The organism is Niallia sp. XMNu-256 (genome assembly GCF_036670015.1).
Lineage (GTDB): Bacteria > Bacillota > Bacilli > Bacillales > Cytobacillaceae > Bacillus_BD.
Genome location: NZ_CP137636.1, coordinates 1,999,493 through 2,057,163 on the forward strand (window position 1 = coordinate 1,999,493; position 57,671 = coordinate 2,057,163).

Here is a 57,671-nt window from a genome sequence, read left to right on the forward strand (position 1 = left end):
ATGTTCAGGTCGTTAACATTGTGATCATGACTGTAGGGGTCATCCTCGTGATCTCAAGTCTAATGGATAAAAGTCCTCTTATTTTATTAAGTGGGATTGGGGCTCTTTCGGCCGTTTTAATGTTAGTATTTAAGGATTCATTATTAGGACTCGTGGCGGGAATTCAGTTGACGGCTAATGATATGGTTCGAGTGGGTGACTGGATTGAAATGCCAAAATATGGAGCAGATGGGGATGTAATTGATATTTCGTTAAATACCGTCATGGTTCAAAACTTTGACAAAACGATTACGATGATCCCAAGTTATGCCCTTATTTCCGATTCTTTTATCAACTGGAGAGGGATGCAAAGCTCAGGTGGGCGACGAATCAAGCGTTCTCTGTATATCGATACAAGCAGTATTACGTTTTGCACCGACCAAATGATTGAGAAATTTGTTCAAGTTCATTATCTTTCAGATTATATTATTCAAAAAGAAAGAGAAATTACGGAGTATAATACAAAAAATGAATTCGATCTGAAAAATCCTGTAAATGGCCGTGCCCTTACCAATATCGGTGTTTTTCGGGCGTACATTAGTAATTACCTCAAAAATCACGAAGGAATCAATCAAGAAATGACTTTAATGGTAAGGCAGCTGGCACATAGTGAACACGGGGTGCCTTTAGAAATTTATGCGTTTACCAATTCTGTACAGTGGGCCGTATATGAAACAGTACAATCCGATATTTTTGATCATTTATTTTCCGTTGCACCAGAGTTTGGACTTCGAGTATTCCAAAACCCAACTGGGGCTGATTTAAGAAACAAGGTAGAAGATTCGACAGATAAAGCTTTAATTAGTGAAAAAAGCTATTAATAAAATTAAATAAGCTACCGAACAAAACCGACTGTTTTAACTAACACAGTCGGTTTTGTTCATTTAAACTGTTAAAGTTCGGCGTGTCACAAATCGGGGAGTCACTGTGACTTTGAATCCGGTGACAACGAATCCTATTTGGTATGCACTTACTGCAATCGGGAAAGATAAACTGTCATGCTATTATGAATGGAGGAACTTAAAATGAGCAAAACAATTTTCATTACCGGTGCAGGCAGTGGGCTCGGCAAAGGTGCTGCCATTGGACTTGCCAAAAAAGGGCATCGTGTGATTGCTAGTACAGAGCTGACTTCTCAAAAAACAGACCTTTTGCGGGAAGCGCAGGACCAGGGACTAGATATAGAAGTGATTAAAATTGATATTACAAACCCTTTGGATCTCAAACAGATTGAGAAGTATGATTTTGACGTATTTGTTGCAAATGCAGCCATTAATGAACGAGGGCCACTAAGTGAAGTACCGATGAACCGTGTTCGCGCTCTTTTTGAGGTAAATGTTTTCGCTACCTTGGAAACCGTACAGATCGCTGCACGGAAGATGGTTGAAAAGGGAAGCGGGAAAATTGTCTTTATGAGTTCCATTTCTGGAATTGTGGCATCTCCCTATAACGCTCCATATGCCGCTACAAAACATGCGATTGAAGCGATTTCCCATGCATTAAAGTCGGAACTTCAAGGATTTGGAGTAAAAGTTGCCACTATAAATCCAGGTGCCTTCAAGACAGGCTTTAACGATCGAGCAGCAGAAGAGTTATGGAAATGGTACGATGAAGAAAAGAACTTCACGAAAAAAGAAGATATTCAAAAGGCGGAAGAGGGGTTAAAGAACCAGTTTGACCCGCAGGATTTAATTGCAAAAATGGTAGAAATCATCCCAGCTGACCAACATAAATTCCGAACGGCCTATCCTCAGCAAACGGAGAATCAGATGAAACAAGAAGAACAAAAGTGGTGGGAGATGGACATATAGGAAGCTTCTGCTAGTTCTAGTAACAGGTAGTATGGGTTGTTGATAAAAAAGGGAAAAAGAGAAAGATCATGAGAATCTCTTATAGATAACCCAATTCTCCAAAATAACCAAAAAATCCCTTTCCGCAAACGTTAAAGTGGAAAGGGGGTTTCACTTTTTTCAATCAAACTTTCCAGCTCAATTTAACTTCATTCAGAAATTTTTTTGTACCGATAGCTTGCGATAGATACATAAGTCACCAACTTCTTTCAGATTATGTACTAACACTTATAATCTTCTATAAAACTATAGATCGCTTCATTAACTTGTTGAGGGTTACAAAGATTACTAGGGTCAAATGCATTTTCTACAGCTATAAAATTCCCCTCTGGTGCAGTCATGGCAATTTCTTTATTTAACCGCACAATTTGGGGTGATTCGTCTCCGGCAAGTGCCAGGATTGGAATAGTAGATTCTTTGATCCGATCTAAATTATTTAATCCAATCGTTCCAATTAATTGCATCAATAAGATCATCGATTTTCGATTTTTTAAGAAGCGTAAAATTTCTTCATAAGTTAATTCCCATTTCGAATAATATTGGTAAATCGGTAGTAACCATTTGTAGGGGACTAACATGGAGATTAAGAAGCCTGCGCCCAGCAAACCAATTCTTATATCATCAAAACTATAAGGAATGATTCGGGCATACGAATCAATAATCACTAATTTTTCCACACGTGTTTCATGTATTTTTGCCATTTCTTGGGCAACCATCCCACCATATGAAACGCCGACAAAAATTGCTCGTTCAATGTGTAAATAATCCATTAATTCAACAATACTTTTAGCATGTAATTTCAAGTACTTCCATGGGTTCAAGCATTTAAACGGTTCAGACTGACCGGTTCCTCTTAAGTCTAATGTGATGGTCTGAAAAGATTTCGAAAGATAATTTACTTGTGGGGCAAACATTTTATGTGTGGACCCTGTACCAGGTATAAATATGATCGGAAACCCTTCCCCTTTTACCTCATAATACATCCCTCTATAGTTCATTAATTGTTCAAACTTCCTTTCTGTTTCGTGTTAGCAATGAACTAGTTGCTGTTTATCTATGTATATACCCAATTATTACTATATTTATAGTTAAAGAGATAAGAAATTTTTGTGTAAAAGATCTCTTTAAACATTTAGAAATGGTATTGAATATATAAACGTAAGGGGATGGTATTAAAAGCAAGCGTATTCTTCTAATACGTTGCTCAGGAGAAGTTCCGACTTCTATAACTTTGGGATGAGCGCATATATATTTTTTGATTCAGTGGGGGGCAAACTCCGGTTAAATGAGGTAAAAGCCTTCGTTGGATGTTTCGGGTTTTAAAAGGTAATTTCTCGAGCAGCTCGATGACGGGTCGAATGTTCTAGTCAGGCGAAAGCCCCAGGATATGACGTATTGAAGTATGAGAAAAATTGAACCCAAATAGGCGAATTGGGTAAAGAATTTAGGCCTATTGGTTCTTTGGTTGGATCATCTAGTGCGTGTTAAACATTCAAATTCTACAACCAAAGATATTTGTAGACATTAAAAAACTTGGCATCATACCAAGCTAAATGGAGTTGCTTTACTATTGAGTATTTGTTTCTGTTAAAACCAACGATGACAGGGATCGCGAACCATCTGCTTCTAATAGTGGACTTTTTTAAAAAGGTCATCATTAATAATGAAATGCATCATAGGTCTCCGGTATATTACTTTCCTATGGATAAAAAGGCTGCTAGCATAGGAACCTAAAAATAATTTTTCTTAACGGCTACACCCTTGAACTGTTTTCGTATTTTATATTTTTGACCTTCCTAAAATATAAGGAAAGTAGTTTTTAATAAAATAAGCAATAGGAGCAATGATTAAAATAGAAACCATGGTATAAAACGATCCAATCCAAATTTTGTTTAAAAATGATTCATTTTCTAAAGTCTTCTTAAACACCATATTCAGTACACTAAATACAATACTTTGATGTAATGCCAGGTAGATCAGAGAATTTTTACCTACATACTGAAAAACCGCATTTGTTTCAATCTTCTGTACAGCAATGAGGAAGGCGATAATACCTGAAAATGCGGCAATGACAAACAAAGCATAGTTGCCATATTGACTCTCATACATATCGACCCTTTCGCCCGAAAGCAGATAGTTAAGATATCCAGTTGTAATGTTAAGGAAACAAAAGATCAGTAGAACTTTCATATTTATTAAATGAGTTAGTTTCTGGATGCTTTCTTTATAAAAATACCCCGCACCAAAAAAAAGAACAGCCATAAAAGCGGCATCAATATTCCAAGGCAGCGGCTTTCCCAATAACATACTATACATATAACCGATAAGAGATATAATCATTAGTGCAATAGCTACTAAAAGATTTGTTTTGAGCTTAGTTCTCAAAAAGTAAAACAACAGTTCAGTTATAAATAGACATGTTAAGAACCAAAGCGCCCCAATATGAACCGTCCAATCTGTGTTTCTGTTCCCAATGAAGGTACCTATTAACGGTTTAAACAAACTACTTGAGTATTCTATATCTCCAATTTTATACCTAAATAGAAACCAAAAATAGACGATGATGGAAAAAGAAAAATACGGGATGATCAATGATTTACATTTACTAGTAAAAAGTTTTGAAAAACGATGATACTTAGTTGGTGAAAACAAAAAGCCTGATAAGAAAAAGAACAAGGGCATGTGAAAAGTATAAATAAATGTCTTGAGCATCTGTGGAATGTGATCATGAGCAAATATCACTAATACCATCCCAATTCCTTTACCTACATCTAACCATCCCAATCTCCCTTTCAAAATAGATCCTCCTTATTCAACAAAGCAATCTCCATTGTTAGGATGCCTACTATTTTGATATTTACTTTCTTATAATGGAATTTTTATTATGAAGCGTGAAACAGAACACCGGAATGATAAGGTAAAGTTTTTTATATTTTAAAAATGACTTAATTATAAGGAAAGAGAGAAGAGGAAACAATCTTTCGGAATATCGGGGTTATGAATAATAAACAAACCGAAAATAACTAATATTATTTGTAGGTATTCTAACTCAAAATAGGATAAAGTGAGGAAAATCATGAAAAAAATAATCATTTTGCTATTAATCAATATCTGTATTGTTTTTCTACCAACACAAGCTTTCGCACAAAAAAGAGTTCCTATTTTAGTCTATCATTCCATTGATGAGTATAAAGGAAGTGGGTCACAAGATTTGTATGTCACACCTAAAAATTTTGAAACTCAAATCAAATACCTTCGGGACCATGGATTCACGTTATTAACCTTTGAAAATTGGCAAGATATAAATCATGTTGATAAGCCCATATTTATTACTTTTGACGATGCCTATAAAAATAATATTAACGCCTTTAGAGTTTTTCAAAAACTGCAAAATCAATCCTTTAAACCAAAGGGGACAATATTTGTTATTTCAGATTTTATTGGTCGGTCTAATCGGTTAACAACAGATGAATTGAAGATGATGGTTAAATCAGGTTTTATTTCTGTTCAATCACATACGGCAACCCATCCTGATTTAACAAAGATATCAAATTATGAAAAAGAGTTAAAAAAGTCGAAAGAAAAAATTGAACAAATCACGGGGAAACCGGTTATTGCTTTGGCTTATCCATATGGAAAGTTTAATAATAAGGTAGTAGAAGAGACAAAGAAATATTACCAATACGGACTGACAACAATACCAAGCCCTTATGTAAAGTCAGGAATAAAAAACGAGATGTATTATTTGCCACGAATTTATGTCAAATATTTTACAACTCTTGACGAATTTGCCAAGATTGTTGAAGGGGCATAACATTTGAACAATTGATAAACTAAAAGAGCAATGGGACCTCCACTTTTCTGCCTGAAGGTATAGTATTCGAACGTTTCATTATTGAAAAATAAGCAAGATCCCTACCTCTAGATTCTAAGTACAACTAAAGAAAATAGATGGGGGATCATTGCCTGTAAGGCTTCAAAATAATGAGTGCATACTAAATACGCCTACAGAAACTGCTTTGTGACTTGCCTAGAGCTTTCCATCAGCGGGGATGAAAGAAAACCTCCACTGATGGAATTTTTACTTTATTAACTACAGCAAGCCTCACGACATGCGTCAGCACATTGTCTACAAATCTCAGCACATTTTCGCCAGATGGGATCGTCGAATTTTTCACACGCTTTTGCACAAGCATCACAGATATTAGCGCAAAAACTGCTTATTAATTTGGCGTTTACACTGTTACGTGAAATCATTTGGCTTACTAGAGCACAGATGTCAGAACAGTCACGTAAAATTTTTAGGCAATTTGCGTATTCCTCTTTTGGGGAAGTACAACACAAATCAAAACACTCATTACATGCTTGAATACACAGATTACAAGCATCTAGACACTCTTTCAGATAAGTGTTCAGTTGGTCCCCAATTGCATAAGTATTTCCTGAAGGGGGTGCAGTTTCCGTCATTTTTACCGAGTTTTTTGTCACCATTTCCAAAGTTTCAGCCTCCAAAATAAATGTATTAGGGTAGTAGAAAAAGTAATCGCACAAAAAAAAGCGAACGTTACCGAACAGGTACACGTTTCGCCTCTCTTTGAAGAGTCGGCTTATACTTTTTTACTACGCAATAAATATACTGTTGATTCGCTGTAATTATTACAATATTTAGATAAAAGGCGAATGAGTTTTTTTCATCTAATACCTATAGTTTTATAGTGTATTTTCTACTTTGAGTTAATTTCTTCATTTATTTTGTTCAGCCATTCTTGATAAGAAGCAATCGTTTCTTTGATTTCAGTGATTTTTTCCATGTTACCTGAACGTTGAATCTCAACCATACGGTCTAATGACAAATGGATAAAACCCAAAATGGTTTCTTTTATTAGCTTAAGTTCGAATTTGGATCGATTATTAGTAAGTTCCTTGTCAATCATTAGGCCTTCTTTGAAAAAGGTAGAAGTGCGCACAGAATTCTCAATGATATGCTTTTCTCCAGACAAACTCATACGTTGAATGAGACGATCAAATAGTTCTACCAGCAGTGGGTCTTCTGTTTCTATCCTAAGATAATTAAGATACAATTGAGGCTCTATTTTAGAATGAAAGATCATAAAAGTAGCTTCTTCTTCCTCTCGAAAAACCGTTATCGTTCTTGTGTTTTTCATGGCATGTTCTTCAAGCATAAATCCCAATTTGCTTGCAAAAGATTTCCACCATTTGTAGACTTCGGATTGAAAAACCCCTTTTATATTACGGTAAATAACAACCTTCATATTCACTCCCTCCTGCTTATTGTAGTTAAGGAAAGCATCTATGATTTGTATTCGGTCCAATTTTTTCATTGTAAACGGTCATGTCTTGGAAAGCTGAAGACCTAAAAAAGAATTTGCATGATCATAAAACGAATAAATTGCTCCTCATGTTCTCAAAAGTTGAGTAAAACAGTCGACATTCAGTCCTTAATTTCATGATATTTTCCTATAATAAATACCGTGAAGGCAATAGCCTAAAATAACAAAACATTTTCGGGGCGTCACAGGGACGCCCCGAAAAATGGTTAAATAACAAAAATGCCCCCTTACCACAAATGTTGGGCAAGGGGGGATATTCTAAGTGTTTCGATTTCACTAACTGGACGTTAGGGCAATGATAACATTTATTATCATTTTTACAGAAAAAGTTGTAAAATTAAAAGAATATATTTATTATTCTTATCCGATATCATTTGAAATGAGTGTAGGACCTGATATCGTTATTCCGATTTATTTCTTACACTGTAACGGACGTCACCATACCCTTGCTCTTGCAAGTATGCCGATGCCTAAGCGAATTCAGCACTTTATGTTCGAGGTGAAATCTCTTGATGATGTGGGACATGCCTACGATCGACTTACAGATGATATCACCCTCACACTTGGAAAACACAGCAATGATCATATGATCTCATTTTATGCGATGACCCCATCTGGAATTGAAGTGGAGTATGGATGGGACGGAAGACCTGTGGATGATACTTGGAGTGTAGCTAGACATGATACCATCAGTGCCTGGGGCCATAAACCCGTTCGACAAACCCTGATCGTTTAATTCCAAAGAAGTCGAATGAACCTCAAGCGCTATAAGAAATTAAAGTTGCTGTGACGCCCCAAATCATGTTTTTCATAAATAGTTTTTCCAGAATTAATAAAACAGGCACTGTCCAGTAAATAGGACAGTGCCTGTTTTTCTAACATTAAATTAATGATTCTCAGGAGCGCTTATCCCAAATCCCGTGTTAGATTTAAAGACGACCTCTTCATATCGGCCTTTATTTGGACTCTTTTTAGCATATAAGATGGTTCCAACATAGGCTCCAATAAAACCTAATGGAACCGTAAATATTGTTGGGTTTGCCAATGGAAATAATGGGTCACCCGTTAAGATTGCTGCACCATCAGGGCTCCATACATTTGGACTTAGCAAGACTAGGACCACTGAACTAATGAGGCCGACTAACATTCCTGTTACTGCACCACCTGTATTGAAGCGATTCCAATAGATAGTAAGTAACATAACTGGAAGGTTCGCACTTGCCGCAATCCCTAAAGCGAGAACAGATAAAAAGGCAACGTTTAAATTCTTTGCTGCTAAAGCTAAAAGAATAGAAGTAATGGCAACGACAATAGAAGAAATACGGGCAACTTTCATTTGTTGCTTTTCTGTAATATTTCCTTTTTTAATAATTTGTCCATAAATATCATGAGCAAAAGCAGATGCTGACGTTAAGACGAGAGCAGAAACAACGGCAAGAATGGTTGCAAACGCAATTGCTGAAACAAAGGCAAAGAGGAAATCTCCGCCAACAACTAGAGCTAACAGTGGAGCAGCCATATTCCCGGCTGGATTTGCTGCTGCAATATTATCCCAACCAACAAAGGCTGTTGCACCGAATCCTAGGAAGACAACCATAATGAAAAATGCGCCAATAAACCATGTTGAGTAAAATACAGATTTACGGGCAGTTACTGCATCTTTAACCGTGAAAAATCGAATCAATAAATGAGGCAATCCTGCTACCCCAAGAACGAGTGCGATATTAAGAGAAATCATATCTAAACTATTACTGTACTTATTTCCTGGATTCGCTAGATCGGCTCCAAATGGAGTGGCCGTTTTGATTTGATCAAACATTTGGATGATGCTGAAGTTAAATTTAGAAAAAACCAAAAACGTTAAAACAAACGATCCTCCAAGTAATAAGATGGCTTTGATGATTTGAACCCAGCTAGTTGCCGTCATCCCGCCAAAAATAACATAAATAGTCATTAAAACACCAACAATGACAACAGCGATCCAATAATCAATTCCTAGCATTAAACTAATGAGACCACCACCGCCCACTAATTGGGCAATCATATAGAAAATCGAAATAACAAGTGTACTAGCAGCGGCTGTCCCACGAACTTTATTTGATTGAAAACGGGCTGTAATCATATCAGCCAATGTGTATTTACCTAAATTTCGCATCGGTTCCGCAACTAAATACATTAAAAATAGAAAACCTAATAGATTTCCGATACTCATATAAAATCCATCAAATCCAATTAATGAAATAGCCCCTGTTATTCCTAAGAATGAAGCCGCAGACATAAAATCACCGGCTACAGCCAATCCGTTTTGAGTAGCCGTTAGACCTCCGCCAGCCGTATAAAAATCACTGGTACTTTTAGTCTTTTTTGAAGAAAAATATGTGATCAATAAGGTTAATGCAATAATTCCTACAAATAGAATGATAGAAAGGATGCTCATTCACTTAACTCCTTTTGATAGTTTGTTAAAATAGATTTTGATAAGTTATCGTACTTTTCTGACTTCTTAACATAAATAAATCCGCATATCCAGACAATGAGGAATTGTGTGAAGGCAAAAATCCAGGCACCCGTAATAGAACCAATGATTTCTGTATGCAAGACTTTGGAATAAGCGGCTAATAAAGGTAAAGTAAAGTAAAAGATCAGGAAAAAGACTGTTGTTGGAATAATAAATGCTTTTTTCTTTTGCAATAGCTCTTTGAACTCTTTTGTTTGAATAAGGCTATCATAAGGTATACCTTCCTGTTTTTGGATTGCAGGTTTTTCGTTAAGCTGAATCGCTTGTTTCATATACATCCTCCCCTAATATATAACGTTTTATTTTTACTAACCAATATTAGGTTATACCTAACAAGGTAATCCCCTATTAATGAGTAAAGTAAGGTTTACACTCACCACTCCTTCCGGATACTAGTAATTCACTTTCCATACGTTGTAAGAAAATTTGTTATACATTAAGAATATAACACACATAAGAAATGGAGTAAATAATATATTTAAATTTTCAGAAAAATTATTGGTAGTCACTGTGACCACCCGAATAATCTTGTTTCACAAATGTTTCATGATCATGACACCAATCTTATGAACTGAACGGCAGAGTTGTACGTTGTTCACTTTTGCTAGACAGTGTTAAATGGATGGCGAGATTCTTTGGAAAAGAAAAAGCCATTCCCATATTCGGGAACAGCCCTGTTCATCCTTTAATTGTTATGAAGGATCGTGTTAATTATATTTAATTCTTCTTTAGATAGATTAATTTCACTTGCCTGTACGTTTTCACGAATTCGCTCTTTTCGTTTGCCTCCTGGAATGACTGAATCAATACCTTCTTGAGCTAATAACCACGCTAATGCCAAGTTAGGGAGAGACGTTTCTTTTTGAGTTGCAAAAATCTTTGAGTTTCTCAACGATTTCAAGGTTTTTTTGGAATAGCTCACCTTGGAATAAAGGGATAGAATTGCGCCAATCTTCTGAGTCTAACTTCGAGTCTGTTGTAAATCCACAACCTAGTAATCCAAATGCTAGTGGACCATATGGAATAAAAGATATGTTATTTTCAACACAATATGGTAATAATTCTGCTTCAGCAGAACGATCTAACATACTGTATGGTGATTGTAATACAGAAATATCACCATTTGCGTTCGCTTCTTTCAATTGATCAGGCGAGACATTTGAGATCCCAATTGCACGTATTTTTCCTTCATCTTTTAAACGAGCTAATTCCCCAATAGATTCAGCAAAAGGCGTATCGTTGTCTGGGGAGTGTAGATAATATAGGTCTACATAGTCTAATTGTAGTCTTTGTAAGCTCTTTTCAAGTGCTTCTCGCAAATATTCCGGACGATTATCTGGTTTAAAGGAACCATCTTCTACCTCTCTTTGTGATCCCTTCGTTGCCATGACAAAGTCATCGCGTTTCAATTTCTTTACAATTTCACCTATTAGCTCTTCAGAACGTCCAACTCCGTATATATCAGCTGTATCAATAAAGTTTACTCCATTATGTATGGCTTCTCTTACAAAATCCTTACCGTCTTCTTCATTTAAGTTTTGAAATAAATTATGCCCACCAACTGCATTGGTTCCAAGTCCAATAACGGAAACTTTAAGTTCGCTCTTTTTTAATGTTGTATATTTCATGTTTATTCCTCCTAACATTGTGAGTTTTATTATAAGACTTATCGTAATATAGAAAAATATAATTCACAAATCATTCGTTTACGTTTATATTTAATGAACTCATTTAAATATAAATGAAAAAATCACTATTTACTTTAACTTTTCGAAATTTTAATCAAGCGTTCATCCAATATTAACATTCGTGTCCTAAGATGATTTAGTAGATTAATAGATTGGAGGAAATAGGATGATTAAGATGAGAAAAAAGTTATTGTCTGGCTGCTTTTCACTAGCTATGACGGCCGCCTTGTTGACAATACCTATAACGGCAGATGCGAAAGAGAACCTTAAGGAAGGGGAGAGGTTTGAGCTTACCATTCTCCAGACGAATGATTTACACGGCCATTTGGATGATCTCACGACACGAAAGGATGGAACGACTCACCACAATTCGATTGCAAAGTACGCGACCATAATTGAAAGCGTACGCAATGAAGAGGAGAATGTACTTCTCGTTGACGGTGGAGATGTCTTCCTTCGCGGTGAGTTTCAGGCGGGTCAAGGAGAGTTAGAGACTTCAATATTGAAAGCATTAGATTATGATGCGATGGTTCTCGGAAACAATGACTTTCGTGTTTACCCAGCCGGGGAGGGGACACCAGAGAGCCGCTATGAACAGTTAAAGGATTACCACCGCAACGTAAACTTTTCAATTCTTACTGGGAATGTTATTGATAAAAGAACAGGAAAGTACATACAGAATGTTAAGCCTTGGAAGAGTTTTAATTTTAAAGGTATTAAAGTTGGCATGATTGGACTCACTTCAATGAAGCCAGAACTACGCGGTTGGAATGATGTAGCAGATCTCGATTTTATCGAACCGCTTGAAGCCTTAAATACGTTGCTTCCTAAGATGAGTGAGAAGTCGGATATTAACATCGTCCTTTCACATGCCGGTAATGATGAAGATCATCAATTGGCTAAAGTTCCCGGAGTTTCAGCGGTACTAGGAGCGGATACACATAAGATTATTCGAACACCTGAATACGAATTCAACGGAGAATCGATGGTGCCAATCACCCAAGGCGGTGGAGAACAAGAACATTATTTAGGTCGTTTGGATTTAACTTTTAAAGTCGTTGACAGAGAAATGAAGCTCATCGATTCGGATGGATTCCTCTACGACATTACTAATGTTCCGGCAGATCCAGAGGTACAAGCAATGATAGACAATTATCGTGCAGAAATGATTGTTCAATAATAGTAAGAAAGATAAAAGAGTTTTTGAAAAGTACTTGTCCCTTAATGTGTGTATAGATTAAGGGACAAGTACTTTTGATATTTATTTTGTACAACGGTGTCATCCCTGTAGAGATAAGCAGACGAGAAAAGCTTGACATGAAACCAAGCTAATTCGCACTGCTATTATGTTTGTTTTTAAGTATTCGTTCTGTAATGAATCCAACGATTATACCGATAATAACAGGGATAAGTGAACCTCCAGCCTCAAACAGCACTCCTTTGGACGGATTTTCTTTATAAAAACTCCAACTTAAAAATGAAATGTCGAATATATTTCCGATTGTATATAAAATCCCCATTGATAATAAAGCTGCTAATAAAGGAAACCAAATTCCCTTTTTCATCACGAATCCACCACCTCCTAGTTTCCATTTTATGAAAAAAGTGTTAATTTATCTTAAATATAACTGTAAATCTTTATAAAACTTCCTTTTTAGTAAAATCCTGAACTATTTTGACCTTTTCTAATTTAATAAGTTCCGCCATTGTAAGTTTAGGGATAATTTCATGTCTTTCAAAATCTAATTTATTGGTGATAGTTGTTCTAAGAGTGTAACAATTGACTTAATAGACATTGGTGAAAAATTAGAGGAGAGATAATATGCTAGAATTAAAAAAGTGGAAAAATGGGGCAAAAGGTCATCGATTTGTTTTATCTTTTAGTGGTGGGAAAGATAGTGTTTTAGCTTTATATAAAGCCAAACAGGTTGGTGAAGCGATTGGACTTCTTGTGATGTTAGAAGAAGAGGGGAAACGTTCTCGATCCCATGGAATGTCGCCTGGGCTCATCGAAGCTCAAGCTAAATCGATTGGTTTGCCAGTATATATGGCCGCCTCAAGTTGGAGAAATTATGAAAAAGAATTTATCCATCTCTTAGAAAAGGCAAAAATTCATGGGGCTGAGGCCTTGGTTACGGGGGACTTGGATATGGAGGCTCATGGGTGTTGGCACGAAAAAGTAACAGAGCATGTAGGTTTAAGGCTTGGGATGCCTTTATGGGGGATGAATCATCGGGAAGCGGTCAAGGAATTTATTAATTTAGGCTTTGAAACAATAATTGTTACTGTTAATTTATCGTTAGGCATGCGAGAAGATGATTTAGGAAGAACGTTAACTCATGATTATGTGGAAGAACTTGAGGATCGTGGAATTGACCCTTGCGGTGAAGGTGGAGAATTCCACACCACTGTTATTAATGGTCCTATTTTTAAATTTCCTATACATGTACGTAAGTGTGAGATTTTGAAGGATGGAGAGTATGCCTTTTTACCGTTGGCATTAAAGGACGCCCAGAAAAATAATTAGGAATCGTTCAAGATTGATCGTCTATTCAAAATATTATATAGTTTCAGTTGGTATGTAAATTAGATGATTTAGATAGAAAAATAATAAAAAAAAGGATTTGTTCCATATGAATATTTGTGTTTTGGACGGATACACATTAAATCCTGGTGATTTAAGTTGGAGTGAACTGAAACAACTGGGGAAAACGGATATTTATGATCGAACCCCTCTGGAGCTCATTTTCGAAAGGGCTGCAAACGCTGAGATCGTCTTAACCAATAAAACCCCTCTTAGCAAGGCTACCCTTGATCGCCTTCCTAAGCTAAAGTATATTGGAGTACTAGCAACAGGTTATGATGTTGTGGATATTCAGGCTGCGAAGGAACGAGGAATTGTTGTGACAAACATTCCTAACTATGGTACAGCATCAGTGTCTCAAATGGTTTTTGCTCTGTTGTTAGAACACTGTCATCATGTACAACATCATAGCGATGCAGTGATGGAAGGGCAGTGGGGAAAGAATTCGGATTGGTGCTTCTGGAACTACCCACTTATTGAGTTGGCTGGTAAGACAATGGGAATCGTTGGATTAGGAAGAATCGGACTTCAAACAGCACGGATTGCTTCAGCTTTTGGGATGGAAGTGTTGGCCTATAGCAGACATCAACGTGAAATGGACTTGCCTGGTTTTAAGTGGGCGGATAATTTGAATGAATTAATGAGATTATCGGATGTAGTAAGCTTGCACTGCCCGTTAACCCCTGAAACCGAAGGGATGATAAACTCTGGGAATTTATCAATGATGAAACGTACTTCCATTCTTATCAACACGTCACGTGGCAAGTTAGTAAACAACAACGATCTAGCTGAGGCGTTAAATGCTGGAGTTATTGGTGGAGCTGGATTGGACGTATTAGCAGTAGAACCACCGGAAGAAACAAATCCATTGCTTCAAGCAAAAAACTGTATTATTACGCCACACATAGCCTGGGCTACGAAGGAAGCGCGCAATCGTCTTTTTGATATTGCCGTTGATAATATAAAGGCTTTCATCGCAAAGATCCCAAAGAACGTAGTATCTTCGTGAGATTTTTCTAACATATTCCATATTAAAAGGACCGACATAGGAGATTCATATGATGATTAGGCAAGCAACAATAGATGAGATGTTATCTCTTTGGTACAAATTTTATACTTCTGAATATTTTACAAAAAATATTCAGAAGGGGAACACCGAATTTTGGGCAATCGAACATCATGCTAGATTGATTGGTGAGTTGTATCTATTCAAAGAACTTGATGATCCAGATTTTGCGGACGGCAACACAACTGCTTATCTATATGGATTTCAAATTGAAGAAATCATGCGAGGGAAAGGCCTAGGGACCGTGCTCATAAAACGCGTTTTGCAAAGAGTAAAAGAGTTGGATTTCAAATATGTAACCATCGGCGTTGAACCTGATCATGAACCAAATATTCGATTATATAAGAAACTGGGGTTTATAGAAAAAATCAAAACCGTAAACGAAAACCCCTGTGATGTAGATGAGAATGTAATGCCTATTAAAGGTCCAGCTTACCTATTGTTGCGTAAAGCACTCTAACTCATTCGGTAAATGTGTTTAGTATCGAAAGCTTCGACAACTATAGTATTCCTTCACCTCCAGAAGTGGGCTACAAGTTTGGTTGATTAGTATTTATTGATTTAGAAAAAAATCTTCTCCTCTAAAGTAAACGACTAGGGGAGAAGAATACGAATCAATTAATTTTTTGAATAGATTAATGGTGGTTCGATCACTTCTTTTGCTAAGATATCTAATGCATTTTTAACTAATGTTTGACGAATTTGATTTTCTTTTTCTGCTTCTAATGTCGGATTACCCACAGGGTAAGGAATAGCAACTGTTGGAACAATGCGGTTCGCACCGACAGACTGTGAGATCGTAGTAATTGTAGCCATATGAATAATAGGAATACCATAACGTTCAATTTCTTTTACTAACGTTGCACCGCAACGTGTACAAGTTCCTCAGGTGGAGGTTAGGATAACACCATCTACACCAGCTTCTTTCAATTCTTGTCCAATTTCACGACCAAATTTTTCAGAATTTCCAACAGCAGTACCCGTTCCTGTTGTAGAGTAAAAAAGGTGATAAACCTCGCCGATATATCCATTTTTCTCGAAATGACGAAGTTGGTCCAGCGGAGCCACACGGTCAGGTAACTCATTGGCGTAAACAGGGTCAAATCCACCATGGACCGTGTAATAATCATCACCTAATTTATCTAGTTTAGAAATATCGTATTTAACCCATTTTTGTGCAGAAGCTGATTGCAAGTGATCAGGATTTCCTTTAGGAACAATTCCACCAGTAGTTACTAAAGCAATCGTTGCTTTAGACAAATCAGCAATTGCAGGAGCAGGATCGACTTTGTCGAACTCAGGCATTGGCAATTCTGTTTCGAATTCTTCATTTTTAAGTCGTTTTAAAAGCATATCTACAGCACGTTTTGCCCCAATTTCTTCAGAAAGGATGGTCAAACGTCTTCCTTGTGTGAAGTAGCCGTCTTGCTTCGGTTTTACTTTTTGGTCAGATAAAACTTTATTTGCAAGTTCAATCATTGCTGGAAGAGCCTTACGCATTCCGGCTGCAGAGTCAGAAGTTGGAATCACATAAGCGTTTAGACGAGCTATTTCAAGTCCTGGATTTTCCTCATACATACCTGAAATCACAGGAACCCCTTTTTTATTGAAATATTCGGCAACACCCGCACAAGCCATTCCGTAACGCCCTGCATTGAAAGCAGGGCCAGCGATCACTAAATCAGGGTGAATATCGTTATAAATCATTTCTAAAAACTCAAGAGCTTCCTCATTGTTTTCATTGAAGAAGTTATCCCCACAGATTAAGGTTCCGGCAAACTCTCCATTGTTTTTAATCCCACCAGCAAAAGCAGTAGCAAGCCCAACAGGTTCTTCTTTAAACAGAGGGGCTATTCCAGCTTTGTCTTCACCGCCAATTTGGCTGAAAAATTGGTTTAAGTAGTATAACACTTTTTTACTCATTTTGTTCCACCTCCTAGTATAATTCTACTGTTGCATTGTGTGTTCCGATCTCAGAAGTTGCTCCAATGATTGCGTTTAATTCACATTTCATGATGCCAGTTTCTATGTCGTATGCACCATCCCAGCCACCCGCAATATTTGCAATGGCATGAGGATCTCCTAAAATCTCATCGGCCTTTTCAAGTTCCACAACATGACTAACATTGCCTGTGGACACAACAGCAACAGCTTCTTCTTTAGCATCTGTAAGAGGCTGACTCGTACCCTCCCAGCCAGAACACTCATCCGTAATTAGAACTGTTTTTATACCGTCTTTTTCAAGTCTTTCACAAATCATAACCAAGTCAGAGTCGGGGTTTCCGTATCCCTCTTCGGAAATAATAACTCCATCAGCTCCTAATTGTTTACAAATTTTAGCTGTATAATCGGTAGCTATTAATTTACCGTCCATTGTTGTTAACTCGGGTTGTAATACAATACCGATAAAGTTAATTTCATTGCCATGTAGTTTGTACAACTCTTTAATTACTGCATTATTTTGATGCTGGTAAGTGGTAATTTTATCGCATGCAGCAACACAGTTACCAGAAATAACCGCATGATCCAGCTCTTCATTTGGATGTAAGTAAGTGGGCAAGATTTGTCCTGAGTTTACACCATAGATGTACCCATCATGAAGTAACCCCTGGGAAATTAACATCTCAACATAAGCAACTTTCGGTAATTCAGGGTATTTTTCTGTTTCTTCTTTAATTGTTCCAAGTTCATATACTTCAGATACAAAACTAGCAGCTTCTCTGGCAGCTTCTCCAATTATTTCAGCTGCTGTTAAGCCTGCGATACGAACCGTTTCTTCATGCTCATGCGGATGCAAACCGTCTACTGGTGTAATGTCTACAACAATATTTTTAGTTTTTGAGAAAGGTGTCCACTTAGCGCCTTCACCCCACATATCGATAATTCCTTCTTGGAAACCCACTATATCTCCAATGGTAACAATGGCAACTCCATCTAACGATTTAACTACGCCGTCGCCCATTTGAGTGATGCCGCTAGTAACTCCAGGAAAACCACTTCCATCACCTTTCACTTTAATGCGGGGTTCGATGACATCTTTTACGGGAATAATTCGCTTCTTCTCACCAGGCATAGCAATATCGACATTAATATCCTTAATGTTGGGGAGTTCTTTTAAATGTTTAATTAGGGTATCTCTATGAATGGTTAACTGTGAACCGTGTACTTTGGTTTCATCGCCAAACACGATATGATCGATTTTAACTTTTTGAATTTCAAGTCTCATATTCTCATCCCCTTCTAAATTTCTTTAGCTCTTCTAATGCTGTACTAGTCAGTTCAAAGTCTAGTAACTCATAGTCAGATTGACGAGAAACTTTCGGTTGTCTTTTTCCAATTAGATTCTTGTATTTTTGAATACTCTCGCTGATAATCTTCATGGATTTCTGATCAAAATGTATAGTGTCTGAAAGAATAACACTTTTAACCGGTGAATGAAGCATTCCGATACTTGCAGAAAGGGGATGAGTATGTAATTTATGACCAATATAAACAAAATCACGTACTTTTTGGTATAAATCATGAATATCTCCGTCTATTAAAATAGCATCTTGGTAGTTTTCAGCAACTCTCTTATTATTTGTTACTATCATCCATTACTCACCGCCTTATCGCACTTTCAATAACTTTTTCATGATCAATAAATCACGAAAAATTATTTTAATAGAATAAAATAGCATTATTAATTTGTAACTAATCATAAAGTTAGCAAAAGCCAAAAATGATAAACAAAATGTAAGCGCTTTACTTTTGTTAAATAAACATTAACATATTTTTTGTAATAAAACAATATTTAGAAAAATTAGTCAATTAAACTATTATTAGTATAATAACCTTTTAAAACATTTTAAAGTGAATAACCCGCAATAGAATTCAAAAATAGGCAACGCTTTTATTATTACTAGTTTAAAAATGTCTCTAATAGAAGAACCTTAGCTCTTGCATTGGGAAGGGGGTATTCGAATAAACGAGAGAGGATGCATGCTTATAAGAGTATTAAATAAATACGCAAAGGAATTATTTTAAAAAAATATCTATAAACGGCTTACATTATTTCAAAATAATAATTATTTTCTAAAATGATTGACAAATTAAAGCGCTTTCAATATACTGAAAATACAAGATCTTGTGAAGTAATGGACAATTTCGAAGAAAGTATTTTTTTGAAAAAATATCAAGCGTTTTTAAACGTAATGAGCTTTTTATTAATAGGAATATCCGTTTATCATGAAACTCACTAAGCCTGGTTGTTGTTAGGACTAGCCACTGCTTGCTGTGCTGATTCTATAAAAATCAGGAGAGAAGTGTAAAGTCGGAAAGATCGGAAGGGCGAATATTATGGGACTACTGATCAAAAATGGAACAATCATTTCCGCAGTTGATGAATTCGTTGGCGACATTTTAGTTGAAAATGAAAAGATTAAAGAAGTTGGAGTCAATTTATCTGAAGAAGGTCATGAGGTTGTAGATGCAACCGGAAAATTTGTTTTTCCAGGCGGTGTAGATGAGCATGTTCACATGGGACCTTTCAACTCTTATTCTTTTGAAACATCACATGCTGCAGTGGTAGGAGGAACAACAACAATTGTGGACTTTGCTCCTCAATTTGAGGGCATGGGACTGATCGAATCAAAAGATAAACATAATAAAGAAAGAGCTGAAGGAATTTCTACTGCAGATTATTCGTTCCATACAATGGTCATGGATACGGACGATAAATTACTTGAAGAAATTCCACTTATGGCTGAAAACGGCCTTGCTACCGTTAAATTATTAATGGCTTATAACGGAACACCATATCATGCAAATGATGAGCTGATCTTTAGAACAATGCAAATTGCTAGGGATCATGGGATTACCGTTATGCTGCATTGTGAAAATGGTGACATGATTGTTGAATTGGAAAATCAATTATTTGAAAAAGGCAATAAATTACCAATCAACTGGTCGTATTCAAGACCCGCATTAGTTGAAGATGAAGCTACAAGAAGAGCCATTTACTTAGCCGAACTTGCTGATTGTCCTACATTTATTGTTCATGTAACAACTGAAGGTGCAATGAACCATATTAAAGAAGCACAAGAACGCGGATTATCAGTGTATGGCGAAACATGTACTCACTATTTAATTTTAGATGAGTCTTACTTAAATACACCAGATATTGAAGGTGCTAAATATGTCTGCGCACCGGCGCTAAGACCTAAACCTCATCAAGAGGCTTTATGGAAAGCTGTTCGCGATAACGATTTAATCGCCGTGTCATCTGACCATGCTGCATACAGAGGCGGCTTTGCAGCAAAATCATTATTTGAATTTCCTAATATCCCACCGGGTGCACCGGGTATGCAAGATCGTCTTGCAATGCTTTGGTCACAAGGTGTTGAAAAAGGAAGAATTTCTCGTCAACGATTTGTTGAGATATTTGCTACAAGTCCAGCAAAAATGGTCGGATTATATCCACAAAAAGGATTAATTTCACCAGGTGCTGACGCTGATATTGTTATTTATGATCCTGAATATCGCGGGATAATTACTCATGCAGATAGTTATGAGGGTACTGATTATTCAACTTATGAAGGGTTTGAAAGAATTGGTATTGCCGAAAAAGTTTACTTAAGAGGTAAATTAATGGCTGAACGTGGAAAATTAGTAGGCGATAAGGGTAATGGTCGATACATTAAAGCTAAACCTTACGGATTAACTTATCAAAACTTTAAAAAAGAAGTTAAAGATAAAGTGCTTCAATAGATATTTATAAAAAAAGTATTCATTCAATCAATCTATTAATCTTTTAAAAATAATATTTTATTAAAAGGAGAAGATCAAAATGGCTAATAATATTTTTTATAAAGACAATAATGGGAATTATGCATTTGATACAAATGTATTGGAGGTTGCTTTTAAAGAAGCGCGTAAGATTTATAAAGAACGTGGATTTATGCGTGAAATGGGTCAAGGGATAGCTCCAGCAATTACAACCGTTGATATGGCTAAAGCCTGGATGAGCGAAGGACATCCATTTACATGCGAAAAATCAGAAGAAGTTTGTGCCAACGCACTGAAAGTTTTAGAAGCTGGACGTAAAGCTGGTATTCCTATCTTCCATACGACAACTGGTTACGTAGGAGAGCAACAATGGGACTTACCTCGGTGGGATGAAAAAATTCCTATGAGTACTTTAGATATTAATTCAGAATGGATGGAGATTGATCCTAAATTAAAACCACAACCAGAAGAGCCAGTTATTCATAAAAAATTTGCATCTAACTTCTTTGGTACTCACTTAGCTCAAACATTAAACTATTTGGGAGTAGATACATTAATCGTTATGGGTGCCACAGCATGTGCTTGTGTACGTCATACAGTAATGGACTCAACAGGATATGGATTCAAGACGTTGATTCCAGAGGGAACAATTGGTGACCGTGTACCTGGTGTTGTTGAATGGAACATGTTTGATATGGAAGCTAAATTTGCTGACGTATTAACTGTTGATGAGGTTGTTAAATACTTAGAAAGTATCGACAACAGTGTTTATACTAAACCTGCAAGAAAACTAGATAGAGAACTAGTAACCAATTAATTCGCTATACGCATCTTTAATTAATATTAGTTAATTGATGATCATACTTATAAGCTACTCTTTTTCTTTAAAAAGGACAGTCGCCATTTGGTCATGACTGTCCTTTTTGTCAAATCCATTAGTAATTTGCCACTAGGTCTATCTCTTACGTTTTCGGTCATTTGATTTCTTTATTTTCATTAACTTTGTTGAGGGTTGTTTTCGGATCCATTTTAGAAAGCGTGATAGTTGGGGATCTTCTTTTAGTTTAGGAATGGTTGTTAAACGCGCTGCAATTTCTTCATTCGTATAAAGTGCATGGATTTGTTTATGGCACGGAATACATAAGTAAGCTGTTGGGCCAAAGGTACCTCCCATTTCTTTTGGCAATAGGTGATGAACCGTCGTCTCAACATCCTCCCGCTCACAAAGTTCACATGTACTCATCCATTAATCCTCCTGATCTTTTTTAACCTCTTAGTTGACATCTGTTATTCTTGATAATCTAAAAAATAATCTTTTCTACTTTATTTATTATGCCCATTCCATTACATTTAGGAAGCGGGTTTGTTCAATTAAACAAAGTCAAATATTAATTTTTTTTACTAGAAGTCAGAATTAAACTAAAGTGGGCAACTTAAGCTCAATTTGATTATCACTTAATAATTTTATCCTTTATTTCCAAAACTAACAGGTGAAATAATCACTTGGAGGTATTTAATCATGAGCAACAGTAAAAATCAAAAAAAATCAACTTTTCCCCCACAACATCAAGAAAGACAGCCCGGAATTGAAATAGAAATGAATCCACGTCCCATTTCTCAAAGTCCTAATTACAAAGCTAGTGGAAAATTGGCTGGTAAAAAAGCCATTATTACGGGGGGAGACAGCGGAATTGGAAAGGCAGTCGCCCTCTTATTTGCGAAAGAAGGGGCAGATGTTGCGATTGTTTATTTAGACGAACATAAAGATGCCGATGAAACAAAAAGGCTGATCGAGGCGAAAGGGCGAAAGTGCTTGCTTTATGCGGGCGATATCGGAAATGAAGATTTTTGTAGTGATGTCGTTCAGAAAATACAGTCAGAATTCGGAACCCTAGATATTCTCGTGAATAACGCTGCTGAGCAGCATCCGCAAAAAAAGCCTGTTACATATAACATCTGAACAGTTGGAAAAAACATTCCGGACGAATATTTTTTCCTTTTTCCACATGACCAAAATGGTATTGCCTTATTTTAAGAACGGGGCTTCGATCATCAATACTGCCTCAATTACAGCATACAAGGGGAATGAACAGCTGATAGACTATTCAGCAACAAAAGGGGCGGTCGTTTCCTTTACCCGTTCACTAGCATTGTCTCTAGCCACCCAAGGAATCCGTGTTAATGCGGTAGCACCAGGACCCATTTGGACACCGCTGATTCCATCAACATTTACAGCTGACCAGGTTGCCACATTTGGCTCGAATACACCAATGGGAAGAGCCGGACAGCCGTTTGAATTGGCACCTTCTTATGTTTATTTAGCCTCTGACGACTCTACATATGTTAGTGGGCAGACCCTTCATGTCAATGGCGGTACCGTTGTGGGAGGATAGAAAAATTAAGTGGATAAGAGGTTTGCCTTGTTAAGCTTTAATTCTTTTTGACCACTCGACGAGTCCCTGTGATTTGTCGAGTTTTTTCTCAAATGTAAAAGCTCCACTATAAAATTGTTAATTCAAACAACACTTCTCCATCTTGCTGACTAAATGTTTGCAAAAACATGAATATCGTTAATATATAATTATAGATGAACAGAAATTTCATGGAAAAAATTGTGATCATTTATAAATAAAATAACTAGGAGGTGTTTTCTTGCAAAAGCTTAACTATAAAAGTCCCAAGGTTGCAAGCTATCTAGTACTCGGTAGTGTATTCTTTATTTTAGGCTTTTCTAAAGGTTTAACTTTCTTTTTAATAGGCGTCATTTTTTTCCTTAGTGGAATAAGAGTAAATAATAAGCTTAATTAATTATTTGTTCTTAAAAGCTGTGTTCAAAAACTGACAAGTCCATGTGACTTATCATTCGCCAAAGTTCCATAAGTTTACAATTCTATGAATTTAATAAACTTTCGAATATAATGAAGTGGATGGGGGAAATTGGAAAGGGGCTTAAGTTTGTGGATTTGTTATTGATTGTACTACCAGCATTTCTTATTTTTGGAGCGGGATTTATTGGTCAAAAACTATTAAAATTGGATATTAAATCAATTTCGACGATGTCGCTATATTTAATGCTTCCGTTTTTAACATTCGATACGTTCTATTCAAATCAGTTAAATATTGAATACTTTTATATGTTTTTATTTACATTTCTCCTTGCTGTTATTTTGATTATTTTAACTGTTCTCTATGGAATTTTTATTAAGGCAAATAAAACGCAAATGTCAGCGATGTTATTAGGAACCATTTTCCCTAACAGTGGAAATTATGGGGCACCTGTCGCTATGTTTGCCTTTGGTGCAACAGGTTTTCAGTATGCTGTCATTTTTATGGTCATTCACGCATTTTTAATTAACACAATAGGAATTTTTATTGCTTCTTATGGAAGTGAAAAAACCACCTCGATGAAAGATTCAGTAATGCGAGTATTGAAAATGCCTGTGCTTTATGGATTTCTATTTGGTGTAGTATTTCAGCAGCTTCATATCGAATTACCCTCTACCATTCGAGACGGCATCAGTTTAGTTGGGTCGGCTTCAATACCGACTGTCATGTTAATTTTGGGCATGCAGCTCGCAGAGATTAAACCGCAAAAATTTGAATTAAAATATGTAAACTCTGTTACCATTTTTCGAATGTTAGTGTCGCCACTACTTGCTGTCGTCCTTGTTAGTTTCATGCCTGTCAATGATTTAATCAAAAATGTTTATATTCTCTTGGCGGCCATGCCAATTGCAGCTAATACGACACTTCTAGCTGTACAGTTTAATGTAAAGCCTGATTTAACCTCCTTCACAACATTAGTGACAACATTGCTTAGTTTGGTGACTATCCCACTAACGCTTTTTTTAATAAAATAAAACTACATCACAAATGAATTAGGTAACGATCCATAGCAATTATCATGCGATCTGCACACCCAATAGTGCTCAGAAAATAATCTGAGCGCTTTTTTTGCTAGTATCCTTTCTAATAGTATAAGAGTGGAAACCAGTAAGAGCGATATTCATTTTGAAATGAAAATAAAAGCTTGATCTTAATCAATTAACAATGAGAATCAATCTCATATAATGAAGGTAAATCAATCATTCGTATAAACGGATAAAGTGAAATTCATTAGTGGGTCTTACACCTCGTTGATCCCTATAAACAAGTCATGATCATTTATACGATTTTTAATAGGGTCCAAGCATTCTACAACAGTTACTTGAATGGAGTGAAATCATGATGTATCAGATCACTTTATATGTATTAGAAATCTCTTGTCTAAAAAGCTTTCATTCTATTGAGAAGGAAATAAAGGGATTAGGGGGAATTATCAGCTTCAAGAGTTCATTGCCAAAGGGGAAGTTAGTCATTAAGTTTAAACCAAGCTTAATAAGTTCCTTGCAGATTATTAACATGATCGAGGAAAAAGGACTTGTTATTTTTAAAAAGGAACAAAGAGAATATTGTTACGGGATTTATAATTAATAACTAATTTTGCACTTCGTATGAGCATTTGAATATTTAAATAAATTGATATTTCGTGGAAATAAGGTAGTATGTATAGTTAATACTACTATTACAAGCGGAGGAAATAGAAACGATGAATAATTTGCCTAATTGTCCAAAATGTAATTCTGAATATACATATGAGGATGGGATTTTGTTAATTTGCCCGGAATGCGCGCATGAGTGGGCTGTAAATGAAGCAGAAGCAAATGGTGACGATGAGAAGATCGTCAAAGATGCCAATGGCAATGTGTTAAATGATGGGGATACCATTACAGTTATTAAAGATCTGAAAGTAAAGGGCAGTTCATCTGTCTTAAAACAAGGGACCAAAGTAAAAAATATTCGCTTAGTCGTCGGAGATCATGATATTGATTGTAAAATTGACGGATTTGGAGCAATGAAGCTAAAATCTGAATTTGTTAAAAAGATCTAAACATACAAATATAAAGGACAGTCATCATAAACAAAGGGTTCATGACTGTCCTTTTTGTGATTTTAAAACGTGTTTCGTAGGCATATTTTAAGTGTTTTGTTAATAGGCCATATATAATAAAATTAGTATTCTTAATATTTTAACTTCACTCAACAGAAGTCCGCGACTTCTATAAGTGGGGTATGAATGCAAAATGTTTTATTAATCCAGTGGAGGTTCATACCCCGGCTAATGAAGTTAAGCCTCTGGCGGATGCCACGGATTTTTTAAAGGTATTCGAGCGGGCTCAATAAAAATCCGGGCGCAAGTTTTCCGGGACGAATTTGATTAGAATTTATGAAAGAAGGGACTTAGTTGGAGAAACTATCTAAACCTAAAGCAATGTTGGGAATTGCTTTTGTTGTGATGACCTGGGGAATGGTGTGGCCGATTTATAAAATTGCGTTGAATTATACGCCTCCTTTTCTTTTTGCTGGTATGCGAACATTGCTTGGAGGATTGTTGTTAAGTCTTGTTCTTCTACCAAAATGGAAGGAAATCCGATGGAAAAAAACATGGCCGATTTATGTGGTTGCTGCCTTTTTTAATATTATGATTTTTAATGGGGTTCAAACATATGGGTTGCAATTTTTGCCTTCAGGATTATTTTCCGTCATTGTTTATCTACAACCTGTATTAGTCGTATTACTGGCATGGTTTTGGTTAAAAGAGTCTGTAACACTTGTGAAAATCGTAGGCATGATTATTGGTTTTCTAGGGGTTGTTGCCGTAAGTTTTGATGGACTATCTGGCTACGTTTCCTTTTATGGGATTTTATTAGCTTTCATTACGGGCTTAGGATGGGCCATTGGAACGGTATATGTGAAAAAGACAAGTGTTTTAGTCAATGGATTATGGCTTGTCGCAATCCAAAACGTCATTGGCGGAACCATTTTAAGTGTGATTGGTCTGAGTGTGGAAAATTTAACAGATATTCAGTGGAATGTACCATATGTATCCATCCTTTTATTTGGGGCTGTGTTAGGGGTGACAGGGGCAACTGCGGTTTACAATAAACTCATGCGTTCTGGTGAATCAAGTAAAGTAAGTTCTTTTACTTTTCTAGTACCGCTTTTTGCTGTCATACTAGGAACCCTAATCTTAAACGAACCTTTTACTCTATCGCTTTTCGTTGGATTGGTTCTAATTTTATTAAGTATTTATTTGATTAACCGTAAAGACACTTCCAAAGTGAAGAAAATGAAAGAGTTGGAACTCCTAGAACAGGAATTAGTTTAAATTCTTGATTAAACACAAGGAAGGTTAGAGATGTTAAATTTTCTCTTAAAAGGGGAGACGCTGAGTTCAGTGGCTCTCCTTTCTTATTCACTTCACACACAAAAAAAAGACCTACTAAAAGTCATGCAATCTCCTTGTTGATGGATTGCTTCAGTATTCAAAATAAGAGGGGGGATGTATCTAGTAATAGGGGACAATAGAAATCTTTTTGTGAATAAATAGTGAAAATTAATAAAAGGTAAAAAAAGCCGTTATAATAGGAGTATGGACCTAAAAATGTTCGCTTATCTTTTTAGGTGTGTTATCAAATGTAGATTAATAATAGGGAAAGAGCGGAGTGATTTTTTTGGCAGATTTAAATTCAATCATGACATGGACCTTTACGGAAGAAACATCTGTTCCATCAGAAATTTTGGATATTTTGGTAGAGGGAGAGAAACCAGAGATTGCTTATAAAACGATCCGAGATGTTGCGGTGATAACAAATAAAAGATTGATCATTGCGGACCGTCAAGGATTAACAGGAAAAAAGGTAGAAGTGTATACGATTCCTTTTAAATCCATTATTATGTATTCGTCAGAAAACGGTGGAATGTTGGATATGAATGCTGAACTTGAATTATGGACAAAGGCGGGGAAACTTAAGCTAAACGTAAGTAAAAAAGTGGACATTAGAAAATTGGACAGAATTATTGGTACATATATATTATAATAACATAATAGCATGAAAAAGAAGGCTCTCCTAGAAACGATCAAAGCGATATAGATCGAATAAAATAAAAAATGGATAAAAGAGCAATCCCCTAGTAACAGCTAAGCTATTAGGGGGTTTATTTAAAAATTGTAGAATCGTTAATCATTTGGTTTAACCATTCCTTTTTCTCTTGTACCTTTGTCATTGTATCCAAAATATAGTTTCTGTCTATGCTACTACCAAATGCCACTGGTATGAGTGAATAAAATTTATTCGATAAATCGATGACATCATGCCGTTCATTTTGTATGCTTTTTTCTATTTCCGTCAGTATTAGAAGACCTCTATGGATCTGAATTTCTGAAAGCTTCCCAAAGGGAGTAGTGTGAGAGGGTAAAGTAGGAGATGGATCATTCGGGTAAATGATATTTTTAGGGGTAAATCCACTTATTTGTATGTAGCAATCATTTTCCCACTCTTCCTCTATTAAAATTAATTCATATCCTTTTTTCCGTTTAGAATTGAGAATTCGATCAAATGCTTCCCTAGTTTCCAAGCGAGATTGAAAATATCTTTCGTGTCTTCTTGGAGGGCTTCCCATCCTGCCGTATTCAATAAAAATCCGATAAGAGAACTCCCCTTCACCTTCTTGGAATTCCATAATATAAAATTTATTAGAATTTGTTTGGATCCTCACATAATTTAGGACGACTCTTTGTTCCACTTGCTTCACTGAAAAAGAAGAGAGATTTTTCATACGAGGAGATAATAGTTTTGTCATAAAAATTCCTTCCGTTGCTCATGTTTATTCCATTATACCAAATACGTTTTAATGAAGAAACTGTATAAAAAACAGTCGATAAAATTCACTCCACTGTTTGTCCCTGCTTATTTTATTGTAAAGTAATGACACTTGTCCATCTAACAGGTTATTGATAAACAAGATTTCGTTCCGATATTGATTTGCTAACGGAGTGGAGGACTTAGTTGTGAAATGAAATATAGGTTTGTAAGTCCAGACAATAAATAAAAAAATAAATTGTAAGATAAACTTCAACAATCGGGGCTTTTCGTTTACAATGGGGAGCAACGATTACATATTCGAGTGAGGGTGAATAAAATGACAAAAGTTATTCCGTTTTTAATGTTTCAAGATGGGAAAGCAGAAGAAGCGATGAATTATTATACATCGTTAATGGAGGATTCAGAAATTAATAGCATCGTTCGATATGGGGCTAATGAAGCTGGGGAAGAAGGAACGGTGATGCAGGCAACCTTTACGATTAAAGGCCAGGAATTCATGTGTATCGATAGTAATGTCAAACATGAGTTTTCTTTTACGCCTTCGTTCTCAATCTATGTTGCTTGCGATACAGAAGAGGAAATAAATAATCTTTATCATCAATTGATGGATGGTGGCCAAGCCCTTATGCCAATGGGTGATTATGGTTTCAGTAAGAAGTTTGGTTGGCTAAATGATCGTTTTGGTGTGTCTTGGCAGCTTAATCTACCTCAGTAATACAAGAGTTCTGTTGTGTTCTAGAGTATAAGGTTGCTTGCTAGAACGGATCGTTACTTTGTTGGGTCTCTTTGTTCTTGTTGAACGATAATATAGAAATGAATAAGGGAGGTGTCTTATGACCAAACATCGAATATATACAACGAGCTTCGCAAGTGTTTATCCTCATTACATAACGAAAGCGGAGAGGAAGAGACGTACGAAAGCGGAGGTTGATGAAATTATCCGTTGGTTGACTGGATACAGTCAGGAAGGGTTAGAAGCGCTTTTGGAAAAACAGACAGACTTTGAGGCATTCTTTGCGGAGGCTCCCCAACTAAATCCTTCCCGGGCTTTGATCAAAGGTGTAGTTTGCGGTGTCAGAGTTGAAGACATCGAAGAACCCACGATGCAGGAAATTCGTTATTTGGATAAGCTGATTGATGAGCTAGCAAAGGGAAAAGCGATGGAAAAGATTTTACGGAAATAATACAGTTGAACATAAATAAACACTGATCCCATTTATAAAATAAAAAGGGTCAGTGTTTATTAGTAAAAATTAAGATTTTATTTCGTGAAGAGTAGAACCCATTATTGTCCGAGTTTCCAATTTTTCGTCCGAATATCTAATACAATAAACTAATAATTCCTATACAATTTAAAATTACCCCAATAACGGCTGATATTCTTCCTTTCAATTTAAACTTTTTAATTTCTGTTAAAGCGAATAACCCAAGTAGAAGACCTGCTATACTAAGAATTCCTCCATAACCTACTAGAAATATTCCAAAAGTAGATACAATGCCTAAAAGCAATGAACCTATCGCTTTGCCATTCATACCTATATTTTCTAAAATGATCTTAGTTTCCAACAAGATTACTACACCTCCATAATTTGTGTGCCTTTCTTCTATGCAAACTAACGTTCTATCCGTCTTTTTCCCAGGCAATAATAAAAACGAGTTTCCAAAGACTAACTAAACCAATGAGGCCAATGCTTAGTATGACAAGTGATTTTTTGATCCGTTTATATGGTTTAGGTGCAGTACAGTATGTATTTCTTTACTTGGCGTGAAGAATGTTGCTAGTTCTAGTCGTAGCACTTAATGTCCGCAAATACACGGTTCTCGCCTTTACGACCAACGCATTAGCAATCCCTATAAGTTCCCTACTTCGCTAGAATCATCATTAATGTTTCAAGTAGACTACTCATCCTTTAGTGCTTTAATTAATTCACTAAGTTTCTCGTTTCTTTCACGGTCTAATCTTGTCTTTTCATTCATAAACCTAATTAATTTAATGACAAAATAAATAGCAAAAACAACAACGACTAAATAAAAAATAATAGGTAAAAAAGTTAAAAGCATAAACATTCCATCTGATGCAAACATTGTATGCCCCATTTTGATTCCTCCTAACAGTGACATTAAATATCATACAATAGCATCATCAATATAGCTATGTTAAGTAAAAAAATGCGTCTCTTCCGACTGAAGAAACGCACTCATTTACGTAATATTTTTTCATAATATCGCTCCCAATCACAAATGAAACAAGTTCATGTGACTAAGACAATTAGGTTCCTTTAACTTCCCCGGTATTTACTTGCTTTGTTCTTACTAGTAAAATAATGAATCCACAAATCACGGCACTTATTCCCATTGCAATAAAAGCAACATTATAGTTACCACCAAACGCGGTAATTAAATAGCCAGTAATAATAGGAGAGAGGAAACCTCCAAACGTCGAACCTATATTAATAATAGCGATCGACGAGCCGATTATCTCTTGACGAATTAATTTATGTGGCCAACTAAACAAAGTAACGAATGTCGCATTCGATGTAAGTGTGAATATAAACATCATAATAATCACAACCACTAAGTTACTAGCTAGAGCAAAAGCGATAAATGCAAGTGCACATATGATTACACTTATTAAAGCAAACAGCTTATTATTTCCCTTAAAAACTTTATCCACTATAAAACTAGAACTTAATGCACCAACACTCATTAAAATGGCATTGACACCTAAAATCATGCTAATTTCTTTTATACCAAACCCGAAATTAGCTCCATAAAATGATGGCAACCAGGAAAGGTAACCGTACAGAACGATATTTAGAAAAAGGAGTGCGGCAAATAAGATAAACACATTTTTGTCTTTAAACACATCACTGATTGGAATCTTGTTCTCCTTTTTTCCTCGTGGAGCCTTTTCCTGTTTTGGAAAGAAGATAAAGATCATAAGGATAGAAACTGCATATAATATGGCTAGTCCAAAGTAAGCATATCGCCAATTCATATTAATTAGCGTAGAACCTAATGTGAAGGAAAGGATTCCGCCAATACCTGAAGTGGATAAGATTAATGATTGGACAAACATTTTTTGTTTAGGTTCAATGTTATTGGCTACAACCTTTGTTGAGCTTGTAGGAACCCCCGCATGACCAAGTCCTGCAATTAATCGAACGATCATTAGTAATCCTAATGTCTGAACAAAACCAAAGAAAAAGGTTGCGATCAGAATCGTACCAATCGACATTACTAATACTTTTTTAGGGCCAATTTTATCAGAGAGCCAACCACTTGGAAATTGCATTACGGTATACCCGATGAAAAACATACTCATTAATAATCCTGATTGGCTAGGGTTTAAGCCTAATTCCGCTTCGATCGGAATAATGGCAGTGGCAATCATATTTTTATCCATATAGGTTAATGCATACCCAAGCATAATCGAGAAGATTAACGGGACATTATTTTTCTTCTTTTGAATCATTTAGGACACCTCTACATTTACTCGCTTATCTTATCTATTTAGTAATGCCCTGATAAAGTGAAAAAAACAGCACTTATTTAAACATTTTTCACAGGAAACATAGGGATCATTTTTCAACCGTTCCCTTTGAAACATTAGTGCCTGTATTTCATATCATTTAATTTATAGTTGACAGGTAGGAATAATAAGTTTAATGTAAAAGGTATCATCAACAGACTATTTAAGTAAATCAACTATTTTTTAGATTCAATGTCTAATTTTATATGTATAGAATATTAGAGGAGGGTACTAATAATGAGAGAGAATTTCCAAGTGATAAAAGGAGCAGAACCTTTTTATTTTAAGGGAAGTGAAATCGGTGTTCTTATTTCGCATGGCTTTATGGGCACTCCGCAAAGCATGCGTTATTTAGGTGAAAATCTGGCTCGATATGGGTATACGGTTTCTGCAATTAGATTGAAAGGGCATGGTACCCACTACCGTGATTTAGAAAATTGCACTCATGATGACTGGTTTGAATCACTAGAACATGGATATCAAGAATTGAAAAAACACTGCACAAACATTATCGTGATCGGCCAATCCATGGGTGGGGCATTAACACTGAAGCTCGCACATAAATATCGTGACTTGAAAGGGATTATATTAATTAATCCAGCTTTACAAGTTCCAACATATGATTCATTAAAGGAAGCAATCGAACCAAGATTTATTTCGGAAGGAAATCCAGATATTCATATGAAAAATGTTCATGAAATCACATATGACCTTGCACCTTTAAAATCCATTCACCAACTCCAAAAGATTATGGGAACAATCCCTGCTTTATTGCCATCTATTCAATGCCCCGTTTTAGGGATTCAATCAGCCAAGGATCATGTTGTACCACCTGAAAATACCGATTATATAATTGGTCATATTGGGTCAGACAAAAAGGAAAAGGTTATTTTACAAAACTCTTATCATGTAGCATCCATGGATTATGACAAAGAACAAATTGTAAAAGTTAGTCATCAATTCATTCAGCAGCAAATGAACAAAAGGTTAATGTACGCTCAATAATGAATCGATAAGCCCGGTTACTTTGCCTAATAAACCGCATGTATTTGAGCGATTACATTGCAATGCTTTTATAAAATCTATTACACTATAACCAGACGAATCTGAATAAAGATAGAGATTTTATAACGGAGGAATTCACATGCAATGTGGAGCAGAATGCTTTGTGGTTGAAATAGAAGTAAATGGAGAAAAAAGAACAAAGCAGGTTAAGGCGAGAACCCCTGCAGCTGCAAGAAAGACCATTCGTACAAAATACGGTGAGGAGATAAACATCTTAACCGTTAAAAGGGAAAAGTTCAATCCCTCATCCCAAGAATAAGTTGTTTTTGTCTCTTTTTCATTTAAAGGAGATAGGATGGGTAAATCGAAAAAAACATTGCATTGGTTTTTTCGTTTTTAAAGCTTTGTAGGGGTTATTGCTGTGACGCTCGCAGCCTTTAACATTGGTCTTGAGCTTTTTTTATACATATAAGTATCGGTTCTTATCAGGCTTAACGGGCAGTAAGCCCTTCATCTCAAGATTCTCAGTACAATAAATGAAGAAGGTGGATGGGGGACAACTGCCCGTAAAGCTCCGATCCGTTCAACTAACCATCCGTGGGAATGAGATAACTCCCCGCTGATGGAAATTTCACTTTACCTTGCATATGGGTTGGACAAATAGGCATCTTTATTCTAGAACGTACGGAAAAAAAGCAAAAAAGCCAGTCGTGAACATTTGAATTTAGAAAACGATTGAGGATAGGTTTATATAGCGCACAGACCACCCTAAAGAACGTGCCCTTTTCGTAAATCAGCTTTTTTTATAGCTGAATACATAATTGGAGGTTGATAAGATAATATGCTTTCACGTTATAAAGGATTTTTCAGCTTTATCATGATTGTTGTAATCTTTGTTTTAACAGGTTGTGGCACACAAGGAGAAAGTGGACAGAAAGGAGAGAATGCTTTAAATGAATCTCGGAAAGGGTCCAATTATTCATCTTCTGTTACAGAAAAACCAGTTGTGACTATTACAATGGAGAATGATGAGAAGATCGTGATTGAATTAGATCCTTCTGCAGCTCCTAATACGGTAGCTAATTTTGTATCCTTAGTGGAAAAAGGTTTTTATGATGGGCTGATTTTCCACCGGGTGATTCCTGATTTCATGATTCAAGGAGGAGATCCTGAAGGAAATGGGACAGGCGGAGCGGGATATACCATTGAAGGCGAATTCTCCGAAAACGGAATTGAAAATCATTTGAACCACGAACGAGGAGTCATTTCTATGGCACGTTCTAATGATCCAAACTCAGCAAGTTCTCAATTTTTCATCACGGTCAAAGAGGCCCCGCATCTTAACGGACAGTATGCTGCTTTCGGTAAAGTAATAGAGGGAATGGAAGTCGTGGATGAGATTGTTTCTGTTGAACGTGATCGTAGCGATAAACCATTGAAAGATCAGAAGATGAAATCAGTCACAGTGGATACGAAGGGGTTTGATTATCCTGATCCAGAGGTTGGGAAATAGCCAGTTAATCGTTTGCAGAAAGGTGTTCGCTATTACTCGTATTGATGAATCAGAATTCATATTTTGAAGAAAAAACTACCTCCACAAAGTTGCTATAAAGAGGTGGTTTTTCGAAAAAATGTTTATCAGGTTTAAGGGGAAGTAAGACCCCCGCCTCAAGATTCTAAGTATGATTATAGAAGAAAGGTGGGGACAACTGACAGTAAAGCTCCGATTGGTGAAATAAGATTTATCTTTGGGCTTTAGCCTTTAGATAAATCAATCAGGCTCTACGTGATAACCGTCTGTGGGGGATGAGAGAACCCCTACGGATGGAAGTTTCACTTTATTCAAATTGCATTTGATAAGATTCTGGAACAATCGGAGGTTTTTTTCGTCCTAATACGTGTAAAACGAGTTGAGAAACTAGAACACCTGGCCCTAATGCTTGTCCGACACTAATGGTTGGGATTGTACCATTTGAAAGCCATTCGGTTAATTTATCCTCAGTTGCGTACGCGGGAAGGGATTGACTATAGCCTGCAGGAGGGAATGTTTGCCCTTTTAAATCTTTAATAGAAATATCTTCAGGCAGCCCAATGTATTCTTCAAGCTTTACTCCATGTGGAGAAAAGGTTAATACAGACGTTCCAAAACCAAGAGCTACTGCAGTAGTGACAAATAAGTTTTTCTTACGAGTTGCTCGGTGGAGAGAAACAGCTTCAGGAAAAGCAAAATAATCAATTGCATCAATCACGTAATCGGCTTCATTTACAAAAGCTTCTGCATTCTCCTCATTTACTCCATTCGCATAACAAATAATTTCAAGATATGGATTAATAGAAAGTAAATGATTTTTTAAAGCGTCTACTTTTTTCTGTCCTACTGTATGATGGGTTGCGGCGCATTGACGATTAATATTTGAAACATCAAACACATCAGGATCCGCTAAAATAAACGTACCAATCCCCATACGAGCTAGTAAGCCTGCTGAAAATCCGCCGATACATCCACATCCTGCAATCGCAATGGTTGTGCGGTGGAGCTTCTGTATTTCCTCTTCTGTCATAATTCCTAGATTTCGAATAAATTGTTCTTTAATCATTACTGTACTGCCTCCATTGTCATTTCTACATTTTCAGTTAAATAGTCATATAAAGGTCGACGCTTATCCTTTAATGTGGTAAGACACTCGGATAAGTTTAACAAACAAGGAATCGTAATGGAACCTAGATAAACGTCCTGTTCTCCGATCACTTCAAAGGGAAATTTAAAAATACGATGCATATAATTATAAACCCTTTCATCAATACAACAAATCCAATGGGTGAGTCCGTAATTCAATGAATAAGTTAAAACCGTTTTAATCAGTCCTAATCCTACATCATGTTTTGGCATTTTCGTAAAGGCACTAATTTCCGCATACTTGCATTTGTTATTTCCGAATATTTTAAATATTTTATTATCATTAATATGGAAGTGTTTGATTGTCGGCAACTCATCGATGGGCATGAAGATAAGCCGGGTAACGCCAACGACTTCTTCCTGATCGACCGTCTGCACAATGAAATAGGTGGAGGAGTCTTTATAAGGATCATCTACATTTTTATTAAAAAAACCAACTTCTTGATAGCGCTTATGGTGCAATGCGATCGCTTCTTCCCGAAGAATTCCATCTGCACATCTAAAATAATATTCTGTATTCAAATCCATCTGAACACTCTCCTAAAATAGTTTCCCTACTATTATATTAAAGGAGAGTTTGATGCGATTTGGAAGTAATTAAACGAAAGTTTTACTGAAAATTAATAAACTGTAGTTAATTAGACACAAAAATGATAAAATTTTTTAGTATAAGTTTTAAATCTACTAAATGAACGATCTACAAAATAAAAGAATTAGGATGAAACATCATGAATCATGACTTAAAAGAAAAGGAACAGCTATTACAAGAATTACTTAAAAAACATAATAAAAATTTAAACCAAAAAATTCTACTTATATCTTTTATTTATATTTTGCTCAGTATCATTTGGAATACAATTTTCCAATTGTTTAATCTTCCTTATTCACGCGCAAACCTGAATATATTAATTCTATGTATTACCGTATGGGTAGGAGTTTTTCTTTTTTACCGTTCTACTAATCTTTCCCAAGGTAATTTGAAACATTTTGTGCTTTTATTTACTGTCTTTGTCATAATCTGCCTGTACCTTGGATCTGGCTATACAGAGAGTTGGAGTTACTTCCTTCTTATTCCAGTGATTAGCGCTTTATATGGAAATCGTTATTTATCGATTACCTATTCGTTAATCGGTTTGTTTTGTCTGGCCGTAGTAAGTATTTATTTTCCTATAGATTCTTTTGCTGTAGATAACATAGACATTTCTAATCGATTTTTACTATACATCATTGTTGCGACATTAGGATATTTGTTATTAAATAGGCTGAATCAGCTTCATATGGAGCAAGTAAATACGGTAATCCAGTCTATGGAAAGAACCATTGAACAAGTCGTCCAAAGCTTTATTGTCGCTGTTGAGGCAAAGGATCCATACACATATGGTCACAGTGAAAGGGTAAGTCAATATGCGGTAGCCATTGCTAAGAAACTCCCTGAATATCAAGAACCACAAAAACTGAAACACTTAAGATTAAGTGGACTTCTTCATGATATAGGTAAAATTAATATTCCTGAGCATATATTATCAAAGCCTATGAAATTAACGGACAAAGAATATGAAGTGATTAAAACACATACAACGTTTGGTACACAGATGCTTGAAAAAGTTGATGGGTTAGGGGGATTGAAAAGCGGAGTCTTACTTCATCATGAAAGATGGGATGGGAAAGGATATCCGACAAGAGCCAAAGGAGAAGAAATTCCTTTAGAGGCTCGAATATTAGCGGTTGCGGATGCTTTTGATGCCATGACATCGACAAGAGCTTATCGAAATGAGGTGTCCACTGAAGAAGCGTTCCGTAATATTGAAATAGGGTTCGGAACACAGTTTGATCCCAACTTAGAAATAGCTTTTGAAGCAGCAAAACCAGATTTTATAAAAATCCATTCAAAATCACAAGATCCATTAAACGAATTCGAAAAAATAACCGATCTATTCTAAGAATGCAAAGGGTTAACTCCCTTTGTTTCTCTCTAAAAACCAACAAAATCGTTTTGTTGGTTTTTTTATAATTAGTAAAAAGCTAAGAAAGTTAAAAAAACGTTACAACAAATAGGAATAATTTGAATAGATGTTCATTGATTCAATCGAAGGTCAGAACCCACTTTTATGAAGGTGTTACCGTAATGGGTTCTAGCCTTTTATTGTCTCTTAGTCAATCAGAATATTTATCCTTTACAAATAATTCGAAGAGATACTATAATAATGTAAACTTATAGAGAAAGAAGGTTTACATAATATGAAGTTAAAAAAGCTAATCTATGTTTCTATGTTTGCGACCATTATGGGGGTCTTAGGAATGATGCCACCAATCTTTATTGGGATTTCACCCGTGCCGATCACGTTACAGTCCTTAGGAGTCATGTTAGCTGGAAGTGTACTTGGTGCTCGCTTTGGTGCGAAATATGCAGCTCTTAGCCAAATCTTGTTTTTATCATTAGTCATAGCAGGACTTCCGCTTTTATCCGGGGGACGAGGGGGAATCGGCGTACTTGTTGGGCCTTCTGCGGGTTACTTGCTAGGGTATGTGGCAGGGGCCTTTGTGATTGGCTGGTTTGCTTATCGATTAAAAGAAGGAAAGTTTATGAGACTCTTGCTGATTAATCTGTTTGGCGGAATCTTTGTTGTTTATTTGTTCGGGATTCCAATTCAAGCCTTTATGATGAATATTTCGCTTGTAGAAGGAATGTTGACAAGCCTAGTCTTTTTACCTGGAGATATCACGAAAGTCGTGGTTGCTTCCATTCTAGCCGTAAAACTCATGAATGTAGCTCCTTTTAGAAAAGAGGTAAGTGCTTAAATGCGTGTCACAAGCCCTTATCAAAAATATGCTAAGAAATTCCCTAATCAGCCTGCCGTTATAACCGACGAAAAAGTGGTCTCATACCGAGAATGGCACGAGGATGTCCAAAGAGCAGCGGCAGCTCTTTCAACAGAAGAGGCTGTGACGAAAAGAGTTGCTTTATTTTTACCTAATGGGTATCTCTTTTTACAACTGTTTGCCGGTGCATGTGAGGCGGGATGGGCCAATATTGTCGGGGATATACGCTGGAAAGAGGGGGAAATAGCGGAACGGCTCCAACAAACGACACCAGATCTCATTATTGCAGATGTGAAAATGAAACCTATTTTCCAAACATATCGGGAAAAAGTTCTGTATTCTGATGAAGTAGAAAACTGGCTTGATAAGGGGCGTGAATGGACAAGAGGGCAAGACAATGCCCCGTTTTATATCGGGTTTACCTCTGGGTCAACTGGAAAACCAAAGGCATTTGTTCGCTCCCAGAAATCATGGGTTGAAAGCTTCCCGTGCAATACTGTAGACATCGGGATTGAGCCAGGAGATCATGCTTTAATCCCCGGTTCCTTTATTAGTTCCACTTTTTTATTTGGAGCTTTGGGAACTCTTTTCTATGGAGGAACGATCTATGTGCTAAAAAAATTTAATCCATCACAATTCATGTCCCACTTACAAACTTTTCCCATTTCCACGATTTATGTTGTGCCAACCATGCTTCAGGCGTTAATCGAAGCAGGCCATACATACGATGGATCCGTCCGTATTCTCTCCACAGGGGCAAAGTGGCTGCCAAGTACGAAGCAAGAAATGAGGAAACGGTTTCCGAATGCCAGCTTTTATGAGTTTTATGGATCTTCTGAACTAAGCTATGTTACGTTGCTAAAAAATGAGGAACAACATAAATTTGCTAACTCAGTGGGACGTGCTTTTCATAATGTTGAATTAAGCATTCGTAACCAACATGGTCAGGAAGTAGAAGTCGGGGAAGAAGGAATTTTGTATGTGAAAAGTAAGATGCTTTTTGACGGCTACATCAATAATGAGGAAGAAACGAACAAAGTTCTTCAAGGAGAGTGGGCAACTGTTTATGACGTTGCCAAAAGAGATGAAGACGGATATTTCTATATTCTTGGCAGACAAAATGACATGATTTTGTATGGCGGAATTAATATTTACCCACAGGAAATTGAACAGGTGTTAAAAAAGTGTGAGGGTGTTGAGGAAGCGGTTGTGTTAGGAGTCAAGGATGAACACTGGGGTGAAAAAGTGGCTGCCTGTATTAAAGGGAATGTATCACTTGACGCTTTGAAACGTTATTGTTTAGAGCATCTCACCTCCTATAAAGTTCCAAGATTATGGAAGAAGACTGAAGTATTCCCTTATACAACAGGAGGAAAGATTTCCCGTCAAGAGGTAAGAAAATGGTTTTGTTAAAGAAATAAATATGTTACTAGAAAGGAGAAGGTCTCAGCATGCCTAAGGCAGTTGTTGTAAATGCAAAACGGACCATAATAGGTAAAAAAGATGGTCTTTTAAAGGATTACCCACCAGAACAACTTGCCGCCTTTGTTATAAGAGAGCTTGTACAGGATCTACCAACTGTGGTCGATGATGTCATTTTAGGAAATGTCGTCGGACCTGGCGGCAATATCGCGAGGCTTTCTGCACTGGAAAGCGGACTGCCTGTTTCCATTCCAGGGGTCACGATTGATCGACAATGCGGTTCTGGATTAGAAGCGATTCGCCTTGCTTGTCATTTAATTCAAGGCGGAGCAGGACATGTTTATATTGCTGGAGGGGTAGAGAGTACAAGTCAATCTCCTTTTCAACAAAGAGCTCGCTTTTCGCCTGAGTGGATCGGTGACCCTGAGATGGGGATTGCCGCAGAGAATGTCGCTGAAAAATACGGAATTACGCGCGAGATGCAAGATGAATATGCATTACTAAGCTATCAGCGGGCTATACAAGCCCTCAATGCCGGTCATTATAGGGACGAACTTGTCAAAATCCCGGATATTCCTATTCATGATGAAGGGGTCAATCCTAAGTTGAATTATGACAGGATGCTTCGGCGTTTGTCTCCTTGTTTCAAGGAGGAAGGGACGGTTACACTAGGGAATTGTTGTGGCATCAATGACGGGGCTGCGGCTGTTCTTATCATGTCAGAGGAAAAAGCAGAGGAGCTGGGGTTTGAGCCAATTCTACGTTTTGTCGACAGTGCTGTCATAGGCGTGGATCCCAATTATCCAGCTTTTGGACCAATTCCAGCTGTTCGTCACTTATTACAGAAACAATCACTTCAGGAAAAGGACATTGATCTCTTTGAAATCAATGAGGCGTTTGCTTCAAAGGTCGTGGCTTTTGCCAATGAGCTGAATATTCCATATGAAAAAATCAACCGAAAAGGGGGTGCGATCGCGCTTGGTCATCCGTATGGAGCATCCGGTGCGATCCTTGTCACAAGATTATTTCATGAAGTGCAACGCAAAAAAGCTAACTATACCGTTTCAGCAATTGGAATTGGTGGAGGGATTGGAATGGCGATATTATGGGAGAGTTTGCGATGAAAACAGTGACTGCTATCGTTACGATTACAGAAAAAATGCTACAAGACTACGAAGCTATTTTTGGCAAGCAGACAAGAATACCTCCTACTTTTCCGAGTGTTTTCTATCGTGAAATCGAAGTGCCATGGCATTATAAGGGAGTGCCAATCCACCGAAAACAATCCTGTACATGTGTTGTTGACCTTGCGATTGGAGAACCGTACCGCTGTGTCGTGACACTTGACCAAGAACGCCAAAAAGGGAACTACCTGTTATATAACCAATCATTGATTGGGTATGACATGAAAGGAAGAGAGTGTTTTCAATGTGTGTCCGAATTCGTCGTACATTTACGATGACAAACGAAATGATTAGGAAATATGCAATCCTCTCAGGAGACTTTAACGAGATCCACCTCGATACAAAAGAAGCGGAACGGTATGGATTTCATGCACCGATCGCCCACGGAATGTTAACGATGGCTCTTGTTCAAAACCTCGCCAATGATTGGATTCATAAAGGAATGAGAATAACCCATTATGAAATGAAATTTCTCCACCCTGTTTATGCCAACCAAACCATCTATGTCCAGGCAGAAGCAGAGGAAAGTCCTGAAGGTCATTTGTCCCTTCTGCTCACAGGACAGTGTGCAAACAAAGTAGTCGTCAAAGGGAAAATGATTATAAACTAGATCTGAAGAAATAGATGGTTTTCATAAAAAAGTGAACGTTACGTCATCAATGGGAAAAATAGAATGCCGAGCACTTATTTAGATACCTTTAGAAAAGTGCTCGGCATGTTTTAATTTATCTGGCTTAAAAGGTAATAAACGTATCGCTAATTGAAACATGTCATATAATTCTACCTCTCTATCATTTAAAAAGAATCGCAAACTGGACCCATTAGACCTTTTCATAAACGATCATAGTTATAAGGGGAACATGAGAAAATTTTGAATCTGTCATGTGATTGGAAATCTATGATTCATTTACATTCATTTTTGTCGTCATAAAACGTTCAAGCTGGAGGGGAGAGGGTACTGAGAAGTTCATTCAAAATAATGATTAGTAGTAGGAAAGCCTCTCGAGCCTTTGTAGAGACTTTTTCCCAGAACAAGGGGCTTTAGCGCCTTTCCCTTTACTTCAGCAGAGAATAAAGGTCATCTTTGTTTTGAACGAGGTCTTCCAATGTATATTGTTTCAAGACAGCAATAAATGCTTGGAGGGCTTCGTGTAGAACATGTTTTAATTTACATGCGGGTGTAATAATACAATAGTTTTTTCCTTTATCAAAACACTCAACAATGTGAAAATCCTCTTCCGTTTTTGAAACCACTTCACCAATATTTATATCCTTAGGTTGTATCGCAAGTCGAATACCGCCATTTCTTCCTCTTATGGTTTCAATAAATCCTAGTTTCCCTAGATCATGAATAATTTTCATTAAATGATTTTTTGAAATATCGTAGCTATCTGCTATCTCTTTAATTGTAGCCAATTCATTATTATTTTTTACCGCTAAATAAATTAATACTCGTAAAGCATAATCCGAGTAATTCGTTAACCTCATTTTGAAAACTCCTTCTCATTCGAGACTCTTCTATAGTATAACATTTAATAAAATTTAGTGAAATTGTGACAACTTTATGAAAGATGCATTTAGAATATATCTTTATTTCCACTGTCGTTATATTATTAAACATGTAGATAAAATGAATCTTTAAATAAATTAAATGATAAAAGGTGGATGTATTATGTTAAGTGAGAAGACCATTGAAATTGTAAAAAGCACGGTTCCTGTATTAGAAAAATACGGAAAGGCAATTACAACCCGCTTTTATGAAAGAATGTTTAGCAATCATCCAGAATTATTGAATATTTTTAACCATGCGAATCAGAAACAAGGGAGACAACAAACAGCATTGGCGAATACGGTATATGCGGCGGCTGCTAATATCGATAACCTCGGAGCGATTATCCCAGTAGTCAAACAGATCGGCACAAAACACAGAGCATTGGGCGTTTTACCTGAGCACTACCCAATTGTTGGAGAAAATTTACTGGGAGCAATTAAAGATGTGCTAGGAGATGCTGCGACAGATGATATTATCAATGCTTGGGCAGAAGCCTACGGTGTGATCGCAGATGCGTTTATCGGAATTGAGCAAGAAATGTATGATGAAGCAGCTGAACAGCCAGGAGGCTGGAAAGGATTCAGAAACTTTGTCGTTGATAAAAAGGTGAAGGAAAGTGACGTGATTACTTCCTTTTATCTAAAACCTGAAGATGGGGGAGCCGTTGCATCTTATCAAGCAGGTCAATATATTACAGTAAAGGTTAAGCCTGAAAACGAAAAATTTACGAGCCTACGCCATTATAGTTTGTCAGATGCGTCTGGTAAAGATTATTACCGAATTAGTGTAAAACGCGAAGATCAAGGGGTTGTTTCGAATTATCTTCACAAGGAAGTGAATGAAGGCGATATCATCCCAGTTAGTGCACCAGCAGGAGCCTTTGTACTTGAGGAAAAAGCAACGCCTGTTGTTCTTTTGAGTGGTGGTGTTGGCTTAACACCAATGGTTAGTATGTTGAAAACAATTGTCGAAAAACAACCAGAAAGAGAAGTTACGTTTATTCATGGAGCTATAAATAGTCATGTTCATGCACTAAAAGATGAAGTGGCAGAACTTGCTAGTCAAAATGAAAACGTGAAAAGCTATGTTGCCTATTCCTCACCAACTGAAAGTGATCGTGAAGCAGGTCATTATGATAAAGATGGATTTATTGATTTAGAATGGTTACAAACCGTCCTTCAAGATAATAAAGCCGATTTCTATTTCTGTGGTCCAGTGCCATTTATGAAATCCGTGTACCGCAATCTTCAAGAATGGGGAGTATCACTAGACAACATTCACTATGAATTCTTTGGTCCAGCTGGAACTCTTGAAGAGGAAACGGCTTCTGTAGGTTAATAGAAAAAGAATTGACAAGCACCATTCAGAACAACGGATGGTGTTTTTTCTATTGACTTAGAGATAGCTAGAAAAACATTAAACATTAATCCGGAATGCCCCCATTTTCGAAGGGTTTTTCATCCAACTGTCTCTAATGGTTCATCTTTTAGCAGAAAAAGCCAAAAAAAGGAACTAATTGAGTTCCCATCTAGTGGCTAAGCATTTCTTGATGAGCATCATCTAGTGCTTATTCAATATTACAATAAACGGCGGGACAGTTTTCACAACCAATTTCATTTTTTAAGTATTGGAGATCATGAATCGTGATTTTTCCTTTCACAACCGAAATAATCCCTTCGCGTTTTAATTCATTTAAAGTCTTATTCGTGCTTTCTCTGGAAGTTCCACAAAAATCCCCCAGTTTTTGATTCGTTAATGGGAGATCAATGAGAATGCCATCTTTTTTATGAACGCCATAGCTGTTGGTCATTCGGATTAAAGTCGAATAAAGAGCCCCTTTTTTCCCGTGTAACACGAGATCGCGAAATTTTGTTTGCGTTTTTCGGAAGTGATCACTCATCCATTTCATAAATTCATAGGCAAGAGCGCTATTTTCGAAAATCGTTTTTTCGAGAACCTCTTTCTTGATAATCGCCATTTCTCCGTCTTCAAGTACCTTAGCACTTAAAAGGTATTTGGGCTCATCTGTGAAAAGGGTTAATTCTCCGCAAATATCACTTTCACCACATATACGTAATGTTAAAATGCGACCATCAGCAGTCACTTTGCTGATTTGAACCTTACCAGAAAGAATTAAATATAATTCTTCTGCCTTTTCCCCTTCATGAAATAAGTATTGATCTTTTGTGATAGGGGTCGTTCGATCGGCAATCCGTAGTAATTCTTTAATTTGAATTGCTTTTGTTGATTTCAATGTTTGAGGCATGGAACTTCCTCCTTTTAACTATGTTAGGCCTGACCCGGCAGGATAAAAAATGCGAATAAATCATTAATGAAAATAAAGGTGTGAACTACTTCACATCAATAGTTTACCATTATTTTTTACGATAGGTATGAAGGAAATTGAATGTCTACAAATTTGACACAAATCAACGGGAAGAGATAATGGGTGGACTGGGCGGCCATTTCACGCCGATCATCTTATCCATTCTATATAACCTAACAGGTCATCATGCGATTGGATATGGATTTATCACAAGTTGCCTTAGCAAGCCTCATCATTGTTGTAGGCATGTACGATCAAGAAAGACTAAATAAGGTCAAACGATATGATCCATTACGTTTTACTCAAAAAGGAATACATGTTAAAGAATAAGGTGTCGGGGACTTCCAATTTGGATAGTACTTGGCACCTTTTGTTAATTTTATTTAAATTATGCTTATTTTGTCGAAAAATCTGCTAAAATGTAATATTATGTAATTAGGCACATGGGATATAATTTTTTTCTGATGGGGATGGTTGAGAAAATGATTGTGATCGGTGAAGAGAATATAATTGACTATTATAAGTTAATAGAAAATGTAGCGAGTGCAATAATCCTTTTAGACGGAAAGAAAATTATATATGCGAATAAAGCAATGGGACAGTTATTAAAGAAAGATTCTAGTAAACTCATAGGGACAGAATTCAATTATCTACATCCTGATGATGAAACTTCATATATAGAGAGTTGTAAAAGAGCGATTGAATACCAACAGGTAACAGAATTGATTGAACAAAAATTGATCTTAGATAATGGAGAAGTTGTTGAAGTTGAGGTCACAGCTGCTCCTTTTAAATGTAATGGTCATTTTCTTATACAGGCAAATTATCATGATATTACTGACAAGAAAACAACTGAAAAACTCCTTATCCAATCAGATAAACTATCTGTATTAGGAGAGATCGCATCCGGGATTGTACATGAAATTAGAAATCCATTAACCTCTATTAAAGGCTTATTACAGTTAATTTCGGAGGACGATCAGTATCGTGAATATTTAAAGATTGTTTTGGATGAAATCGATCGAATCGAAGACATTGTGAACGAACTTCTCTTTTTTTCAAAGCCAAGCAAGGAAGATTTTATCGATGTAGATATCTGTAAAATTATAAATGAGACGCTATTTTTATTCAAGACTGAGCTTTTTGACCGGAAGATTACTGTTGATATAAATGTAGAAGATAAGATCACTCACGTATTGGGGGATAGAAATCAACTTAAACAGGTTTTTATCAATCTAATAAAAAATAGCATTGAAGCCATAGGGAAAAATGGAAAAATAACCGTTAATATCAATCGAAAAAGCACGGAAAAAGTCTGTATTGAAATAATAGATAATGGGATTGGCATTCCAAAAGAAGTAATAAAAAACTTAGGTAAATCGTTTATTTCTACAAAGGAAAAGGGAACAGGCCTAGGGTTAATGGTTACGTATAATATTATAAAAAATCATAAAGGTGATATTTGTGTAAAAAGTAAATCCCAAGTCGGTACAATATTCACTGTAAAATTGCCGAGTACACCGTAGCTTTGAAAGAGAGGGGGTTACCCAAATTGCATAAAGGAATGGAGTTATGAGACCTCACGTTAAAAGCATCTTCCCATTAAATCCTCATATACTGTAGCATCAAGCCCCGTTTTGAATGAGGTGGTGAACTATGTATTTATTAAGGTCCCTTTCAGAAGATGTCCAATCAAGCCAATTAGCGTTTAATAACGAAACAAAGACGAAAAGACTCATTTTAGGTGCTCTTTTCGCTGGCATTTCGGCACTGCTTCAGGCACAGGGGGGATTCTTACCAGGGATCGGTTATCTAATTAGTCCGTTTGCTACTCTGCCCATTTTAATTTGTGCGATGTTTTCCAAGTCTCTTGGAGTAATGTCCTATATTCTCACGATTTTTTTGCTTTTCCTTCTTCTGCCAAGCGAGTTACTCGTTTTCCCTTTTACAACAGGATTGTTAGGGGTTGGGATCGGTGCAGCCTTCTACTTTTTTAAGCAGAGATTAAGCATCATTTCTGTTGGGGCTATTTTGTTAACATTAGGAATAATGTTTCTGCTATACGTGGTTCGCTTTCCCGTTTTAGGTCCTGTAGCATCAGATTCCTTTTCATTTATAACAGCAGGAAGTGTTTGTTTATTTGCTTTTCTATATAGTTGGGTCTGGATGGAGTTGGGGTTATTCTTTTTCAAAAGATTGAAGCCTCTTATAATATAGCCAAAAACCTACTATTTGTCATAAAGCGGGTCAATGACCTAATGATTCAGTGTCTAATCTGGAAGATTACTTTGTAGCCTTTTATTTCAGAGGCCTGTTTATAAGACGATAAAAAAACCAAATGAGGGAGCGTGTTTGCTCTCTCATTTGGTTTTAATAAACTGTTAAAAATAGGCAAAGATTTCATGATGCCTGTCATCCTTTAAGGTACAATTTCATAAACAGTCCCTTTGTTATAATCCGTTACATTAGATGATCCATGAACCCCCAAGTATAATCTCGTTTGATTCAAATTTGTTCCTAAAGAAGTATAATAAGCGAATTGAGATCCAAAATCGTCATTCGTTTCAATGACATGAAAATCATTGGTCTTCCCGTCTGTTCTTACCCTTGTATAAGCTAAAACCCCTCTAACATTCTTTTGAGATTCTTTACTCTCGGCAAAGTCCGTAAACACAACGCTCCCTGTTAAAGCAGGAATCCCATTACCCATATAGACTTGCACCCCTGTAAGCGAGATTCCCTGAAACTTATCAGGGCGGGGATCTTGATGATAATAGCTTGTTAAAGGCTTAAGACGCTTCACGGACGCTTTAATAGCTTCATCGAAAAAAGCAATAATTTTCTCATCCAATCTCGAATTTTCAGAGCAGCCCTTTACTGTTATAGTAGGAAGATCACCTTCCCATCCTCGCCATCCAAAGTTAATTAATCCATTCCTGTTATATGGAGAATTTTGGATTAGCCTCACAACCGGTACCGGTTGATAATGAACAAAGGAGTAAATCGCTTCGATCATTGCCTGACCGACATTTCCCACTACTTTAATATACTGATTATAAAATCGCTGAAATGATATCCCTACAGAGTTACGCACACCTAGGGCCATTACCGATAGAGATTCTTGAATCGGTCTTGGCAATTCATTAAACCTTGTAGCTACAGGGGGATCATTGATGAATGGCATTTTATTTACGTCCATTTCCAGAATTTTTCCGGCAATTTCTATAGGATTTTGACTTAAATTAAAAGGATCGTAACCGGAACCGCCATCACCAGTTATAATAATCAGTTTTCCTGTTTCTGGAGAGAAGTTTAAGCTATTGACCCCGTTATGATTAAAGAACGGTCTTCTTAAGTTAAGTAATCTTCGTCTTTTTTGAGGTTGACCACTTGGCTGTAAAATCCATTCCTCAACCGTATCAATATGGTCAAAGTTGGTTTCTCGATTCGTCCATTTTAGGTTTAAAGTATCGGGTTTACAGGGATCAGGTCTAAAAGAACCTGAAAGAGCACCTGGCCCTTGTGTACCGGCAACTGAATAATGAAGATAAAACAGACCGTTATAATAAAATCCCGGATGAAAAGCCAAACCTAATAGGCCTCGTTCATCATATCCACCGTTAGAGACTCCGAGTTTGATAATCCGTTGCCGTATGTCTAAAAAAGTTTGTACACTTCCGTTTCTTATGTAAAAAATTTCTCCGACCTGGGTTGCAACAAATAAACTTTCGATTGTATCACCTGGAAGAATAGCTGTTTTTAAAACAGTCGGCAAATTAATTCCACTTAAAAGGGGCCGTAAACCAACCTTCACCTTTGGCAACCTTTTTCACACTCCTTCTTTAATAAATTTATATTTATTTATAGATTGTAATAGTTTGTCTATAAGATTTTTTGTTTTCTTAATAAGAATATGATGAGGATGATTTTATAAGTACTGAATTAGGGGGAGGGGAGTTTGAATTTGTCATTTAAGCCTTTTAGACACAAAAATACTTCCCTTTAAATTGCCAGATTTAATTTAATTTGCCTATTTAAAGGGGAGCATATTACCTTAAAATTAACTTCTTTTCAGAGTAATAAATGATGTTCATTGTCATAAGGATTGATACTTCCCCTAGTGTGTCGGATTGTTCTCTGGTCAATCCACCTATTTAATTAAGGCAATTTGGTGAACATAAAATCTTTATAGATGGCTGTGTTGTATGCGAAAAAACTGTTTTTGCCTTTTTGCTCCATTAAACATAACAGCAATAAGGCATTTTTCCGTATTTGTAAAAAGCTGCATTTCATCGTGAATGAATCAATTTGTGCGTAGAATTACCCCCAATTCAGGGTGAATGGGGGGTAACTTCAGGAGATTTGCGAGAAATTGGTACTTTTTCATACTCATTGGGAAGACATTTTAGCCTAAGAAATGTGTATAAAAAAGGGATTTTATGCTATCTCCTTCTATATTTTTCTAGAATAGAAATTTCGAAATGGGTGGTAGTGGAAAACTACACTAAAGATTAATGAAGGATTGTGAAACTTTGAATTATTCTACCCCACACTAGACCAATTAAAACAGTTAAAAACGGGGAAAGAATTTCAGGAACATATCGAGAGGGGGTTACACATGGTTAAACAAGAGTTTACGAACAGTGAATTAATTGGTCTCAATCAATTGATTCGTTCCAGCATGTATCCTGGTGTCACGTACAAAAAAATTTCGAACTTGCTGCAAGGCATCCAAAGCTCCATCGAATGCAGGGGAATTTCAAGTCGAACGTTTAAACGAATGTTCATCAAAGCAAAAGCAGTGGGGCTTCTCATCGTGTATCCAAAAGTAACTGTGGATGGACTGATTACCCGTAATCTTTATATCTTTCAACTTTTACCAATAAAAAATCCTAGGAGGTATGCACCATAAATAAACTATTAATCCAAGAAAATCCGATGGTTATTCTGCCGTCATTAGCAGAGAAAATCGGCTTAAATCAGGCCGTTGTGATTCAACAGTTTCATTACTGCCTCATATCCAGCAAACATACCACTTATGGGAGAAACTGAATTTATAACTCGTACAAGGAGTGGGAACGCCAATTTACGTTTTGGTCTGGGAGAACAATCGAACGAACGATTCGTTCTCTAGAAGAACAGGGTCTATTGTTATCATCCAAATATAATCGATCGGACAAAACCAAATGGTATAGTATCAACTATGAAAAATTAGAAGAAGGTTTTTGTGGCAATCTGTCACTTTCTACAAACCAAAGGGATGAATCGGAAAAAACGAATGGGACAACCGGGATAGACAAGCTGTCAGATGCAAAAACACACAGAATGACGAACCGAAAGACACAGATTGTACAGTTGAAACAGCCAATATGGGATTTTCAATCCGACAAACTGACGAACTGCATCCGACACACTGTGTAACACCATCCGCTAGTTTGTACCAACCATTACCAGAGACTACTACAAAGACTAAATCAGAGATTAACTCAGAGGTCAAAAAAATCATCTCTTCCTTTTGCCGAAATCATTACATACTTGAACAACGAAACAAAATCACACTACAAGGTGAATTCAAAGAAAACGAAAGATCTGATTCGAGCTAGCTTTAACGAGGGCTTTAAACTGGGAGATTTTACAAGAGTCATAGACATCAAAACAGAGGAGCGGAAGAATGACCCTATTATGAGTAAGTATTTACGACCGGAAACATTATTCGCAACAAAGTTTGAATTGTATCTTAATCAAAAGAGCAGAAAGAGAACATACCGAGAGGAGGATTTTCATCTTGATGACTAAACGGGAAGTATTTCCAACTACTTAAGTTGATATCTATTTATCCCACTCTTAACGGGCAGTAAGCCCCACAAATCAATCAAGGTTCTGAGCAATATTTTAACGAAGATAGGTGGGGATCAACTGCCCGTAAAGGTCCGATTGGTTCAATTAACAATCAGTGGGGAAGAAGAAAATCCCCCACTGATGGAAGTTTCACTTTATTATAATACCTTCGAGCTATATCAAGAAAAAGTGGATCAATGGCATGCCGTGTTAAAAGGTGAAACGTATCGAAGTTGGAAATGAACTTGTGGAAGCATGTGGCTAGTTCTCCTTATTCCCCCCACGGATTTCAGAGCTGGTATGCAAACCCGTTAATGGCTCCCGAGCGATTCCAAATGGCGATGATACAAAGTACATTATTAACATAAAAGAAAAACCAGCTAGCAAAGAGGTAGTCGAACGGTCACTTGCAGGGATTCGAGAAATTTTAGGCATCAAAAGAGGGGAAGGCTGATGGAACGAAATCCGTACTTTCATATCGAAGTTGAACAAGCCGTTATTGGGACCTTGTTTTTAGATGGCGAATTGATCAAAGGCTGTACCTTACAACCTGAACATTTTTACTCCACAAAGTTAAGAAACATTTACAATTTGATGCAGCAGTTAGCGGAAAAGGCAAACCAAATGATGTTGTATCTATTGCGGAGGAAGCGGGTCCAAATTATTTTTCAGAAATTGGAGGGTGGGATCTTTGCCCTCTCCAGCTGACAGTGTTCCATCGACAGCGAATTTCCAGTATTACCAAGAAATTGTGAAAAAGTATGCCATAAAAGAAATACGGTTCTAATTGCTAATAAAATCCAAAAAGCCACGAAAGAAGGAGATCTAGACGAGATCCTTGGTGAAGGAATTTAAGATTTACAATCGGTAGAAGACCTTCTAAACTAAGAAAATCTCGGTGACATTCAACAAGGATTGATCGATTAATATGCGGAATGTGAACAAGTTGAAAAGATAAAAAAATAATTTGAGCTACTCCACCCAACCTATAAAATAAGATTAATTATTTTAAATCAGAAATATCGATCAATTTACCGTTCATGATTATTATTAGGTCTTGGATTTGGCCAGATGCTGTTGTGTTATCTGTTTCTTGATGGAGCACCAAATGATTCCTTCATCAGACTCAAAACAGGAATTTTTGTAGACATAGCAGCAGTTACTTGCCCTGTTCTTCTAACAGATGGAATGCCTGGAAAATTTGTAACTGTACTGCCTTTTAGTTCACAATCAAAACAAATATTAGCTTGTAGAACTACGGGATTATTTACGATTGCTGAGCATTCACATTCTGAAACAGGGAGTATGAGTAGGGTGATGATTTTTTTACCCTTTTGTCTATGTACATACCTAAAAAAATACATGAATAGAGAATAAAATTAAAAATGAATTATTAAAATTTGGTCATTAGATAATTACTTATCGATCTTCATCAGTCGTCTGTAAACCAATCTTCAGCCCATTATTTCCTTAAAAGAAGCCTATTATGGTAAACCATTAAAATATACCTATGTTCATCTTCTAGATCAAGATATGAAAAACGAATTTAAAAATATCTTGAGGGAAAGGAACGTAAAAAATAATGATTCTAGTAAATTATCAGTCAAAGTGAGATCAGCAAGAAAATTGCAGTAATGAATGGAGAAATGCAAGGATTTTGGTCGGCTGATAGTTGGGATATAAGGGTATGTCCACATACTTCTGCTACAGAATTATGTAAGAATCCTGCTTTAGAATCGGTGAGTTCGTTTTGAATGTGTAAAAAATCTGTGGTTAAAAACAGAACTGAAATATTCTTATTTTTATCATTGTAATTGGTCCTGAAGTAGCTAGAGGATTTGTAAATACAGCATATGAACATCTTAATCCCATTTAATCCACATCTTAACTTGTTTTTATTAATGTATATTTTCGTGTACAAGACCGTTTGTGCTAACTGCTTTTAGTAATATAGATGTGTGATAGAGGTGGAATAAAATAACGTCGCCTTACGAAGATAAGGTGTAGAAATTTACTTAAGCTAACGGGTGTGCACGACAAGTGCTGTTATAAACGCTTTCTAGCGTAAAAATACAGCATGTTTTACTAGAAAAGCTTCAACATTGCATCGAAGGATTTAAATGATAGAACCAAGTTTCCCGAAACAATCCCATCTAAACTCCTGCGTGCGTCATGAATGACAGTTCATGGGGTTCGAAGCACAGGTAGAGTCGGCAGAAGGAAGACTAGAGCCATTCCAAAAGGGGTATGTTAACTGATAGGCCAGATGGCTGAAAAACTTCCATACAAAGAGAACTGACAAACTTTCGAATCTTAGGGTTTAAAGTTAGAACATAGTGTAATGTTAAGTCCCGCAGGTGCGACGTTCTACTCCGACTACCGTAATCCCATGAGCATATTAAAATTGGTCAATCAGAAAACCTAGCTAACCTTATATTACGAACGGTGCTTTAACGCAATAATAATAAATAGTCAAAAATATGCAAGTACTCTTTTACAGCAATTTAAAGCATTTTTTAACTTTCGAATACAAGCAGTTGCACTTAGGTAACTGCATTGGTTGAAGATAATGACCTTCGAATTAGATCCGACGGGTGCATTTAACAAATCTTCTTAGTCATCTGAATAGATCTCGTCACATCATAAGATAACGGGTTTCGGGGAACATGTTTGAAACTACTCAGCAGGACATTCAGAAATACTAAGATTTTCATCATCTACGTTTCTCCCAAATCTAAGAGCGGTTAAGTTGTCGTTATCAGAATAAAATAAACTGAATTCAAATGTATCTTGAATATCTCCTGAACGTTCAAATAAAACTAGGTAAAATGTTGCAGGGAAAGATCCTGCGTTATTTTGTAAGGTTCCTTCGCCTGAAACCAATAATAAAGTAGTACCATTATGGGTAATGCAATTTGAAGGTCTTACAATAGTGGACTGAAAACTAGCACCTGTTTGCGTATATGTCACAATGCTACCTTCTGCATCACAAGTTGGACAGATTGTTGCATCTAAAGTCATCTGCAGACCTTCTGTTTCTGCAAAAGAAAGAGTTCCGGAACAATCACAAGGACAAATTATTCGTATTCCCATTTACATTGACACCTCCTTTCATAAACAATATATTCGTGATAGGTAGGAGTGCTAATACATTAAAAAAGAAAAAATAACCTTTCAAGGAAAACGTATGATAAAATGTAAAGAAATATACTTGAGCTTAAGGGGGCGATAGCTGAATAAAGATTATCGCTTTTCTTTTTGAAGTAGCGAGCAGGTTTGGACAGTAAACGGATTTTTGTTTCATAGGCTAAAAAAGTCTTTATTCAATCAAAATAGTTAAATTCTATCCACATTACTTGTCCAATCAAATAATATTTGAATATACTTCTAGTATATTTTTAGAAGTAGATGTTTTAATTGGATATTTGTCCCATGAAACCTGATGTTTGTCAGTATAGTTGTCTTATTTTGTTACTTTACTAGTTTAATAGACTGTTTTAAATCCCCGAGTTCAACTAAGGTTACCGGACTGCACTTGGTGGTCTGGTGATTTGAATCAAAAAGAAAAGCGTTTTTTCGATTCAAATCACCAGAAATAAGGGAATATTATGGTTTCTAATATTTTACTGTAGCTGTCATATCGCATTGGATTGAGCGTTACCTGTTCAATCGATTTCCAAACCCTTGTATCCCTAGCCCAACGCTTTGGTTGTTTAACCTTCACTGCTTCGTATATTTCTTTTCGCTTTCTCAATATAGCTACGTGTTCAGCTGAATGACACTGTGCATGCGTCATAAATTTCAAACTAATATGAAGGTGAACTTCGTTATACCAATGAATAAATTTCTGTGCCCATTCCCTAGATTCTGTCAGTAATACAAAACCTTTATACGGATAATTGGGTCTATATTTAAGTGTCCGAAACATTGCCTCTGATTAAGGGTTATCCTTGCTTACACGTGGTCTTGAAAAGCAGATCCACCAAGCCCCGTAATATCCCATGTCCACACCTTGTTTGGTGATGTTGTTAGATGACTTTCAGGTCTTTCCTCTCAGGCTTTTGGCTACGTCCACGGTGATGCTGCATTTTTTACTCACGTAATACACGATAAAATGTAGATTCTGATGCAATATAAGTTCCTTTGTCCGCAAGCTTTGGAACAATTTGGGTCGGTGGTAAATAAACGTATTCTTCCTGTTAAACAACCGTTTGTATTTCTTTCTTTTCCTCTTCAGACAACTTGTTTTTTGGTATAGATCTTTTTGTAAACGGGTGCTGTTCAACCTTCACATCACCATCTGTCATCCAACATTCATAGGTACGAACACTGATATGAAGTTGATTGGCTTCTTAGATGAGTTCAACTGCTAATACGCGATTTGGCGGGCTAATCATTCGTCTTCGTGGTTCTCCCTAAATCGTTTGGGACTTTTTTTGCAAAAGTAATAAAGCTGTAGCTTCGGCTAGTGCCTTTTCTTCCTTTTGTAGTTCCTATTCTAATTGCCTAACTGGCTTCTGTTCTTCCTTTAATGCTCCATTCACCTGCTTTGTTTGGTCAAATGCCTGATCATTTGCCTGAAGACACACCCTTTTCCATGCTTCAATCTGTTCACGATACAGACCTTTTTTACGATAATACTCGGCAAGCTCTGCTTCGTTCATCGCTAAAGTTTCCATTACGACTAAAAAATTATCTTGGCTGCTCCATTTGTCGCTGGTCTGACCATTACCTGGCGTAGACCACTAGCTTCACGAGCTTCTTTACGCCACTAGTACAACGTCGCATCTAAGACACCTATATCATCTGAAATTTGTGATACCTATTCATTGTTTATGGGCATCATACGTTTGATCATAGCCTCTTTTGTTCTTGGGTATATCGTACTCCATTTTTTCTGGCCATATCGATTAACCTTCGTGTTAGTTACTTAACTATACAATAAAGTATCGTACGACATCTATCCTAACTGAGAGGTTATTTCAGATTTTTGAGTGGTTTAAAGTGGGAAAAATGGGCTGGAATAATGTGCTCGTTTACACTAATATTATGAGCTTGGATTAAAAGTAGTTAAAAACAAGGATACTGTGAGTTCGTGTATCCCTGTTTTTTCGTATCAAATCTATATTGCATAAATTTTCGTAAGTTCCACAAGTCCTTCAAAAAGAATTGTTATCATATGTTCACTTGCAAATAACTTACCTGAGACAGAGGAACGAGAAGATTTCTTGTTTCTCTTTCATAGGTATCAGAAGCTTCAACTAAGGTTAGAACTGAGTTTGTAACGGAAACTAATTGTCCCCTATACATTTCTTCTCCAACTGCTACACCTAAGTCTTGCCCAATTAATTGTTCAAGTTGTGTAGATAAAAAAGATTCAAACAAATTAATCAACTCCTTTATTTATAAGTTACACTATTAATACTTGTTATAGGTACATAGAAAAAGTTATTAGCTGATCTCAAAATGATATAGTTGGATTTAGTCTCAACTAATATACCTGAGACATCGGCATATTTTGTTGCTACATTTAAGGTCCTTCCTTCTAAAGATCTAATTGTTGATAGTAAAGTCCATCTCTCCTATCATTCATTGTTTTTTCTCCTTTCCATAATTAATCTGTTTAAATTATATGAGTGTTTCGATAAATTTGGTTGGACAAACTGTCCACTTTCAGAGATTTTTTTGGTGAACTTGAAAAATAATGAACAAGCACACACGACATCATTTTAGAAGAATACTATAGTCGTAGGGGTGAATATAATATGAAGGAAAGAATAGATGGATTGGTTAGTGTGGTGATTCCGTGTTACAATGCATCACTTTTCATTGAGGATTGTTTGAATGGTTTAGTATCGCAAACGTATCAAAATTTAGAAGTAATAATCGTTAACGATGCCTCGACTGATGATACAAAAAACACAATAGAAAGATGGTTAGCTAACACAAACCCACCTTTTAAAACGATTATTTGTAATCTTCCATTTAATATAGGATTTGCTGGGGCCCTCACGACAGGCTATTTTATGAGTTCAGGAGAATACATTGCAGTAAACGATGCAGATGATATTTCCCATCCTTCTCGAATTGAAAAACAGGTAAACTTTTTATTAAGTAATCCAGATTACGATTTAATTGGCACAAATTATAAATCATTTAGCGGTTTAGACAAAGAGAAGGGGAAGGTAGCAGATTGGCTGTATTATGGAAAAGATATTCGAAAGATCTATGCATTAGGCAAACATTGTGTTTGTCATGGGACGATTTTATTTCGTGGAAAAGTATTTGATCTATTAGGTGGTCCAACGAGGCGAATAGGTGGTGCAGAGGATTATGAATTTATTGTAAAGTTCTTAAATGCAAACTTAAAAATTGAAAACCTAAGAGAGGTACTGTATTACTATCGGTTACATGAAAAACAGCGTTCAAGAACGTTTTATGGAAGTGATAACAAGTGAAAAATCCAAGAGTTTTATTTGTTCTTGATGCGTTATATGTTGGTGGGACTGAAACACATGTATTAAGTTTGACAAAAGAATTATTAAATAATAATGTGTATGTTGCCATTGCGGCTAGGAAGGTTGGGAGCCTCGTTCAATCTTTTGAATCATTAAATTGTCCTATTTATCATATTGAGTTCCCTAATACTCTCAACCTAGTAGAAAATCAGGAAGAAGAATATATTTCCAGGATTGTAAAAGTTATGACGGAGGAAAATATCTCCTTAGTTCATTTTCATCAAACACC

59 protein-coding genes and 4 pseudogenes (2 of these 63 running past the window's edge) are annotated in these 57,671 nt (G+C 36.5%); 38 read left to right on the forward strand and 25 right to left on the reverse strand.

Annotated elements, in window-relative coordinates:
* Together R4Z10_RS10085 and R4Z10_RS10090 are read left to right on the forward strand one after the other, a co-directional pair.
* Window positions 1–860, forward strand: the 3' portion of a protein-coding gene (locus tag R4Z10_RS10085) for a mechanosensitive ion channel family protein (RefSeq protein ID WP_338473214.1). 409 nt of this gene lie to the left of the window's left edge; 860 of the gene's 1,269 nt are visible here — the last part of the coding sequence; its start codon lies off the left edge, out of view; it ends in the stop codon at window positions 858–860.
* Window positions 861–1,064: 204 nt separating this feature from the next.
* Window positions 1,065–1,850, forward strand: coding sequence for an SDR family oxidoreductase (locus R4Z10_RS10090; RefSeq protein ID WP_338473033.1), 786 nt, complete (start codon window positions 1,065–1,067; stop codon window positions 1,848–1,850).
* A gap of 260 nt (window positions 1,851–2,110) precedes the next feature.
* Here R4Z10_RS10090 and R4Z10_RS10095 read toward each other — a convergent pair whose 3' ends face one another.
* Window positions 2,111–2,887 (reverse strand): alpha/beta hydrolase, encoded by a 777-nt coding sequence (locus R4Z10_RS10095; RefSeq protein WP_338473034.1) that lies wholly within the window; start codon window positions 2,885–2,887, stop codon window positions 2,111–2,113.
* 781 nt (window positions 2,888–3,668) lie between these two features.
* On the reverse strand, window positions 3,669–4,685 hold the full coding sequence (locus R4Z10_RS10100) for an acyltransferase family protein (RefSeq protein ID WP_338473035.1): 1,017 nt from the start codon (window positions 4,683–4,685) through the stop codon (window positions 3,669–3,671).
* Window positions 4,686–4,965: 280 nt separating this feature from the next.
* Between R4Z10_RS10100 and R4Z10_RS10105 the strand changes: the two genes are divergently transcribed.
* Window positions 4,966–5,703, forward strand: a complete 738-nt coding sequence (locus R4Z10_RS10105) for a polysaccharide deacetylase family protein (RefSeq protein ID WP_338473036.1) — start codon at window positions 4,966–4,968, stop codon at window positions 5,701–5,703.
* Window positions 5,704–5,978: 275 nt separating this feature from the next.
* Here the strand turns inward: R4Z10_RS10105 and R4Z10_RS10110 are convergent, their stop codons facing one another.
* Window positions 5,979–6,380 (reverse strand): four-helix bundle copper-binding protein, encoded by a 402-nt coding sequence (locus tag R4Z10_RS10110; protein ID WP_338473215.1) that lies wholly within the window; start codon window positions 6,378–6,380, stop codon window positions 5,979–5,981.
* Between the two features lie 233 nt (window positions 6,381–6,613).
* Window positions 6,614–7,162 (reverse strand): hypothetical protein, encoded by a 549-nt coding sequence (locus R4Z10_RS10115; RefSeq protein WP_338473037.1) that lies wholly within the window; start codon window positions 7,160–7,162, stop codon window positions 6,614–6,616.
* 373 nt (window positions 7,163–7,535) lie between these two features.
* Between R4Z10_RS10115 and R4Z10_RS10120 the strand changes: the two genes are divergently transcribed.
* Entirely contained in the window at window positions 7,536–7,976 is a 441-nt protein-coding gene (locus R4Z10_RS10120) for a VOC family protein (protein ID WP_338473038.1), read from the forward strand.
* Window positions 7,977–8,126: 150 nt separating this feature from the next.
* Here R4Z10_RS10120 and R4Z10_RS10125 read toward each other — a convergent pair whose 3' ends face one another.
* The 3 genes and pseudogenes from R4Z10_RS10125 to R4Z10_RS10135 all read right to left on the reverse strand — a co-directional run bounded on the left by R4Z10_RS10125 (window position 8,127) and on the right by R4Z10_RS10135 (window position 11,386).
* Window positions 8,127–9,677, reverse strand: a complete 1,551-nt coding sequence (locus tag R4Z10_RS10125) for a cation acetate symporter (protein WP_338473039.1) — start codon at window positions 9,675–9,677, stop codon at window positions 8,127–8,129.
* Entirely contained in the window at window positions 9,674–10,030 is a 357-nt protein-coding gene (locus R4Z10_RS10130) for a DUF485 domain-containing protein (protein WP_338473040.1), read from the reverse strand. The genes R4Z10_RS10125 and R4Z10_RS10130 overlap by 4 nt, the downstream gene beginning before the upstream one ends.
* Window positions 10,031–10,443: 413 nt before the next feature.
* A pseudogene (locus tag R4Z10_RS10135) lies at window positions 10,444–11,386 on the reverse strand (aldo/keto reductase).
* Between the two features lie 226 nt (window positions 11,387–11,612).
* Here R4Z10_RS10135 and R4Z10_RS10140 point away from each other — a divergent pair.
* Window positions 11,613–12,626, forward strand: coding sequence for a metallophosphoesterase (locus R4Z10_RS10140; protein ID WP_338473041.1), 1,014 nt, complete (start codon window positions 11,613–11,615; stop codon window positions 12,624–12,626).
* A 148-nt stretch (window positions 12,627–12,774) separates the two neighbouring features.
* Here the strand turns inward: R4Z10_RS10140 and R4Z10_RS10145 are convergent, their stop codons facing one another.
* Window positions 12,775–13,011 (reverse strand): hypothetical protein, encoded by a 237-nt coding sequence (locus R4Z10_RS10145; RefSeq protein ID WP_338473042.1) that lies wholly within the window; start codon window positions 13,009–13,011, stop codon window positions 12,775–12,777.
* A gap of 257 nt (window positions 13,012–13,268) precedes the next feature.
* Between R4Z10_RS10145 and R4Z10_RS10150 the strand changes: the two genes are divergently transcribed.
* The 3 genes from R4Z10_RS10150 (at window position 13,269) to R4Z10_RS10160 (ending at window position 15,556) form a co-directional block, all read left to right on the forward strand.
* Window positions 13,269–13,973 (forward strand): diphthine--ammonia ligase, encoded by a 705-nt coding sequence (locus tag R4Z10_RS10150; protein ID WP_338473043.1) that lies wholly within the window; start codon window positions 13,269–13,271, stop codon window positions 13,971–13,973.
* A 106-nt stretch (window positions 13,974–14,079) separates the two neighbouring features.
* A complete protein-coding gene (locus tag R4Z10_RS10155) occupies window positions 14,080–15,039 on the forward strand; it encodes a D-2-hydroxyacid dehydrogenase (protein WP_338473044.1) in 960 nt (319 codons plus the stop codon).
* 52 nt (window positions 15,040–15,091) lie between these two features.
* On the forward strand, window positions 15,092–15,556 hold the full coding sequence (locus R4Z10_RS10160; RefSeq protein WP_338473045.1) for a GNAT family N-acetyltransferase: 465 nt from the start codon (window positions 15,092–15,094) through the stop codon (window positions 15,554–15,556).
* A gap of 158 nt (window positions 15,557–15,714) precedes the next feature.
* Here the strand turns inward: R4Z10_RS10160 and R4Z10_RS10165 are convergent, their stop codons facing one another.
* The 3 genes from R4Z10_RS10165 to R4Z10_RS10175 are packed head-to-tail and all read right to left on the reverse strand — an operon-like array spanning window position 15,715 to window position 18,689.
* Window positions 15,715–17,019 (reverse strand): glycine/betaine/sarcosine/D-proline family reductase selenoprotein B, encoded by a 1,305-nt coding sequence (locus tag R4Z10_RS10165; protein WP_338473046.1) that lies wholly within the window; start codon window positions 17,017–17,019, stop codon window positions 15,715–15,717.
* Between the two features lie 13 nt (window positions 17,020–17,032).
* Entirely contained in the window at window positions 17,033–18,322 is a 1,290-nt protein-coding gene (locus R4Z10_RS10170; protein ID WP_338473047.1) for a glycine/sarcosine/betaine reductase component B subunit, read from the reverse strand.
* A 4-nt stretch (window positions 18,323–18,326) separates the two neighbouring features.
* Window positions 18,327–18,689, reverse strand: a complete 363-nt coding sequence (locus R4Z10_RS10175) for a GrdX family protein (protein ID WP_338473048.1) — start codon at window positions 18,687–18,689, stop codon at window positions 18,327–18,329.
* A 745-nt stretch (window positions 18,690–19,434) separates the two neighbouring features.
* Here R4Z10_RS10175 and hydA point away from each other — a divergent pair.
* Both hydA and R4Z10_RS10185 read left to right on the forward strand, forming a co-directional pair.
* Entirely contained in the window at window positions 19,435–20,844 is a 1,410-nt protein-coding gene (gene hydA, locus R4Z10_RS10180; protein ID WP_338473049.1) for a dihydropyrimidinase, read from the forward strand.
* A gap of 79 nt (window positions 20,845–20,923) precedes the next feature.
* On the forward strand, window positions 20,924–21,679 hold the full coding sequence (locus R4Z10_RS10185; RefSeq protein WP_338473050.1) for an isochorismatase family protein: 756 nt from the start codon (window positions 20,924–20,926) through the stop codon (window positions 21,677–21,679).
* A gap of 138 nt (window positions 21,680–21,817) precedes the next feature.
* On the opposite strand, the gene R4Z10_RS10190 is transcribed toward R4Z10_RS10185, so the two are convergent.
* Complete coding sequence (locus R4Z10_RS10190; protein ID WP_338473051.1) at window positions 21,818–22,105, reverse strand: HNH endonuclease; 288 nt, start codon at window positions 22,103–22,105, stop codon at window positions 21,818–21,820.
* A 276-nt stretch (window positions 22,106–22,381) separates the two neighbouring features.
* Between R4Z10_RS10190 and R4Z10_RS10195 the strand changes: the two are divergent.
* From R4Z10_RS10195 to R4Z10_RS10220, 6 genes and pseudogenes are all read left to right on the forward strand, one after another.
* Window positions 22,382–23,255: pseudogene (locus R4Z10_RS10195) on the forward strand (SDR family oxidoreductase).
* A 564-nt stretch (window positions 23,256–23,819) separates the two neighbouring features.
* Window positions 23,820–24,722 carry an AEC family transporter gene (locus R4Z10_RS10200; RefSeq protein ID WP_338473052.1) on the forward strand — a complete coding sequence of 301 codons (903 nt, stop codon included), beginning with the start codon at window positions 23,820–23,822 and terminating at the stop codon, window positions 24,720–24,722.
* Window positions 24,723–25,086: 364 nt separating this feature from the next.
* Entirely contained in the window at window positions 25,087–25,335 is a 249-nt protein-coding gene (locus tag R4Z10_RS10205) for a heavy-metal-associated domain-containing protein (RefSeq protein WP_338473053.1), read from the forward strand.
* A gap of 115 nt (window positions 25,336–25,450) precedes the next feature.
* Window positions 25,451–25,792, forward strand: a complete 342-nt coding sequence (locus tag R4Z10_RS10210; RefSeq protein ID WP_338473054.1) for a zinc ribbon domain-containing protein YjdM — start codon at window positions 25,451–25,453, stop codon at window positions 25,790–25,792.
* A gap of 354 nt (window positions 25,793–26,146) precedes the next feature.
* Window positions 26,147–27,070 carry a DMT family transporter gene (locus R4Z10_RS10215; RefSeq protein ID WP_338473055.1) on the forward strand — a complete coding sequence of 308 codons (924 nt, stop codon included), beginning with the start codon at window positions 26,147–26,149 and terminating at the stop codon, window positions 27,068–27,070.
* Window positions 27,071–27,416: 346 nt separating this feature from the next.
* Entirely contained in the window at window positions 27,417–27,782 is a 366-nt protein-coding gene (locus R4Z10_RS10220; RefSeq protein WP_338473056.1) for a PH domain-containing protein, read from the forward strand.
* Window positions 27,783–27,900: 118 nt separating this feature from the next.
* Here the strand turns inward: R4Z10_RS10220 and R4Z10_RS10225 are convergent, their stop codons facing one another.
* The gene (locus tag R4Z10_RS10225) at window positions 27,901–28,545 is read right to left on the reverse strand and encodes a WGR domain-containing protein (protein WP_338473057.1); all 645 of its coding nucleotides are present in this window, start codon (window positions 28,543–28,545) and stop codon (window positions 27,901–27,903) included.
* 339 nt (window positions 28,546–28,884) lie between these two features.
* On the opposite strand from R4Z10_RS10225, the gene R4Z10_RS10230 reads away from it, so the two are divergent.
* Window positions 28,885–29,283, forward strand: a complete 399-nt coding sequence (locus R4Z10_RS10230; RefSeq protein ID WP_338473058.1) for a VOC family protein — start codon at window positions 28,885–28,887, stop codon at window positions 29,281–29,283.
* Window positions 29,284–29,401: 118 nt separating this feature from the next.
* On the forward strand, window positions 29,402–29,752 hold the full coding sequence (locus tag R4Z10_RS10235; RefSeq protein ID WP_338473059.1) for a DUF2200 domain-containing protein: 351 nt from the start codon (window positions 29,402–29,404) through the stop codon (window positions 29,750–29,752).
* A 136-nt stretch (window positions 29,753–29,888) separates the two neighbouring features.
* Here R4Z10_RS10235 and R4Z10_RS10240 read toward each other — a convergent pair whose 3' ends face one another.
* From R4Z10_RS10240 to R4Z10_RS10250, 3 genes are all read right to left on the reverse strand, one after another.
* Window positions 29,889–30,137: a DUF4190 domain-containing protein gene (locus R4Z10_RS10240; protein WP_338473060.1), complete on the reverse strand. Its 249-nt coding sequence runs from the start codon at window positions 30,135–30,137 to the stop codon at window positions 29,889–29,891.
* 330 nt (window positions 30,138–30,467) lie between these two features.
* On the reverse strand, window positions 30,468–30,665 hold the full coding sequence (locus R4Z10_RS10245; RefSeq protein WP_338473061.1) for a hypothetical protein: 198 nt from the start codon (window positions 30,663–30,665) through the stop codon (window positions 30,468–30,470).
* A 172-nt stretch (window positions 30,666–30,837) separates the two neighbouring features.
* The gene (locus tag R4Z10_RS10250; RefSeq protein ID WP_338473062.1) at window positions 30,838–32,043 is read right to left on the reverse strand and encodes an MFS transporter; all 1,206 of its coding nucleotides are present in this window, start codon (window positions 32,041–32,043) and stop codon (window positions 30,838–30,840) included.
* A 294-nt stretch (window positions 32,044–32,337) separates the two neighbouring features.
* On the opposite strand from R4Z10_RS10250, the gene R4Z10_RS10255 reads away from it, so the two are divergent.
* From R4Z10_RS10255 to R4Z10_RS10265, 3 genes are all read left to right on the forward strand, one after another.
* Window positions 32,338–33,105 carry an alpha/beta fold hydrolase gene (locus R4Z10_RS10255; protein ID WP_338473063.1) on the forward strand — a complete coding sequence of 256 codons (768 nt, stop codon included), beginning with the start codon at window positions 32,338–32,340 and terminating at the stop codon, window positions 33,103–33,105.
* Between the two features lie 139 nt (window positions 33,106–33,244).
* Complete coding sequence (locus R4Z10_RS10260; RefSeq protein ID WP_338473064.1) at window positions 33,245–33,424, forward strand: hypothetical protein; 180 nt, start codon at window positions 33,245–33,247, stop codon at window positions 33,422–33,424.
* A 522-nt stretch (window positions 33,425–33,946) separates the two neighbouring features.
* The gene (locus R4Z10_RS10265; RefSeq protein WP_338473065.1) at window positions 33,947–34,618 is read left to right on the forward strand and encodes a peptidylprolyl isomerase; all 672 of its coding nucleotides are present in this window, start codon (window positions 33,947–33,949) and stop codon (window positions 34,616–34,618) included.
* Between the two features lie 325 nt (window positions 34,619–34,943).
* Here the strand turns inward: R4Z10_RS10265 and R4Z10_RS10270 are convergent, their stop codons facing one another.
* Entirely contained in the window at window positions 34,944–35,702 is a 759-nt protein-coding gene (locus R4Z10_RS10270; RefSeq protein WP_338473066.1) for a ThiF family adenylyltransferase, read from the reverse strand.
* Window positions 35,702–36,310 (reverse strand): hypothetical protein, encoded by a 609-nt coding sequence (locus R4Z10_RS10275; RefSeq protein ID WP_338473067.1) that lies wholly within the window; start codon window positions 36,308–36,310, stop codon window positions 35,702–35,704. The genes R4Z10_RS10270 and R4Z10_RS10275 overlap by 1 nt, the downstream gene beginning before the upstream one ends.
* Before the next feature lie 449 nt (window positions 36,311–36,759).
* Between R4Z10_RS10275 and R4Z10_RS10280 the strand changes: the two genes are divergently transcribed.
* The 6 genes from R4Z10_RS10280 to R4Z10_RS10305 all read left to right on the forward strand — a co-directional run bounded on the left by R4Z10_RS10280 (window position 36,760) and on the right by R4Z10_RS10305 (window position 41,818).
* A complete protein-coding gene (locus R4Z10_RS10280; RefSeq protein ID WP_338473068.1) occupies window positions 36,760–37,722 on the forward strand; it encodes an HD-GYP domain-containing protein in 963 nt (320 codons plus the stop codon).
* 298 nt (window positions 37,723–38,020) lie between these two features.
* On the forward strand, window positions 38,021–38,581 hold the full coding sequence (locus R4Z10_RS10285) for a biotin transporter BioY (protein WP_338473069.1): 561 nt from the start codon (window positions 38,021–38,023) through the stop codon (window positions 38,579–38,581).
* On the forward strand, window positions 38,582–40,015 hold the full coding sequence (locus R4Z10_RS10290) for an AMP-binding protein (RefSeq protein ID WP_338473070.1): 1,434 nt from the start codon (window positions 38,582–38,584) through the stop codon (window positions 40,013–40,015).
* A gap of 38 nt (window positions 40,016–40,053) precedes the next feature.
* Window positions 40,054–41,148 (forward strand): acetyl-CoA C-acyltransferase, encoded by a 1,095-nt coding sequence (locus R4Z10_RS10295; protein WP_338473071.1) that lies wholly within the window; start codon window positions 40,054–40,056, stop codon window positions 41,146–41,148.
* Window positions 41,145–41,486, forward strand: coding sequence for a hypothetical protein (locus R4Z10_RS10300; protein WP_338473072.1), 342 nt, complete (start codon window positions 41,145–41,147; stop codon window positions 41,484–41,486). The genes R4Z10_RS10295 and R4Z10_RS10300 overlap by 4 nt, the downstream gene beginning before the upstream one ends.
* Window positions 41,453–41,818 (forward strand): MaoC family dehydratase, encoded by a 366-nt coding sequence (locus R4Z10_RS10305; protein WP_338473073.1) that lies wholly within the window; start codon window positions 41,453–41,455, stop codon window positions 41,816–41,818. Before R4Z10_RS10300 ends, R4Z10_RS10305 begins: the two co-directional genes overlap by 34 nt.
* 446 nt (window positions 41,819–42,264) lie before the next feature.
* Here R4Z10_RS10305 and R4Z10_RS10310 read toward each other — a convergent pair whose 3' ends face one another.
* Window positions 42,265–42,696 carry an Rrf2 family transcriptional regulator gene (locus R4Z10_RS10310; RefSeq protein ID WP_338473074.1) on the reverse strand — a complete coding sequence of 144 codons (432 nt, stop codon included), beginning with the start codon at window positions 42,694–42,696 and terminating at the stop codon, window positions 42,265–42,267.
* 184 nt (window positions 42,697–42,880) lie between these two features.
* Here R4Z10_RS10310 and hmpA point away from each other — a divergent pair, with 184 nt between their 5' ends.
* Window positions 42,881–44,098 (forward strand): NO-inducible flavohemoprotein, encoded by a 1,218-nt coding sequence (gene hmpA / locus R4Z10_RS10315; protein ID WP_338473075.1) that lies wholly within the window; start codon window positions 42,881–42,883, stop codon window positions 44,096–44,098.
* Window positions 44,099–44,327: 229 nt separating this feature from the next.
* Here the strand turns inward: hmpA and R4Z10_RS10320 are convergent, their stop codons facing one another.
* Window positions 44,328–45,026: a Crp/Fnr family transcriptional regulator gene (locus R4Z10_RS10320; RefSeq protein ID WP_338473076.1), complete on the reverse strand. Its 699-nt coding sequence runs from the start codon at window positions 45,024–45,026 to the stop codon at window positions 44,328–44,330.
* A 179-nt stretch (window positions 45,027–45,205) separates the two neighbouring features.
* Between R4Z10_RS10320 and R4Z10_RS10325 the strand changes: the two are divergent.
* The 3 genes and pseudogenes from R4Z10_RS10325 to R4Z10_RS10335 form a co-directional block, all read left to right on the forward strand.
* Window positions 45,206–45,416 (forward strand): annotated as a pseudogene (locus R4Z10_RS10325) (nitrate/nitrite transporter); the annotation flags it as partial.
* 134 nt (window positions 45,417–45,550) lie between these two features.
* Entirely contained in the window at window positions 45,551–46,612 is a 1,062-nt protein-coding gene (locus tag R4Z10_RS10330) for an ATP-binding protein (protein ID WP_338473077.1), read from the forward strand.
* Window positions 46,613–46,742: 130 nt separating this feature from the next.
* Complete coding sequence (locus R4Z10_RS10335) at window positions 46,743–47,303, forward strand: hypothetical protein (RefSeq protein ID WP_338473078.1); 561 nt, start codon at window positions 46,743–46,745, stop codon at window positions 47,301–47,303.
* A 202-nt stretch (window positions 47,304–47,505) separates the two neighbouring features.
* Here R4Z10_RS10335 and R4Z10_RS10340 read toward each other — a convergent pair whose 3' ends face one another.
* Window positions 47,506–48,909, reverse strand: coding sequence for a glucose dehydrogenase (locus R4Z10_RS10340; protein ID WP_338473079.1), 1,404 nt, complete (start codon window positions 48,907–48,909; stop codon window positions 47,506–47,508).
* A gap of 795 nt (window positions 48,910–49,704) precedes the next feature.
* On the opposite strand from R4Z10_RS10340, the gene R4Z10_RS10345 reads away from it, so the two are divergent.
* The 4 genes from R4Z10_RS10345 to R4Z10_RS10360 all read left to right on the forward strand — a co-directional run bounded on the left by R4Z10_RS10345 (window position 49,705) and on the right by R4Z10_RS10360 (window position 51,632).
* Entirely contained in the window at window positions 49,705–49,998 is a 294-nt protein-coding gene (locus tag R4Z10_RS10345; protein WP_338473080.1) for a hypothetical protein, read from the forward strand.
* 614 nt (window positions 49,999–50,612) lie between these two features.
* A complete protein-coding gene (locus R4Z10_RS10350; protein ID WP_338473216.1) occupies window positions 50,613–50,882 on the forward strand; it encodes a conserved phage C-terminal domain-containing protein in 270 nt (89 codons plus the stop codon).
* Between the two features lie 138 nt (window positions 50,883–51,020).
* Window positions 51,021–51,167 carry a hypothetical protein gene (locus tag R4Z10_RS10355; protein WP_338473081.1) on the forward strand — a complete coding sequence of 49 codons (147 nt, stop codon included), beginning with the start codon at window positions 51,021–51,023 and terminating at the stop codon, window positions 51,165–51,167.
* Window positions 51,168–51,377: 210 nt separating this feature from the next.
* Window positions 51,378–51,632 carry a DnaB-like helicase N-terminal domain-containing protein gene (locus tag R4Z10_RS10360; protein ID WP_338473082.1) on the forward strand — a complete coding sequence of 85 codons (255 nt, stop codon included), beginning with the start codon at window positions 51,378–51,380 and terminating at the stop codon, window positions 51,630–51,632.
* 374 nt (window positions 51,633–52,006) lie between these two features.
* On the opposite strand, the gene R4Z10_RS10365 is transcribed toward R4Z10_RS10360, so the two are convergent.
* Complete coding sequence (locus R4Z10_RS10365; protein WP_338473083.1) at window positions 52,007–52,288, reverse strand: hypothetical protein; 282 nt, start codon at window positions 52,286–52,288, stop codon at window positions 52,007–52,009.
* Window positions 52,289–52,558: 270 nt separating this feature from the next.
* On the opposite strand from R4Z10_RS10365, the pseudogene R4Z10_RS10370 reads away from it, so the two are divergent.
* Window positions 52,559–52,739, forward strand: a pseudogene (locus R4Z10_RS10370) (hypothetical protein); the annotation flags it as partial.
* An 861-nt stretch (window positions 52,740–53,600) separates the two neighbouring features.
* Here the strand turns inward: R4Z10_RS10370 and R4Z10_RS10375 are convergent.
* From R4Z10_RS10375 to R4Z10_RS10385, 3 genes are all read right to left on the reverse strand, one after another.
* On the reverse strand, window positions 53,601–54,017 hold the full coding sequence (locus R4Z10_RS10375) for a hypothetical protein (RefSeq protein WP_338473084.1): 417 nt from the start codon (window positions 54,015–54,017) through the stop codon (window positions 53,601–53,603).
* A 1,400-nt stretch (window positions 54,018–55,417) separates the two neighbouring features.
* Window positions 55,418–55,603 carry a hypothetical protein gene (locus R4Z10_RS10380; RefSeq protein WP_338473085.1) on the reverse strand — a complete coding sequence of 62 codons (186 nt, stop codon included), beginning with the start codon at window positions 55,601–55,603 and terminating at the stop codon, window positions 55,418–55,420.
* Window positions 55,604–56,099: 496 nt separating this feature from the next.
* Window positions 56,100–56,309 (reverse strand): hypothetical protein, encoded by a 210-nt coding sequence (locus R4Z10_RS10385; protein ID WP_338473086.1) that lies wholly within the window; start codon window positions 56,307–56,309, stop codon window positions 56,100–56,102.
* A gap of 380 nt (window positions 56,310–56,689) precedes the next feature.
* Between R4Z10_RS10385 and R4Z10_RS10390 the strand changes: the two genes are divergently transcribed.
* Together R4Z10_RS10390 and R4Z10_RS10395 are read left to right on the forward strand one after the other, a co-directional pair.
* Window positions 56,690–57,382, forward strand: coding sequence for a glycosyltransferase family 2 protein (locus R4Z10_RS10390; protein ID WP_338473087.1), 693 nt, complete (start codon window positions 56,690–56,692; stop codon window positions 57,380–57,382).
* Window positions 57,379–57,671, forward strand: partial view of a glycosyltransferase gene (locus tag R4Z10_RS10395; RefSeq protein ID WP_338473088.1) — the 5' portion only. It continues 850 nt past the right edge of the window; the window shows 293 of its 1,143 coding nt (coding positions 1–293); its start codon is at window positions 57,379–57,381; the stop codon falls past the right edge of the window. The genes R4Z10_RS10390 and R4Z10_RS10395 overlap by 4 nt, the downstream gene beginning before the upstream one ends.

Bases quoted from the DNA above. Each gene is read 5' to 3' on its own strand.
- R4Z10_RS10090 (WP_338473033.1), top strand. From the start codon at position 1,065: ATGAGCAAAACAATTTTCATTACCGGTGCAGGCAGTGGGCTCGGCAAA.
- R4Z10_RS10095 (WP_338473034.1), bottom strand. From the start codon at position 2,887: ATGAACTATAGAGGGATGTATTATGAGGTAAAAGGGGAAGGGTTTCCG.
- R4Z10_RS10105 (WP_338473036.1), top strand. From the start codon at position 4,966: ATGAAAAAAATAATCATTTTGCTATTAATCAATATCTGTATTGTTTTT.
- R4Z10_RS10110 (WP_338473215.1), bottom strand. From the start codon at position 6,380: ATGGTGACAAAAAACTCGGTAAAAATGACGGAAACTGCACCCCCTTCA.
- R4Z10_RS10115 (WP_338473037.1), bottom strand. From the start codon at position 7,162: ATGAAGGTTGTTATTTACCGTAATATAAAAGGGGTTTTTCAATCCGAA.
- R4Z10_RS10120 (WP_338473038.1), top strand. From the start codon at position 7,536: ATGATAACATTTATTATCATTTTTACAGAAAAAGTTGTAAAATTAAAA.
- R4Z10_RS10125 (WP_338473039.1), bottom strand. From the start codon at position 9,677: ATGAGCATCCTTTCTATCATTCTATTTGTAGGAATTATTGCATTAACC.
- R4Z10_RS10130 (WP_338473040.1), bottom strand. From the start codon at position 10,030: ATGAAACAAGCGATTCAGCTTAACGAAAAACCTGCAATCCAAAAACAG.
- R4Z10_RS10140 (WP_338473041.1), top strand. From the start codon at position 11,613: ATGATTAAGATGAGAAAAAAGTTATTGTCTGGCTGCTTTTCACTAGCT.
- R4Z10_RS10145 (WP_338473042.1), bottom strand. From the start codon at position 13,011: ATGAAAAAGGGAATTTGGTTTCCTTTATTAGCAGCTTTATTATCAATG.
- R4Z10_RS10150 (WP_338473043.1), top strand. From the start codon at position 13,269: ATGCTAGAATTAAAAAAGTGGAAAAATGGGGCAAAAGGTCATCGATTT.
- R4Z10_RS10155 (WP_338473044.1), top strand. From the start codon at position 14,080: ATGAATATTTGTGTTTTGGACGGATACACATTAAATCCTGGTGATTTA.
- R4Z10_RS10160 (WP_338473045.1), top strand. From the start codon at position 15,092: ATGATTAGGCAAGCAACAATAGATGAGATGTTATCTCTTTGGTACAAA.
- R4Z10_RS10170 (WP_338473047.1), bottom strand. From the start codon at position 18,322: ATGAGACTTGAAATTCAAAAAGTTAAAATCGATCATATCGTGTTTGGC.
- R4Z10_RS10175 (WP_338473048.1), bottom strand. From the start codon at position 18,689: ATGATAGTAACAAATAATAAGAGAGTTGCTGAAAACTACCAAGATGCT.
- hydA (WP_338473049.1), top strand. From the start codon at position 19,435: ATGGGACTACTGATCAAAAATGGAACAATCATTTCCGCAGTTGATGAA.
- R4Z10_RS10185 (WP_338473050.1), top strand. From the start codon at position 20,924: ATGGCTAATAATATTTTTTATAAAGACAATAATGGGAATTATGCATTT.
- R4Z10_RS10190 (WP_338473051.1), bottom strand. From the start codon at position 22,105: ATGAGTACATGTGAACTTTGTGAGCGGGAGGATGTTGAGACGACGGTT.
- R4Z10_RS10205 (WP_338473053.1), top strand. From the start codon at position 25,087: ATGATGTATCAGATCACTTTATATGTATTAGAAATCTCTTGTCTAAAA.
- R4Z10_RS10210 (WP_338473054.1), top strand. From the start codon at position 25,451: ATGAATAATTTGCCTAATTGTCCAAAATGTAATTCTGAATATACATAT.
- R4Z10_RS10225 (WP_338473057.1), bottom strand. From the start codon at position 28,545: ATGACAAAACTATTATCTCCTCGTATGAAAAATCTCTCTTCTTTTTCA.
- R4Z10_RS10230 (WP_338473058.1), top strand. From the start codon at position 28,885: ATGACAAAAGTTATTCCGTTTTTAATGTTTCAAGATGGGAAAGCAGAA.
- R4Z10_RS10235 (WP_338473059.1), top strand. From the start codon at position 29,402: ATGACCAAACATCGAATATATACAACGAGCTTCGCAAGTGTTTATCCT.
- R4Z10_RS10245 (WP_338473061.1), bottom strand. From the start codon at position 30,665: ATGGGGCATACAATGTTTGCATCAGATGGAATGTTTATGCTTTTAACT.
- R4Z10_RS10250 (WP_338473062.1), bottom strand. From the start codon at position 32,043: ATGATTCAAAAGAAGAAAAATAATGTCCCGTTAATCTTCTCGATTATG.
- R4Z10_RS10255 (WP_338473063.1), top strand. From the start codon at position 32,338: ATGAGAGAGAATTTCCAAGTGATAAAAGGAGCAGAACCTTTTTATTTT.
- R4Z10_RS10260 (WP_338473064.1), top strand. From the start codon at position 33,245: ATGCAATGTGGAGCAGAATGCTTTGTGGTTGAAATAGAAGTAAATGGA.
- R4Z10_RS10265 (WP_338473065.1), top strand. From the start codon at position 33,947: ATGCTTTCACGTTATAAAGGATTTTTCAGCTTTATCATGATTGTTGTA.
- R4Z10_RS10270 (WP_338473066.1), bottom strand. From the start codon at position 35,702: ATGATTAAAGAACAATTTATTCGAAATCTAGGAATTATGACAGAAGAG.
- R4Z10_RS10275 (WP_338473067.1), bottom strand. From the start codon at position 36,310: ATGGATTTGAATACAGAATATTATTTTAGATGTGCAGATGGAATTCTT.
- R4Z10_RS10285 (WP_338473069.1), top strand. From the start codon at position 38,021: ATGAAGTTAAAAAAGCTAATCTATGTTTCTATGTTTGCGACCATTATG.
- R4Z10_RS10290 (WP_338473070.1), top strand. From the start codon at position 38,582: ATGCGTGTCACAAGCCCTTATCAAAAATATGCTAAGAAATTCCCTAAT.
- R4Z10_RS10295 (WP_338473071.1), top strand. From the start codon at position 40,054: ATGCCTAAGGCAGTTGTTGTAAATGCAAAACGGACCATAATAGGTAAA.
- R4Z10_RS10300 (WP_338473072.1), top strand. From the start codon at position 41,145: ATGAAAACAGTGACTGCTATCGTTACGATTACAGAAAAAATGCTACAA.
- R4Z10_RS10305 (WP_338473073.1), top strand. From the start codon at position 41,453: ATGTGTGTCCGAATTCGTCGTACATTTACGATGACAAACGAAATGATT.
- R4Z10_RS10310 (WP_338473074.1), bottom strand. From the start codon at position 42,696: ATGAGGTTAACGAATTACTCGGATTATGCTTTACGAGTATTAATTTAT.
- hmpA (WP_338473075.1), top strand. From the start codon at position 42,881: ATGTTAAGTGAGAAGACCATTGAAATTGTAAAAAGCACGGTTCCTGTA.
- R4Z10_RS10320 (WP_338473076.1), bottom strand. From the start codon at position 45,026: ATGCCTCAAACATTGAAATCAACAAAAGCAATTCAAATTAAAGAATTA.
- R4Z10_RS10330 (WP_338473077.1), top strand. From the start codon at position 45,551: ATGGGGATGGTTGAGAAAATGATTGTGATCGGTGAAGAGAATATAATT.
- R4Z10_RS10335 (WP_338473078.1), top strand. From the start codon at position 46,743: ATGTATTTATTAAGGTCCCTTTCAGAAGATGTCCAATCAAGCCAATTA.
- R4Z10_RS10345 (WP_338473080.1), top strand. From the start codon at position 49,705: ATGGTTAAACAAGAGTTTACGAACAGTGAATTAATTGGTCTCAATCAA.
- R4Z10_RS10360 (WP_338473082.1), top strand. From the start codon at position 51,378: ATGGAACGAAATCCGTACTTTCATATCGAAGTTGAACAAGCCGTTATT.
- R4Z10_RS10365 (WP_338473083.1), bottom strand. From the start codon at position 52,288: ATGTATTTTTTTAGGTATGTACATAGACAAAAGGGTAAAAAAATCATC.
- R4Z10_RS10375 (WP_338473084.1), bottom strand. From the start codon at position 54,017: ATGGGAATACGAATAATTTGTCCTTGTGATTGTTCCGGAACTCTTTCT.
- R4Z10_RS10380 (WP_338473085.1), bottom strand. From the start codon at position 55,603: ATGGAAACTTTAGCGATGAACGAAGCAGAGCTTGCCGAGTATTATCGT.
- R4Z10_RS10390 (WP_338473087.1), top strand. From the start codon at position 56,690: ATGAAGGAAAGAATAGATGGATTGGTTAGTGTGGTGATTCCGTGTTAC.